The following is a 55,162-nucleotide window of genomic DNA, read 5'->3' on the forward strand; positions in this document are numbered from 1 at the left end:
CCGCCGGGCAACACACCCTCACGCTTCAAACTGGTTTCGACGCAGGCCTCCATCACCGCCCAGATATGAAGCAGCCCCTCCCGGATCTCCCCCTCGGACCGGGACGCCCGCTCGTTGATCAGCATGATGTCACTGATCCCCAACCCCTTGGACTGGCACCGGCCCAACAACTCCGCCGCCGTCCGGAACGGCAACGGCAACTCAGCCTTGGACTCCTCCAACTCCGCCTGAGCCGCGCCCTCCTCGCCCTCACGCACAATGAACCCGCCGCCCACCGAGAAGAACGTCACTTCCTTGAGGACATTCCCCTCGGCATCGGTCACGGCGAACCGCATCCCGTTCGTATGCCGCGGCAACACGGTCAACGGATGAAGCACCATGTCCCCCACGCCATACGACAAACGGACACCACCGCCCGCCCCGGAGCCGCCAACAGCACCAGCCAGGTTCAACACACCGGTCTCAGCGATCGCCGCCAACCGCTCCTCCACCTCATCAGGAAGGATCAACTCCGGCTCGAACCCCTCCAACCCCAGCAACACCGCCGTGAACGTCCCGTGCCCCTTACCCGTCGCCGCCAACGAACCATACAAATCAACCCGCAACCCCGCCACAGCAGACAACACACCCGACTCAACCAACTCCCGGGCAAACACCGCCCCAGCACGCATCGGACCCACCGTATGCGAACTCGACGGACCAATACCCACAGAGAACAAATCGAAAACACCAACAGCCATGGCCGGGATCCCTTTGACAGCTTGAAAACGGTCCGGCAGATGGTCCTGCCGGATGGCCTCCTCCGCTCGTGACGGCAGGCGACCGAAGCACGACGCCGGGTGGCCCCCTTAGGCGGCAACCCGGCGTCGCAAGTTCATTCAGTTATTACAGTCCACGCTACGCCAGTAGGCGCGTGGTGGCGCGCTGAGTCTGGCATCCTCTGCGGCCCCGGCGGCACGGGTTCACGTGGCACAATGCGGCCGGAAGGGCCTCGACCCGATACGGGGCATCGCTGCCAAACATGCCGTTCGCACGGCACCCTCCGCAGCAAGCCCACGAATCGGCGGGACGACACGATCATGGGTGGCCCCTATGCGTTCGGCGTCCGGAAGCGTGCGTCCAAGGGAGCGTCACGTCCGCTCAGCGGGCGTTTTCGCGACCGAGCACGCGGAGGATGCCGAACCCATCGGGGCATCGCTGCCAAACATGCCGTACGACCGGCACACTCCGCAGCGAGCCCACGAATCGCCGGGACGACACGACCATAGATGGCCGATGGCCCCTATGGGTTCGGCATCCGGAAGCGTGCGTCCAAGGGAGCGTCACGTCCGCTCAGCGGGCGTTTACGCGACCGAGCACGCGGAGGATGCCGAACCCATCGGGACAGACAGGACCTACGCCAGGTCCCCACCATTCTTGGAGGCGTACTCCACAGCCGAGAGCAGCGGGCCGTCGGACTCGGCGGCGACCTTGAACAGCCAGCCTTCGCCGTAGGGGTCGTTGTTGATGAGGGCGGGATCGGACACTACGGCATCGTTGATCTCCGTGACCTCGCCGGTGACCGGAGAGTACAGGTCCGAGACGGACTTGGTGGACTCGACTTCGCCACAGGTCTCGCCTGCAGTCACCGTCGAACCGACCTCGGGCAGGTCGACGTACACGATGTCACCGAGCGCATCCGTGGCAACCTCGGAGATGCCAACAGATACCGAGTTCCCCTCCCCACGCAAAACCCACTCGTGCTCGTCGGAGTACTGAAGTTCAGGCGCTACTTTGGGCATTCTGTTTCCTAACGTTGTATGGACAAATCTGTGGCCGGGGCGCGGTGACCAGGAACGGGCCCCTTCGGGTCCGGTATCCGGAAGCGGGCGTCCAAGGGAGCCTCGCGTCCGCCCAGCGGGCGCCTAGGCGACCGAGCCCGCGGAGGATGCCGGAGCCGACGGGCCAAAGGCGACCCGTCGGACAGCAAACGGCTTACTTCTGGCGCTTGTAGAACGGCAGTGCGACTACTTCGAACGGCTCAGCCTTGCCGCGGAGGTCCACATCCAGGGCAGTCCCCGGCTCAGCAAGGGCCACGTCGACGTAGGCAAGAACCACGGGGTACCCGAGCGTCGGGCTTGGCTGGCCAGAGGTTACTTCGCCCACGACCACGCCGTCTTTCAGGACCGGGTAGTGCGAACGGCCGGCACGGCGTCCCAGGCCTTTGAGGCCAACGAGCTTGCGACCAGTGGAGGCCCCGGCCCCGGATGCTTTCAAAGCAGCGAGGGCTTCCTTGCCAACAAAGTCGCCTTCCTTGGACAGTGCCACCACGGGTCCAAGCCCAGCGGCAAAGGGGTTGCCTTCCCGGGAGAGTTCGTTGCCGTAGAGGGGCATGCCTGCTTCGAGGCGCAGTGAGTCGCGGGAAGCGAGGCCTGCTGGAACCAACTCGCCCTCTTCGGCAACCGCGGAAATGGCCTGCCACAGGGCTGCGGCAGATTCGTTGGGCACAAAGATCTCGAAGCCGTCTTCGCCGGTGTATCCGGTACGGGCCAGGAGCAGGTCCTGGCCGCTGCCGGCTACCAGGAAGGTCACGTCAACCGCGGCGTAGTACTTCAGTTCCGTGACGAGCGCGTGCTGCTCCGCCGGGACCAGTCGCAGGAGGACGGCTTCGGCGAGGGGTCCCTGAACCGCGATGAGGGAGGTTTCAGAGGAGGCGTCCTCAACCACGACGTCGAACCCGGCCGCACGCACCAGGAGCGCGGCAGCAACAACGGGAGCGTTTCCGGCGTTGGGTACCACCAGGAACTTTTCGGGACCGCGGCGGTAGACAATGAGGTCGTCGATGATTCCGCCGTCTTCCTGGCAGATCAGCGAGTACTTGGCCTTACCGTCGGCAATCGCGGACAGCTTGCCCACCAGCGCGTAGTCCAGGAAGGCGCCCGCGTCCGGACCAGTAACCCAGACTTCGCCCATGTGGGAGAGGTCGAACAGGCCGGCGGACTTCCGCACGGCGTGGTGCTCAGCCAGTTCTGAGGTGTACTTGAGCGGCATCTGCCAGCCACCGAAGTCGGTGAAGGAGGCGCCGAGCTTCTTGTGCTCTTCGTAGAGGGCTGTGTATTTCCCAGTCATGACCAGTCCTTAGTTCTCGAAGTCTTCGATCGGCGGGCAGGAGCACACCAGGTTGCGGTCACCCGCAGCACCGTCAATCCGGCCGACGGGCGGGAAGTACTTGTTCTGCTTGAGGTGGTGGACCGGGAAGGCGGCCTGCTCACGCGGGTAGGCACGGTCCCAGTCGGAGCTCACGACGGCGGCTGCCGTGTGGGGTGCGCGGCGGAGCGGGGAATCCTGCACGGAGAAGTCCCCGGCAGCAACCTGCTCGATCTCGGCCCGGATGGTGATCATGGCTTCAATGAAGCGGTCGATCTCCACGAGGTCCTCGGACTCGGTGGGCTCCACCATGAGCGTGCCCGCAACAGGGAAAGCCAACGTGGGTGCGTGGAAGCCGAAGTCGATGAGGCGCTTGGCCACATCCTCAGCCGTGACGCCGGTCTTCGCCGTCAGCTCGCGGAGGTCCAGGATGCACTCGTGCGCTACAAGTCCGCCTTCACCGGTGTAGAGAACCGGGAAGTGCTCGTTGAGGCGGGAAGCGATGTAGTTCGCGGCCAACAAGGCGGACTTGGTGGCTTCGGTGAGTCCCTGGCCGCCCATGAGCTTCACGTAGGCCCAGGAAATGGGCAGCACGCCAGCGGAGCCAAAGCGGGATGCCGAGATCGGAACGTCGTTGCCTTCGGTCCAGGACGTGGCGTCGCCCGGCATGAACGGCGCCAGGTGTGCCTTGGCTGCGACCGGGCCAACACCGGGTCCGCCGCCGCCGTGCGGGATGCAGAAGGTCTTGTGCAGGTTCAGGTGGGACACGTCTCCGCCGAACTTGCCCGGCTGGGCCAGCCCAACGAGCGCGTTGAGGTTGGCGCCGTCGATGTACACCTGGCCGCCGGCTTCGTGGATCGCGTCGCACACCTCGCGCACATCGGCGTCGTAGACACCGTGGGTGGACGGGTAGGTGATCATGATGGCCGAGAGCACGTCGCGGTTGGCCTCGATCTTGGCCTTGAGGTCGTCGTGGTCGATGGTGCCGTCTGAGGCGGTAGCGACCACAACGACCTTCATGCCTGCGAGCACGGCCGAGGCAGCGTTGGTGCCGTGGGCCGAAGCCGGGATCAGGCAGACGTTGCGCTGCTGGTCGCCGCGGGAGTGGTGGTAGCCGCGGATCGCGAGCAGGCCGGCCAGCTCGCCCTGGGAACCGGCGTTGGGCTGGATGGAGACTTGGTCGTAACCGGTAATTTCGGTCAGCTGTGCCTCGAGGTCGGTGATCAGCTCGCGCCAGCCAGCGGTCTGGGAATCCGGGGCGAACGGGTGGATGGAGGCGAACTCCGGCCAGGAAATGGCTTCCATCTCAGCCGTGGCGTTGAGCTTCATGGTGCACGAACCCAGCGGGATCATGGTGCGGTCCAGCGCGAGGTCGCGGTCGGAGAGCTTGCGGATGTAGCGCAGGAGCTGGGTTTCGGAGCGGTGCGTGTTGAACACCGGGTGCTGCAGGTATTCGCTGGAGCGTTCAACGGAAGCTTCAAGCGCGAAGCCCTCAGCGGACTCAACCACGGAGGCACCGAAGACGGCTGCGACGTCGGCGACAACCGCCGTCGTGGTTGTTTCGTCCACAGAAATGCCGACCGTGTCAGCGTCGATGCCGCGCAGGTTAATGCCGCGCTCTTCAGCGGCAGCCATAAGCGAGGCAGCGCGACCCGGGACACGGACCGTGATGGTGTCGAAGAAGGAACCGTGCAGGACCTCGACGCCGGCAGCCTTCAGCGAGGCGGCAAGGGTGCGGGCGTGGTGGTGTGCGGTCTCGGCGATCGCCTTCAGGCCTTCGGGGCCGTGGTAGACCGCGTACATCGAGGCGACGATCGCCAGGAGTGCCTGTGCGGTGCAGATGTTGGACGTGGCCTTTTCGCGGCGGATGTGCTGCTCACGGGTCTGCAGCGCCAAGCGGTAGGCGGGAACACCGGCGTCGTCCTTTGAAACGCCCACCAGGCGGCCGGGCATGGAACGCTCGAGCCCCTTCTGAACGGCCATGTAGGCGGCGTGCGGGCCGCCGAAGAACAACGGGACGCCCAAGCGCTGGGCGGAGCCGACGGCGATATCGGCACCCTGCTCGCCCGGAGGGGTGATGAGGGTGAGGGAAAGAAGGTCTGCAGCGACGGTGACCAGGGCGCCCCGTTCTTTGGCCTCGGCGATCGCGGCGGAGTGGTCAAAGACCCGGCCCGAAACGCCAGGCTGCTGCAGGACGACGCCGTTGATGACGCCTTCCGGGAGGCCGTTGGCGAGGTCCGCAACCTCAACGTCAAAACCAAGCGCTTCAGCGCGGCCCTTGACGATCGCGATGGTCTGCGGAAGGCAGTCGGCGTCCAGGACGGTCTTGCCATCCTGGGCCGCCTTGTTCTTGTTGGCGCGGCGCATCATCAGCACGGCTTCGGCCACGGCGGTGGCTTCGTCCAGCAGCGAGGCGTTGGCGATCGGGAGGCCAACGAGGTCCTGGACCATGGTCTGGAAGTTCAGCAGCGCTTCGAGGCGGCCTTGGGAAATTTCCGGCTGGTAGGGCGTGTATGCGGTGTACCAAGCCGGGGATTCGAGGATGTTGCGGCGGATCACCGGCGGTGTGACGGTGTCGAAATAGCCCTGGCCGATCATCTGGACGGCCGTCTTGTTCTTGGAGGCGAGCTTGCGCAGTTCCGCGAGGACCTCCACCTCCGAAAGGGCGTTCTGCAGGGTCAGGGCAATGTCCTGGCGGATGTCGTTGGGAACCGCGGTGTCCACGAGGGAATCCACGGAGTCGTAACCGACAGACTTGAGCATGGTGTCAATGTCGGACTGGCGGCGGGCACCGATATGCCGGTCGACGAAGGTGGTGGAGGCTGAACTAACCGTCACGAAGGAACTCCATTACTTGGGCGGCGTTTGGGTACGCCGCAGTGGCTCGGGTTCCTCCCCGCTCTGTATTGGACCTGAGAGTTTCCGCGTGATGCTGTCCGCACAGCCACCCGCTTGCACCGTCGGTGAGCACAACAATCCGGCCGGACTGCCTGCTGCTTTCCAGAGTTGCCTATCCGCGGCGGTGCATGGGCCTGAGAGATTCCTGGGGAGGATTTGCTCCTACGGCGCCTGCATCTCGTACTGCAGGACTCTCCCGCCGCAGATCAAAGGCTTTATGCAGTTGTAGGCGGCGTGCCAAGGAAGGCACACCACAGTTGTTAATTGTCCTATGCCTGCAGCGCGGCGGCAAATGGAACGTCCGCTACTTCCGCAGGCGGTCCAGGACCGCGAGGAGGACCTCGACGTCGGCCTCCCGCCCGGCGCCGCCGGCTTCCTGCCCGCCCTCGAACATCGCGTTGAAATACAGGCCGTCTCCCATGTAGCTGACCGCCTTGGCAACCTCCGGGCCAACGTCGTCGGCAAGGACGTCAAGCCAGCGCTGTTGAATGGCCGCGAACCGGCGGCGAGTCTCCTCGTGGGCCACCTCGGCCAACCTGGTTGCCGCAACGAACGCCCGGTCCATGGGTGTTCCGGCCCAGAGCGAGGAGCGGATGAAGTAGGCCGCTGCGCCGTCGGGCGCCGCCTGCATCTGTTCGGTATCTTCCTTGGCCAAGTCATCCAGGCGCTCCAGGAGGGCACTGATGAGCGACTCCTTGTTGGGGAAGTGATAGAGCAAGCCGCCCTTTGAGACGCCTGCGCGCTTGGCCACGGCGTCGAGGGTGGCAGCACGCTCCCCCACTTCGATCAGGAGTGCTTCAAAGGCGTCCAGGACGGCGTCCCGGGCTATTGGTTTTCGCGGCATGGATCCATCATTCCCTAAAGCGTGGTCTTGTTCTATTTGAAACTGTACCGTCTGGACGGTACAGTAAAGGTCATGTTCTCGCCGTCCTCAACCCACGCTCCCCGTTCCTCCGTGCGCCCGGTTCCGGGCAAGACCGCACCGTGGCGCGACTGGACGGCCCTGGCACTGCTGATGTTCCCGGTGCTCCTGGTGGCCGTCGACAACACCGCGCTCACCTTCGCCCTGCCGGAAATCGCCCGCTCACTGGAAGTCGGCGGCATCCAGCTCCTCTGGATCGTGGACGCCTACCCGCTGGTACTGGCCGCACTGCTGGTGTCCATGGGCAACTTCGGCGACCGGATCGGACGACGGCGGCTGCTCCTGATCGGCAGCACAGGCTTCGCGGCGGTTTCGGCTGCCACGGCGTTCGCGCCTTCCGCGGAGTGGCTGATTGCCGGTCGCGCCGCACTTGGTGTCTTCGGCGCCATGCTGATGCCCTCCACCCTGTCCCTGATCCGGAACATCTTCACCGACCCCAACCGTCGCCGGCTTGCTATTGCCGTCTGGGCTGCGGGTTTCTCCGGCGGCGCCGCGCTCGGCCCGATCTTCGGTGGCTGGCTCGTGGAGCACTTCTGGTGGGGCGCCGTGTTCCTCGTGGCGGCCTTCCTCCTCCTGCCGCTGCTCGCCTTCGGCCGGGTGCTCATCCCTGAGTCCAAGGATGCCAACCCGGGCCGCGTGGACGTACCCAGCATCGTCCTGTCCGTGCTCACCATGGCGCCCTTTGTCTACGGGATCAAAGAACTCGCCGTGCATGGATTCGGAGCATCCGCGGCTGCCTTCATGGCGTTCGGCTTGGTGATGGGCGTGTTGTTTGTGCGCAGGCAGCAGCAACTCTCCAGCCCCATGCTGGACGTCCGCCTGTTCCACAACAAGGTGTTCAGCACGGCCATTGTGGCCAACGTGTTGTCCTTGTTCTCCATGACTGGGTTCATCTACTTCTTCGCCCAGCACCTGCAATTGATCGAAGGACAGTCACCCATGGAAGCCGGAATCGCCATGATTCCAGCGCTTCTGGCAACAGTGGTGGCCGGTCTCCTGGTGGTCCCGCTGGTGAAGCGGATCCGCCCGGGATTCGTGGTAGCCGGTGGGCTGACGCTCAGCGCCGTGGGCTATTTCGTGGCCATGGCGGGAGACCACGGAACCGGTCCCGTGTTCCTGCTCTCCGCATTGACCGTGCTGGCCGTTGGTGTGGGCGCCGCGGAAACCATCTCCAACGACCTCATCCTGGCCTCCGTGCCGGCCGACAAGTCAGGGGCGGCCTCGGCCATCTCGGAAACCGGGTACGAACTCGGATCCCTGCTGGGCACGGCCGTGCTCGGGTCCATCCTCACGGCTTCTTACCAGCACAACCTCGTCATTCCGGACGGCGTATCTTCGGAGGCTGCGGGCAAGTCCGGGGAGACGCTGGCCGGAGCAGTGGACGCCGCCTCGGCACTCCCGGCGCCCCTGTCGGAAGCGTTGACCGAGGCCGCGCGGGTTGCCTTCGAATCGGGTGTCCACATCACTGCGGCGATTGGGCTGGTACTGATGGCAGGAGCGGCAGTGCTTGCCGCCGTCGTACTTCGCCAGGTACCGAAGGCGCAGTAGGTGGGTCTGCCCCCAGGATTCACAAGACTCACAGGGATTCATACGGAGTCCCGGACGAAGCAGCCCGGGCCGCACCAGCGGCCCGGGCTGTTGGCGTTCAGACTGCCTGGTTTAGCGTCGGGCCGAGGCCCAGGGTCCGCGTGATGCCGCCGGTGGTGGCGGTAGCCAACGCCGAGAGATAGTCGTTCCGGCGACGAGCCGTGATGCGGGACTCCGGCTCGAAAGCCCGCTCCGGGTTGTCGGCATAATGCGCGGCCAGTCCGTCCCGCATGAGGCGGATGCCCTCGGCGCGCTGCTGGGACACAGCTGCGTGGGTGGACCCCAGTTCCTCCGCGAGTTCCTTAACTGAGCGGCCTGAAAGGTAAATCTCCTGGATGACAAAGCGCATCTTCTCCGGCAAGGCATCCACGGCCGCGCGAAGGTACTTGATGCGTTCGTCGGCCAAGACGGAGTTCTCCGGGGACGGCGTCACTGACGCAACCGTGTCCACCACTACCTCATCCAGCGACGTCAAGGTGCGGGCGGCGTCTGCCAGTGCCGCCTCAACGTAGCTCCGCTCCACGCCCAACGCCGATGCCATCTCGGCAACGCTGGGGCCGCGACCCAAAACACCGGTGAGCGTCTCCTGGATTGCCAGGGTCTCCTTGATCCGCTTGCGGGCGGAGCGGGTGGCCCAGTCCCCCGCGCGCATCTCGTCAGCGAACGCCCCGATGATTCGACGACGTGCGAATGCCCCGAAGGGAACACCAAGGTCCGGGTCAAATGAATCAGCCGAAGTAATGAGCGCCAGGGAGCCTACGGAAGCAAAATCATCGCGCGACAAATGAGATGCGCGCGCACAAAGGTCAGAGACCAGGTAACCAACGAGCGGAAGGTGCTGCAACACCAGCTCGTTGCGCTGTTCGCGATTCAAATTTGAGTCCCCCCATGAGACCGGATTATTGAGTTGCCATAACCTTTGACCGCAAATTCCGGTCGGCGCCTAGAGACCAATCACGGCGACGATGAGGGACTTCGTTTCAGGTACGTGTTCAGAGAACATATCACCTGAAAACGACTCTGCGTGTACGCTCGACACAACAAATTCAAAACCCTGCTGAAACGTTGTTTCCACGGGTTAAAAGAGATGGGGGCACCGTGGGGGCGGATGAGCTGTCAGCGACGCTTTGGCGGGAACGAAGACAACTGGATTTCCTGCTTTTCCTGCTCGAAACCCAGCTTCTGCACCTTCGCGCCGGGAGTTGGCATCGCCTCAACATCACTGCGGCCGAACTGGAAAAAGTGCTCGAAAAGCTTCGTTTTGAATCACTGGCCCGGAGTGTCGAAGCCTCGTCAGCGGCCGCCGAATGGAAGGCACCTGATAAATCAACTTTGCCGGCTCTGATGGAAATTGCGCCCTCGGGGGTTTGGGCAGAGCTCTTGGACGAGCATCTTCAGGCCATGATTACGCTGTTGTCGTCGATTGACGCAGCGGCCAAGGACAATATTTCGGCATTGCTGAGGGGCCCTACCGCCAACGCCGCCGACGCCGATGACCTTTCGGTCCTGGCCCACCAAGCCAACATCCAGCGTGCTTTGGACGCTGTGAAGGGCACCTCGCTTCGGTCTTTGCGGGATTTCCTCGGCCTGAATTGAAGCTTCGTGAGAGAGCGCCCGGAAAAACCGGCGACTCCATGAGAGAGCGTCCGGGAAAACCGGCGACTCCATGAGAGAGCGTCCGGGAAAACCGGCGACTCCGTGAGAGAGCGTCCGGGAAAACCGGCGATTCGGTGAGAGAGGGTCAGTCTTGGGTGGGGGTTGGGGGGCGGAGGTTGGCCAGGAGCGCTTCGGCGTCGGGCCCGGCCTGGGTTGCGGCGAGGTTGGCAGCAGCGATCGCCTCCACCACTTCGCTGCGTTGAATGGAGACGCCGCGGGGTGCCTCGATTCCGATCCGCACGCCGTCGCCACGGCCCTCCATGACGGTGATGACAATGTCCTCACCGATCATGATCTTCTCGCCCGGCTTGCGCGTCAGTACCAGCATGACTTCAATGTACCTTTCCAAGGACGGGCGTGCTCGCGGGCTTGCCGTCCACCCAGCCCACGGGGATGCCCAGGGCGTCCACGGTTTCGGGCGTGGCGGTTTCCGAAGCTCCGATGACGGCCAGCGCCGAAATCCCGGCCGCGTCGGCCGGAAGTGTTGATGGGGCAGCAAGCAGTGACTGGAGCCCCTGAACCCAGGCCCTGGTGTCCTCGGCCTTGCGCCTGGCATCGACCACCACCCAGAGCTGGTCGGCGGACAGGCTCGCGATGTGGGCAGCCTGCGTGGGTACGTCGCCCACGCGGCCCAGCCCGAAAGCGACCACCACGCTCTGGCCGGTCAGTACCGCCTGGGCGCGGGCCGCCGTCGCGCTTTGCCGTCCCTGCACGTGCAGGTGGCCGAACGCGCTCAATTCGCCGGCTGTCCGGACATCGGAGCCGCCGGCGGCAATGGACATCTCCAGCGCGGGCCCCAAAGCGTCGTCGCCCAGGCCCAGGAGGACAATGAGGTTGCCGTCGCCGGTGAGCGGCTGCGGCACCGGGGCGGATGGAGCGTCCGACGGCGGCAGGACGGCCCCGGCGCCCGCGGGCACCGCAGGAGAGGGCACGGCAGACGGAAGCGCGGCAGGCGCAGCCGGGATTACGGGAGCCGCCTCGAGCTCCTTGCCCAGTTGCTCCAGGAGGCCCGCGAAATCGGGCGCTGCGGTGGAGACCGGCGCCGGCTTGTGGAGTTCGAGTTCGGCGGCGTCGGCACGCTCAAGCAACGCGGCAATGGCCGGACCGTGGAGCGCATGGGCATCGGCCGGTCCAGCGGCAGGCAGTGGCGCAGCAACCGACCCAGACGCCGCAGCCGGCCCAGGCGCGACGGTCGACCCAGGCACGGCGACAGGCAGAGGCACCGAGGCCGGCCGAAGCACAGCGGCCGAATCCGCAGGCGCCTCCCCCACCTCCACCGTGGCCTCGAAACGTGCTGCCGCAAACAGCCCAACAATGCCCGGATTCGTAACTTTTTCGGCGGCGACGATCCGCGCACCGGGCCCGTACTGCTGGAGGGCCTTCTCGCGGATGGCTTCGAGCGAGGCGCCCCTAAGCTTGAAGCGCTTCTGCAAAGCGGACCACCCCCACGGTTTCGATCCTGATATTGGCCGACGTCACTTCCCGGTACGAGAGGACGGGGACACCGCCGTCGGGAGCTCCTACAAGGCGGCGGATCGCGGGACGCAAGGCGGGAGCGCAGACGAGGACCGCCTGCCGTCCGGTGGCGGCGGCGCCCTCCACTGCGGACCTGAGGGAGGACAGGACGGCGTCGAGTTTGGCCTGGCCCATCACGATCTGGGTGCCGCCCTCCGCCGGGCGCATGTCCTCCAACATGGACTGCTCCAGCAGAGGATCGATCATGATCACGTTAAGGACAGAGCCTTCCAGGTACTTGGTGGCCAGCACGGGACCCAAAGCGTGGCGCGCCGACTCGATCAGCGCCTCGGGATCGGTGGATGCCTTGGCCCGCAGCGCCAGGGCTTCATAGATTCGCGGGAGATCGTTGATGGGAACCTGCTCGTCCAGGAGGCCCTCGAGGACCCGCTGGATTTCGGCGAGCGAGAGCAGCGCGGGTGTCAGTTCCTCCACGGCCGACGGGCTTTGCTTGCGGACCCCCTCGGTGAGCACGCGGACATCCTCCCGGGTAAGGAGCCTCGCGGCATTGGCACTGATGATGGAGGACAGATGCGTGACGAGCACGGACACGCGATCGATGACTGTGGCACCGGTCATTTCGGCGCTGTGCCGCATCTCGGTGGGAACCCATTTGCCGTTCAACCCGAAGACCGGCTCCACGGTAGCCGTCCCGGGGAGGGCGTCCAGGAATTCGCCCAAGGCCAGGAGCTTGCCCGACGGCGCCACTCCCCTTCCGGCCTCGACGCCGGCGATGCGGATGGCATAGGTGGAGGGTGGCAGGTCCATGGCGTCGCGCGTCCGGACGGGTGGGACCACGAGTCCCAGTTCCATGGCGATCTTGTGGCGCAGGGACCGGACCCTCGCGAGGAGGTCGTCGGAGGCTCCGGAGACGATGTCCACGAGGTCGGGTGCCAGGAGGATCTCTACGGGGTGGACGCGCATGTCTTCCATGAGCCGCTCGTTGGGGTCTTCCTCGGCTGCCTCGGCAGCGTTGTCTGCTTCCTGCGCTGCCGCTGCTGCTTTCTGCTGGGCGGCCACGCGCCGCGATGCGATCACCAAGAGGGCACCGACCAGCAGGAACGGCAGGATGGGCATGCCCGGAATGACCGCCATGCTCGCCGCGGCAAGGCCCGCGATCAGCAGTGCATTGGGCGACTGCATCAGCTGCGAGGACGCCGTACGGCCCATGTCCTCCTCGGCGTTGGACCGGGTGACGATCATGCCCGTGGAGACCGCCATGAGCAGAGCGGGGATCTGGGTGACCAGGCCGTCACCCATGGTCAGGAGACCGTAGGTGTTCAGGGCATCCACAGCGTCCTGGCCGCGCTGCAGCACGCCGATCGCGATGCCGCCCACGAAGTTGATGATGATAATGATGATGCCCGCGATGGCGTCGCCCTTGACGAACTTGGACGCACCGTCCATGGCGCCGTAGAAATCGGCCTCGGCGGAAACCTCGGCGCGGCGCTTCCGGGCTTCGGCGTCCGTGATGAGTCCGGCATTGAGGTCGCCGTCGATGGCCATCTGCTTGCCGGGCATGGCATCGAGGGTGAAGCGGGCGCCCACTTCGGCCACGCGTTCGGCACCCTTGGTGACCACCACGAACTGGATGACCACCAGGATCAGGAACACCACGGCCCCGATGATCAACGATCCGCCAACCGTCACCTTGCCGAAGGCCTCGATGACCTGGCCGGCGAACCCCTGCCCCAGGACCAGCCTGGTGGAGGCCACGTTCAGGCCCAGGCGGAACAGGGTCGCCACGAGCAACAGGGACGGGAACACGGAGAAGTCCAACGGCTTCTTCACGAACATGCTGGTCAGCAGGATCAGGAGTGCCAGCAGGATGTTGCACACGATCAGGAAATCGAGCAAGGGCGCAGGCAGCGGAACCACCAACAGCAGCACGATGGCCACGATCCCTACCGGCACTGAAAGCCGGGCGAACTTGTTGTTCATGCCAGCAAACCTTCCTTCATGCGATGGATTCCGCGTGATGTCCCGCGGTTCTTGAGCGACATCACGAAGGCCAGGACCGCGGCCACGGAACGGTACAGCTCCACGGGGATCTCCTGTCCCAGGTCACAGGCCGAATGCAGGGCACGTGCCAAGGGGATGTCCTGCACCATGGGCACGCCCTTGCTCTCGGCTTCCTCCCTGATGCGGGCAGCAATGACCCCGGCCCCCTTCGCCACGACGCGAGGCGCCGATTTACCGGCGTCGTACTTCAACGCAACTGCCACGTGCGTCGGGTTCACCAGCACGACGTCGGCGTCCGCGATCGAGGCGATCATGCGGTTGCGGCTCATGCTCAGTTGGCGTGAACGCCGGTGCGACTTGACCAGGGGGTCGCCGTCGGTGTTTTTGTTCTCGTCCTGGACTTCCTTCTTGGACATCCGGGTCTTCTTCCGGTTGCGGCGCATCACCACGACAATGTCGGCCGCGGCCAGGATGAGACCGGCCACCACGGCGAACTGGATGAGCGCACCGATCCCGCCTGCGGCCGCCGCGAGCACACCCGCCACGGGCAGTCCGCCCGCGGTCAGGAGCACGGGCGTCAGCCCCTGGATCACGGTGTACAGGACAAGACCCACGACGGCGGTCTTCAGCAACGCTTTGACACCTCCCCATAGTGCCTGCGCACCGAACATGCGCTTGAAGCCGGCGAGCAGGTTGAAATGCTCGAACTCGGGGCGGAACTTCTTGAAACGGATTCCGCCCTGCAGCGCGGAGCCGGCCAGGACCACCACAGTAACCACCAGGAGCAGCGGGCCGAGGATTCCGCCGAGGGAACCCAGCCCGGCCTCCAGCGCGGCAATGGCCTTGGCGGGGTCGGGATCAGCCATGACGCCCTTGACCGTGAACAGTTGGTCCACCGCGGCGTTCGACGCATGGTCGATGGTGGCTGGAAGCATCGCAGCAGCGCCGCCTACCGCAAGCCAGGCCATGAGGTCCTGCGACCTGGAGAGTTGGCCCTTCTGCCGGACTTCCCGCATGCGTTTGTCCGTGGCTTGTTCGGTTTTCTCCTGCGAATCCGCCACTACCCCACCCCCAGCACGGTCCGTGCGGCCAACTCGGCCAAACTCGCGACCAGCCGAGGCAACGCCAGGAACAGGAAGCCCGCCAAGGCCAGCGTGATGAAGATTTTCAGCGGGAACCCGAGCGAGAAGGCGTTCAATGCCGGAGCCACGCGCGTGAGGAGACCAAGTCCGACGTCGGCCAGCACGAGGACCACCAGCAGCGGGCCCGCGATCTGGACCGCGGAGATGAACATCCCGGTAATTGCCCCCACCATGGCATCCACCGGCTTGCTGAGGTCGATGCCGCCGGCCAGCGGGAGCGCGTTGAAGCTGCCCGTGAGGCCGCCGATGACCAATTGGTAGCCGTCCGAGGCGAACAGCAGCGCGAGCGCAGCCATCTGCAGGAGCCTGGTGAACTGGGCGCCGTTGACCATCATCTGGGGGTCGAAGGCCTGCGCCATCTGGAAACCGCTGAAAAGGTCGATCAGGCTGCCCGCGGATTGGATGGCGGCGAACACGGCCATCACCAGGAACCCGAGGACCAGGCCGGTAACCAGTTCCAAGACCACTGCCGTGATGAAACCCGCGGTGTCCTTGGGGACGGCGTCGGCGGAGAGGCGCTGCGAGACAGCCAGGCCCAGGCCGATGCCGAGCATGGCCTTGATCCGGGCAGGAATCGCGTGATGGGCAAAGGGCGGAGCCACCACCAGGAAGGCCGTCATGCGGACCGAGGCCAGCAGCAGGACCTGGATCCACTCCTGGTTGATGGGGATGTCCACCTCACGCGCCACCGATCAGTCCGGGGATGCGCGCGAAGAGTTCGTTGGTGAACGTGACCATTTCCGAGATCATCCAGTGGCCGCACACCACCAAAGCGATGGCCACGGCAACGGCCTTCGGGACGAAGGAAAGCGTGGCTTCCTGCAACTGGGTGATGGATTGCAGGAGCGAAATGGCCAGGCCAACCACCAGGGCGGTGACCAGCGTGGGCGCGGCCAGTTTGGCGGCCACGATCATGGCCTGGAGGCAAATGTCCAGGACGGCGTTGGTATCCATCAGCCGCTCGCATAACTCTGGATCAGGGACGTGATCACCAAGCCCCAACCGTCAACCAGCACGAACAGCAGGATCTTGAAGGGCAGCGAGATCATCACCGGAGGAAGCATCATCATGCCCATGGACATCAGCGCCGCCGAGACCACAAGGTCGATCACCAGGAACGGAATGAAGATCACGAAGCCGATGATGAACGCGGCCCGGAGTTCGGAAATCATGAAGGCCGGAACCAGCGTCTGCAGCGGGACCGCTTCGGGGTTGGCCGGGTTCGCCATGTTGGCCGCCCGGGTCATGAGGGCAATGTCCTCCTCCCGGGTGTGGGCCAGCATGAAGTGCTGCAACGGCGTCCACCCCGCGGACATTGCTCCGTTGAAGTCCAGTCCTCCGTTCAAGTAGGGCTGGACCGCCACCGTATTGATGTCAGACACCACCGGCCACATGACGAACAAGGACAGGAAGAGGGCCAGGCCTGCGAGGACCTGATTGGGCGGAATGGCCGGGAGCGAGAGTGCGTTACGGGTCATGGCCAGCACCACGAAGATCTTGGTGAACGAGGTCATCATCAGCAGCAAGGCCGGAGCCACGGACAGCAAGGTGATCCCAATGAGGGTGACCACCGCCGAGGACGGTGCACCGTCCAGGCCGTTGATGTTGATGCTGACGTTACCGCTGCCTTCCGGCGTGGCCGGCGGGGTGGGTGGAGTGGGGGCCGTGGGATCAATGGGGGCAGCGTGGGCCGCAGCCATGCCCAGCCACACCAAGGCCACCGTGAGCAGGAGTGCCCACAGCGCCAGGAAGCACAGCCGGGCAGCGCGGGGTGGCGCGGCAAGCAAGGCTGTTGCAGGTGGCACCGGGAATCCGGAACCAGCAGAACGGATCAATTGCGGCGTCCCCTGAAGGCATCGGAGGCCTGGCGCCACGTGGAAGCGGAAAGGATGGAACCGTGCAGCGGGTGGGCCTGGGCCGGTGTCCGCCGGTGCAGGTCCGCCCGGCGCCGGACCACGGGAATCTGGCCCGTGACCAACTCAGTCCGGGGTACGGATTCCGCCGACGCCTGCCGGAACAATTGGGCGAAGCTTTGCTCCTCGATGACCTTCTGCGGCGCGGCTTCCACCACCTCGGCAGCAAGCACCGGAGCGTCGCTGGTGTGCAGGACCGTGACATTGTGCTCTGTGACGCCCAGCAGGAACCGCTTGTCTCCGGCGTCCACCACCACCACGGAAGCCTTCTGCCCCAGGGCTTGGCGGCTAACGACGCTCAGCGTGGAATCGGCACGGCGACGGCCCTTGCCTTTGCCCAGGCGGCGCTGCAGCAGCCAGATCACGGCAAGCACGGCGCCGAGGGCAACAACCACCCGAAGTCCCAGGATGAAGGAATCCATCTAGAACGTTCCCTCTGCCCCGTCCAGGATCCGGGTGATGCGTACGGCATAGTCCTGGTCCACCACCACAACTTCGCCGTGCGCGATCAGCCGTCCGTTGAGCAGGACATCCGCAGGGGCACCGGCCGAACGGTCAAGCTCAATCACCTTGCCCGGCTCCAGCGCCAGGGCGTCACGCACGGACATCCGCGTCCGGCCGATCTCCACGGTCAGGGCCATTTCCACGTTGCTGATGAGGCCCAGGCGGGCAGAGACATCGGCGTCCTGGGCGCCGCGGGAGGGACCGGCGTCGTTATCCCGGACGCGGACGGCGAACCAACCGAACGGGGCTCCCCCGTCGCTCAACTCAAAGACCACAGTGGCGGGGTCCTGCAGCAGCCCGGCGGCATCTGCCTCCCGCAACTCCCCCAGCACACCGGCGTCGAACGCCGACGCTGCCTGTTCCAAGGCGGGACGCAGGACGTCGCCTGCAGAGAACTGTGCACTCGCAACCGCACCTCCGGCAGCGGCCAGGAAGGAATTGTCCACCAGCAGCAACGCAAAGTCCGCCGTGGACGCACCGACGAACGTCGCCGTCACCGCAGGGGACGCATAAGGGGCTGCAGCTTCGGCGGGGACAATCCCCGCCACCGTCAGCAGCGACGAGGCCGGCAGGTGCTGGGCCAGTCGCTCGGCTGCCGCTTCCTGCAGGGTCAGGGTGATGCTCATCGCTGGTGCTCCTCGGTTGTGACAATGACGGCGGCGGCGCGTGAGCCGTGCCTGGCGGCCGCGGCGGTGGCCAGGCGGGTGCCGTTGATGGTGACGTCGAACGGCCGGTTTTCCAGGTGCGGAAGAGGCAGGACATCGCCGACGGCGAGTTCCAGGATCTGCGCGGGAGTCACCTGTGCGGGGGTCAACTGGATGGCGACGTCGACTGGAACCTGGGCGAGCTGGGTCCGAACCAACGACTCGTTGTCCACGCTGTGGACGGTGGGGTTCACGTCGCCCAACTTGGTGAGGAGGACGTCCGCGGGGATGGCCAGGGTGGCGGCGCACTGGGTCTCGCCGACGTTCACGCTGAAGCCGGCCACGATCATCAACTCGGACGGTGCGGCCGCTTGGGCGAACTGGGAGTTGTACTGGATGCCGTCCATGGTCACGGACTGCGTCAAGAGATTGCCCAGGGAGTACTTCAGGTCCTCAAGGACCTCCTCCACCATGCGGGAGACGAGGGCGTGCTCGATTTGCGTGAACTTCCGTTCGGGCACGGTCGTGTCCGCGGAGCCACCCAGCATGCGGCTCAACCAGGACAAGGCCGCCGTTGCCGGGAACTGGATCACCAGGCGGGAGTCGCTGTCCTGGATCCGGCACAGCACCATGGAGGTCACGGACGGCAGGGATGCGGAGTACTCGTCGTAGCTCTGCATGCTCAACTGTTCCAGCGTTGCCGTGGATTTCAGCCGGACCTTGGCCGTGAGCTGGGTGCCCCATTGCCGGGCGAACGTTTCGAAAGCCACTTCCAGGACACGGCTGTGCTGGCGGGGCAGGGTTGTGGGCCTGCGGAAGTCATAGACGTCCACAGTGCGCTGGCGTTCGGCCGCGCGATCTTCCTGTTCTCCCACGGATGGCACTATCGGCAGGTAACTTGCGCGTGTAAGGCCATTTTCCTGCCTACTTCGCCGCCTTGGCTGCAGCCGCCGAGTCATGTGTCTGCGCCTCCATGGCTTGCGGGATGAGCGCGCGGATATCCTCCGGCCGGTTCGACACCAGCACCACGTCCACGCGCCGGTTGAGTTCCATGAGCTCTTCGGTGGAGTCGTCGGTGACTTGCCGTGCGGAGCCGAAGGCAACGGCCCCGATTTTGGCTGCCGGCATCCCGGATTGGTCCACGAAGAACCTGAGGACGTTCACCGATCTCGCCGCGGAGAGTTCCCACGTGGAGGCGTAAGCGGTGTACCCCTTGGCTGCGTGGCCCTCAATCATCACTTCGAGACCGGAACCAACAACCGTTGGCGCAATGGCCGTGAGGATCTGCACGGCCTTGGGAGTCAGGTCCGGCATGTCCGGCTGGAAGAACGTCTGCGAGCCAACCAGTTTCACCGTCAGGCCCCGCTCCCCCACCACGAACTCCACGTTCTTGTCCAGGCCCTGGGATTGGAGCTGGGTCTGCATGGCTCCCTGCAGGGCTGTGAGTTTGTTGACTTCCTGCGTGGCCAGGTCCAGCGGGGAGAACCCCTCGCCGTTGGAGGTAGTCAGTTCACCGGGGACCACCACGCCGCTGGCCGTGTCCACCTTCTGGCTGATCTCCGTCCCGAAGCCCGTGGCCAGGGAATTCCGGAGCTTCTCGAACTTGATCTGGTCCACCGAAGACATGGCAAAGAGAACGATGAACATGCACATGAGAACCGTGACCATGTCCATGTAGGACGCCATCCAGCGCTCGTCCACGTGGTGCTCTTCGAGTTGCGCGCCACGTTTCCTGCGCGACCTCATGCGGCCCTTGACGCTGTGAGCTTGCCGGTCTTGCCGCCGTCGTCCGCTTTGTCCTTGGTGGACTTGGACTTGGGATCCGCCGGAACCATGGCGCGGAGGCGCTCGGCCAGGAGCAGCGGCTGGGTACCGCTCTGCACCGCAAGTAGGCCTTCCATGAGCAGGTTCATCCGCTCCACCTCAAGCTCGGAGAGGCGCTTGAGCTTGGCGCTGATCGGGAGCCAGATGAAGTTCGCGGAGAGCAGGCCCCACAGGGTAGCGACGAAGGCTGCGGCAATCATCGGTCCCAGGTGGTCCGGCGAGGACAGGTTCTCCAGCACGTGGGTCAGGGAGACAACCGTGCCGATGATGCCGATGGTGGGTGCATAGCCGCCCAGGGCTGCGAAGAACTTCGAAGCCACGTGGTCGGCGCGCATCCGGGTATCGATCTCGTCCTCCATGAGGAGGCGGAGTTCCTCGGCATCCGTGCCGTCGGCGATGTTCTGGAGGGAACGGGCAAGGAACGGGTCCTTGGCGTTGTTGGCCTCTTCTTCCAAGGAGAGCAACCCCTCGCTGCGGGCCTTCTCCGCCAGGCGGACCAGTTCATCGATGCTCGCGCTGGCCTTGGCCGGCTTGCCCATGAACACCTTGGGGACCTGCTTGAAGGACTGGATGACATCCGGGAGGGTGTTCCCGGCCAGCCCCACGGCAATGGTTGCCCCGAAAACCAGCACCATGGGCGCCGGCAGGAGCAGGGACATCAGGTTGGCGTGCTCCAGGGTGACCATGACCACCACGGAGGCAAAGGCGAGCAGCAGGCCGATGATTGTCACGGGCTACCTTCCGTTTCGGGGGTCGTTTTGTTCGTTTGCCTGGGGCACCAGGCTGAGCGGGTAACCGGTCACCCGCGGCAGGTCCTGAGCCCGCCGCAGCACGTTTGCCCGGTATTCCGCGATCAGTTCCACCACCTCAACCAGCGATTCGCGCACCACGTACGCGGCGCCGTCGAGCGTCACCAAATGCGTATCCGGACTTTCATGGATCCGCTCCAGGATGTCCGGATTGACGGCGAAGCGTGTGCCGTTGAGGCGGGTGACAACGATCATGTGCTGTTCTGCTTTGGCTTGGGGTGGCTGTACTTCCTACTGTCGGCCGGGAGGGGCGGAGCGTTAGCGGATCCTGCCCTGTTGGTCCATGCGGATTGGCCAACGGGCAGGATCCGTTGCGGACTAGCGCTTCAGGTTGCTCAGTTCCTGCAGGACCTCGTCCGAGGTGGTGATGATGCGGGCGTTCGCCTGGAAGCCGCGCTGGGCCACAATCAGGTTGGTGAACTCCTGGGACAGGTCCACGTTCGACATCTCCAAGGAACCCGAGGTGAGCGAGCCCAGGCCAGCGTCGCCGGGGACCCCAAGCTGGGCTGCGCCGGAGTTGGCCGTAGCAACGTAGGACGAGCCGCCGGCTTTCTCCAGGCCCTCGGCGTTGGTGAACTTGGCCAGCGCCACTTTGGCCAATACCTGCGTGCTGCCGTTGCTGAAGGCGCCTACCAGGGAACCGTCGGCAGCCAAGGTGAACGACTCGAGCTTGCCGGCCTCGGCGCCGTTCTGGCCCGTCACCGTCAGCGTGCTCATCTGCGCGAACCCGGTGACCACGCCGAGATCCACGTTGATCCCGCCCACGTTCAATGAGCCGCCGGACGTCAGGGCACCATTGGCGAAGGTCAGGGCGCCGGATCCCGTGGCACCGTTGGCGTCGGCACCGGCAACGCTCCAGCCCGTGTTCGTGCGGCTGAACGTGAGCGTGAGTGCGCGTTCGGCACCGTTGCCGTCGAACACCTTGACCTGGCGCTCCAGCGAGGTGCCCACCGCCGCATCCGAAGGCAGGTTGCCACCCAGTGAGGCAGCCGTCGTTGCCACGGCAGGGGCGGTGGTGTTCGGGGACAACGTGATGGGCCCCGTCAGTCCGCCCACATTCACCGCGCCGTTGGTGGCGGACCAGCCTTGGAGGATGCCGCCGTCGGGCGTGGTCAAACGGCCGGACGCATCCAACTGGAAGTTGCCCGCGCGGGTATAGAACTGCTGGGTTCCCTTCGCCGTCACGAAAAAGCCCTCGCCCGAAATCATGAGGTCCGTGCCGCGGCCGGTGCTCTGCGACGAACCCTGGCCGAAGTTGGTGCTCACGCCGGCCACCCTTACACCAAGGCCCACCTGGGCGGGGTTGGATCCGCCGGTTCCTTCCTGTGGTGCGGCGGCGCCCTGCGTCAGCTGGGACAGCGTGTCCTGGAACTGCGCCGACGATGACTTGAAGCCCGTGGTGTTGACGTTGGCGATGTTGTTGCCGGTGACGTCGAGCATGGTCTGGTGGGCGCGGAGGCCGGAAATTCCGGAGTACAGCGAACGGAGCATGGTGTTGCCTTTCTTCGGGGGTCTGTGTGTTGTGCTGTGTTCAGGCGGCGGGTGTTTAGGCGGCGGGTGTCCCGGCGGCGGGTGTCCCGGCGGTGATGCCGGTGATGTTGTCCAGCGGGACCTTTTTGTCGCCGACGCTGACCAGCGGAACTCCGTCAGCGAAGGACACGGAGGTTGCAATGCCCGAGCCCTTGGTTCCATCGGCGAGCGCGTAGTCCACCGTGGTCCCGATGATCTGGGCCGCAGCCGTGCGCATCTGGAGCGAGAAGCTCTCCTTGGAACCAGCCGTGAGTTCAGTCATTTTCTCCATCATGGACAACTGGACCGACTGGCTCATCATCTGGTTGGTGTCCATCGGCGCGCTGGGATCCTGGTACCTCAGCTGCGTTACGAGCAAATGCATGAAGACCTCGGAATCCATCGCCTGGACGGGCTTGCGCACAGTCTGGCTGGTGGTGGCCTGCACCGCGCTGGGTATGGCTTGGACGGTCATGCTGTTCTCTCCTTTGCGTCAGACGAGGACGTCGAGCCGGTTGGTTTCGGGGTCGTGCGTAGGTTGCTCCGGTTCACGTCCGGTTGCGACGCTTCGGGGCACTGGTGCCTGGAAAGCCGGTTCGTGGCGCCGATGGTCTCCCCTGTCCGTTGGCGCATCCTGCGGGCTGTCCTGCGGGTGGTCCTGCGACGACAAGCTCAGGCTGGCCCCGGCATCCTCCAGGCCCCGACGCAGTTCGGGCAGCACGTGGCGGACCGCCTCCCGTCCGGCGTCCCCAGCAGCGAACAATTCGATCCGCACGCCCGCGTGGTCGATGTGCGCCCGCACCGTCAGCGGACCCAGGTCCTCCGGCGACACCCGCAGGGTCATCACGTGCTCCCCGGGCTGGGCCGAGGCCAATGCGAACAGGGGACGGGCGAGCTGGTGGTTCAGTGGCGGGTGGTTCAGTGCTTGTTGGTGCAGCGCGGCCGGGTTTGGGGGCTGGGCCTGCGTGGGTTGCACGGGTGCGGTTAGGCCTGGCGCCGCTTGGGTCGGGGCAGGCTGTACAGGAGCTGGTGCGGCTTGGTTCAGTGTGGCTTGGTCCAGTGTGGTTTGGCCCGGTGCCGCTTGGGTCGGGGCGGGCATTACTGGAGCTGGTGCGCTTTGGTCCGGTGTGGCTTGGTCCGGCGCCGCTTGAGTTGGGGCTGGCTGTACAGGAGCAGGTGCGCTTTGGTCCGGGGTGGTTTGGCCCGGCGCCGCTTTCCCGCTGGGGTGTACGACGGCGGCGGTTGGCTGCGCGGATGCGTCGGCTCCTGGTGTGGCTGGCTGAGTGACGGCCGTGCCGGGGTTGGCTACGACCGCTGCGTCCATTTCGACGGCTCCCTGCGCAGTAGACGGAAGAAGTCGTCGAATGGGCAGCGAGTCGTCTAAACGGTCAGACTTCCCAGCACCGGATACCTCCATTTCGATGCCTTGCTGCGAATCATGCCGTGCGCCCGGCACACCCCGCAGCGAGCCCACGAATCGGCCAGACGCAGCCTCAACATCGGAGCCCGAACCGGCCACGGACCAGCCACCAAACACCGCCGACGTGAACCCCACTCCAACAACCCCGGCACCACCTTGGCCACCGCTGGGGTGCACGACGGCGGCGGTTGGCTGCGCGGCTGCGTCGGCTCCTGGTGTGGCTAGCTGATTCACGGCCGGGCCGGGGTTGGCTACGACCGCTGTATCCGTTTCGACGGCTTCCTGCGCAGTAGACGGCAGGAGTCGTCGAATGGACAGCGAGTCGTCTAAACGGACAGACTTCGCAGCACCGGATACCTCCAACTCGATGCCCTGCTGCCGATCATGCCGTGCGCCCGGCATGATCGGCAGCGAGCCCACGAATCGGCCAGACGTAGCCTCAACATCGGAGCCCGAACCGGCCACGGACCCGCCACCAAACACCGCCGACGTGGAACCCACTCCAACAATCCCGGCATGGGCTGAGCCCGCCGCGGAGGCCCCCGCCGACCCCGGCCCGCCAATCGCAGCACCACCTTGGCCACCGCTGGCGAGTGTCACGCCGGCACCAGGCACGCTAGTGCCGGGCGCGAGGTTCGAAGCCAAGCCCGTTTCGACGGCTACCTGCGCATTAGACGGCAGGAGTCGTCGAATGGACAGCGAGTCGTCTAAACGGTCAGACTTCCCAGCACCGGATACCTCCAACTCGATGCCCAGCTGCGAATCATGCCGTGCGCCCGGCATGATCGGCAGCGAGCCCACGAATCGGCCAGACGCAGCATCAGCATCGGAGCCCGAACCGGCCAAGGCACCGCCACCAGACACCGCCGACGTGGAACCCACTCCAACAATCCCGGCATGGGCTGAGCCTGCCGCGGAGGCACTCGCCGACCCCGGCCCGCCACCAAACACCGCCGACGTGGAACCCACTCCAACAATCCGGGCACCACCCTGGCCACCGCTGGGGTGTACGACGGCGGCGCCTGGCTGCGCGGATGCGTCGGCTCCTGGTGTGCCTGGCTGAGTGACGCCGGGGTTGGCTACGACCGCTGCGTCCATTTCGACGGCTACCTGCGCATCAGACGGAAGGACTCGTCGAATGGACAGCGTGTCATCTAAACGGCCGGTGGGCGACGCAACATCATCGGCCACTTCGATGCCCAGCTGCGAATCATGCCGTGCGCCCGACACACCCTGCAGCGAACCCACGAATCGGCCGGACGCAGCCGCGGAGGACGCATCCTCGGTCGCTCCCTTACCCGTCACGAATGAACCCCCGGAGCCCGCACCACCCAGAGCGCCGGCGGCTCCATCCGTGCCGGGGGTCTCCAGCATCCCGCCCAGCACAGCATCGAAGGACCCGCCCGCAACACCCGAAGCATCCGTGCTACCCAGTAAGCCCGGCAGAGGTCCCCGCGGAGAGCAGCCAAGCACCTGCATCACGAACCCCCAGCCGGGACGATCCGGCGGATGGAGGTCAGGTTGGAGTACTTCTCCCAGGCATCGCGGATCTGGATGGTCTGTCCGGGCACGGGCGCGTCGATCGCCTTGCCGTTCCCCAAATAAATGGAGATGTGCTCGCCGCCGTAGCTCACCAGAAGGTCACCGGGTTTGGCCTCGGCCAGCGAAGCGACGGGTGTGCCCTTCTGCATCTGGTCGCTCACCACCCGGGGCAATTCCACGCCCAGATCCTTGAAGACCCTCTGCACAAAGCCGGAGCAGTCCATTCCCGTAGCCGGGTTGGTCCCACCCCATACGTAGGGCACACCAATGTACTTCTTGGCTGCAGCAACCACGGCGTCACCTGTGACTCCCCCGGCAGTGCTGCCGGTAGCGGCAGCAGCCGTGACCGCCGTCGTGCTTCCAGCCGTGACCGCCGTCGGGCTTCCTGCTGGGGAGAGCAGGGCGGAAACGTCGGAGGTTCCCATCGCCGAGCTGAGCGCCGAGGCGAAAGATGCGGATGATGCCGAGGAGGCCACCGAAACGGCAGCAGCAGAACGCTCCGACAACTGCTGCAGGGACGCCTCAATGCTCTGGATCCTGCCCAGCGCCTCAACCATGCTCATGAGCCCGCCTTCCGGTGCCACGCGGCGGAAGCAATCTCGTCCAGGGCACCTTGTTCGGCCCGGAGTTCGGCAGCGAGAAAGGCGGCGTCGTGGCGGGTTTCGAGTTTCTCCAGCCCAACGGCCCGGCGCCTGGCCTCGGTGTATTCGTCCTTGGCAGCCGCGGCCTCGGCGTCTGTAACAGCAGCCAGGGCATCGAGTTCGGCAAGCATGCTCTGCGAAGCAGCACGCGCGGCGGCAATGCCCAACAAGGTGGCAGAATCCCCCAGCGAACCAACGGCACCCGAAGAATCCGCCAAGGCTGCACGGGCTTCGGCCCGCCGTTCACGCACAGAGGATGACCGAGAGTTCGCCGTAGCCAATCCGGATTCGGCAGCCTTCTGCTCGGCCTGCCGCAGCCTGAGCAGCCCTGCCAGGGAGAATTGTCGGTTCATACGGATCCTTCCACGCCAAACGCAGCGGCCAACCGGGCAAGTCCGGCCCACGAATCGGCCATTGAGGAGGGCAAACCCATCCCCTGCCGCAGGAACTGGTTGATGGCAGCCTCGTTGTCCAGTGCGGCATCCACCAAGGGGTTGCTGCCGTGCCGGTAGGCACCGACGTCGATCAGGTCCTGTGCCGCACGACGAGCCGCGAGAACCCTCCGCAACGCAACCGCGAGCGCGGCCTGTTCGGGCGCGGTAACCTTCGACGCCACGCGGGACACCGAGCCGAGCACATCCACCGAGGGGAAGTGCCCCGTGACCGCGAGCTTCCGGTCAAGGACCACGTGCCCGTCCAGGATGGAGCGCGCGGCGTCGGCGATCGGCTCGTTGTGGTCGTCCCCGTCCACCAGCACTGTGTAGATGCCGGTGATGGAGCCGGTTTCCGCGGTTCCGGCACGTTCCAGGAGCCTCGCCAGCACGGAAAAGGTCGACGGCGGGTACCCGCGCGTCGCGGGCGGCTCACCAGCGGAAAGCCCTATCTCTCGCTGGGCCATGGCGACGCGCGTCAGGGAGTCCATCATCAGGACCACGTCCTTCCCGGCTTCCCGGAACGACTCCGCGATCCGGGTTGCCGTGACCGCCGCCCGGAGCCGCATGAGGGCGGGTTCGTCCGAGGTAGCGACCACCACCACGGACCGGGCCAGGCCCTCTGCGCCGAGGTCGTCCTCGAGGAACTCGCGCACTTCACGCCCACGCTCCCCCACCAAGGCAATCACGGAGACCTCAGCGTCAGTACCCCTGGCCACCATGGACAGCAGCGAGGACTTGCCCACGCCCGAGCCGGCGAACAATCCAAGGCGTTGCCCGCGACCCAGGGTACAAAGGGTGTCCAGCACACGGACTCCGGTTTGGAGTGGGGTGTCGATGCGCGCCCGGCGCATGGCATTCGGCGCTTCCTGGTCCATCGGCACCTTGCCGGCGCAGAGCAGGGGTCCTTTCCCGTCAATCGGCCTGCCCAGCGCATCCAGCACGCGCCCGAACAACCCGGCACCGGTAGGAACCAACACCGAAGTCCCGGCAGCCCGTGCCGGAGCTCCTGCGGCAATGCCGGTGAGCCGGCCAAGGGGCATGCACCGCACTCCCCCGGCAACGGAGGCCACAACCTCGGCGTCGAGCGCGTCGGCTCCAGTGCCAACCGTCACCAGTTCCCCGACCGCGCATTCCAGCCCGGCGACTTCCAGCCCCAGCCCGAGCACGGACGTCACGGTTCCCACGCGTTGCGGCGCGGCTGCGGCAACGGCGGCTGCGAGGCCCCTCACGCCAGGCCGCCCATCAGTGCTTGGCGCGCCCGGTCCACCGCGGATCCCAGCCGCGCGTCGATCCAGCCGTGCGGATAGTCGCCGACGGCGTCGCCCGGGTTGAGTGCGGGGTCGGCCTTGAGTTCAACACCTGCCGGAGGCACGACGCCGGCAGCTTCCAACGCGGCCACGTCACCAGGGTGCAGGCGAACGGCAGTCACGGTTCCGTCGCCCTGTCCGAGCGCGCGGTCCAGGGCTGCCCGCGCCGTCCGTTCTCCGTGGGCGAGCTCGTAGCCGAGGATCGCCTCCGCGAGTTCCAACGCACCGGCAGCGAGCACGTGCTCGATCCCGGCGACGGCAACCTCCTGGCGGCGTTGCGCGGCCGAAGCTGCCGCCTCCAGGACGGCGACGGCCCGCGCAACAGCCGAGCGACCGGCGTCGAGCCTTTCTGCGTGCTCAGCCAACAACTGTTCACGCAAGCGGCGCTGTTCTGCGGCCGCGGCCTGCATCCCGGCCGCGTAGCCGGCAGCGTGGCCCTGGGTGAATCCCCGCTCTGAGGAAGGTTGCTCCGTGCGGAGTTCCGGGAACGTAACGCGGGTGTACGGCTCAGTAGACAAAGTCGTCCTCGTCCCCGCGCCGGACAACAATGGCACCCGCCGCTTCGAGTTCGCGGATGGACCGGACGATGTCCGCCCGTGCTTCCTCTACCTGCGAGGCCCTGACCGGACCTGATGAGGCCATTTCGGACTCGAGGATCTCCAGGTTGCGGCCGGACATGTTGGCGCGGACCGTGTCCAGTACCACTGGCGGGGCGCCCTTCATGGCAACGGCAAGGACGTCGGCGCTGACGCCGCGGAGGATCTGCTGGATATCCCGCGGCTCCAGCTTCACGATGTCCACGAACGTGAGCATCCGGGCACGTACCTCGGTCGCCAAGTCCGGGTCCACGGTGCCCAGGCCGTCAAGCACGGAGCGTTCGGTATTGACGTCCGAGCGGTTGATGATGTCCACCAACGGCTGGATGCCGCCCACAATTTCGTTGGTTTTCCGTTGCGACATCACCGCGCCGGCGCGCACCTTGAGGGTCTCGGCCACGATGCCCACCGCTTCGGGGGAGGCCGAGCCCATGGTCGCGATGCACCGGGCAACCTCGATGCGCTGGGTGTCGCCCAACCCGGACATGACGGCGGAGGCTTTTCCGGGACGCAGGTGGGCCAGGATCAGTGCGATGGTTTGCGGCAACTCCCCGTCGATCAGGGCAAGGATCTGCCCGGGGTCCATCATTTCCAGGAACTCGAAGGACTTCCCGGCCATGGTTGAGGCGAGGCGGTCCATGAAGCCGGCAGCTTTGTCCGCGCCGAAGGACGCTTCAAGAAGCCCGACGGCGAATTCCTGGCCGCCGCGGGCAGTGCGGCGGCCGCTGACGGCCAGTCCGTGGAACTCGTTGATGACGTGGTCCGCCACCACGGAGGAGACACGGCGGAGACGGACGATCTCCGCGGCGATGTCCTCAGCTTCGGATTCGGAAAACTGGGCCATGACCGCCGCCGCACTCGATGGGCTCATCTGCATGAGCACCACCGCCACCTTCTGCACCCCGTTCAGGGCTGAGGCTTCCGGGAGGCTCACACCGACTGCCTTTCATCCATGAGTCCCCGCAAGTACTCCGCGGTGCGGGCCGGGTTGTCTGCCACCATGGCCTCGATCTGGGCCCGCTTGAGTTCGCCGTCGAGTGCTTCGGAGCCAGGCAAAGGCAGGGCCGGGGTTGGCTCCAGCGGGGCTACGGGCTGGATGGAGGTTAGCTCGATGGCTGTGGTGGGCGGCCCGGCGATGGCCGGGGTGGGGATGGCTTCGGGCAGTGCCTCGTAGTCCAGGCGTTCGCCGAGGTCCACTGGTTCACGTTGCTGGCGGCGCTTGAGGATGATCAGCACGGTCACGATCAGGGCAATCGCGGCGAGGAGGATGCTTCCGGCCATGATGAGGGTGTTCATGAGCGCTGCGTCCTTGGCAGCCTCTGCGTCCGCCTGGGCGCTGCCGAGTGCCTGCGCTGCTTTGTCAGCCGCGGCCGTGCTGAACGGCAGGACCTCCACCGTCACCACATCGCCGCGGGCCGTGTTGATGCCCGCAGCAGCCGTCACCAAAGCGCGCACGGAGTCAACGTTCACTCCCCCGGCGGCGGATTGGTTGATGGCCACTGAGATGGTCTGGCGTTTGACGGCGCCCTGCGGGATGGTCCGGTCCTCGGTGACTTTGTTGACCGCGTTGTTCTTGGTGGTGTCGTTGGAATCGTACGAACCGTTGGCCGCCGTGCCACCGGGAACAGCGATGTTGTCCGGACCGAGCACCCCGGACGCGCCACCGCCGGTGCCCGTGTACTTCTCGGTTTTGGTGGACTCGCTCAGCGCGGGGGTATTGGTGGCGGGGGTAAAGGTCTCGCTGCGTTGCTGGGCCGATTCCGCGGTGACGTCCGCGGCCACGGCCACGGTGGCGTTCCCCGGACCCACAACGCTGTCCAGCACGGACCGGACGGCATCCGAGGTGCGCTGCTGGTAGTCCGTTGCCTGCTTGGACGAGGACCCCGTAGCTCCCGCGCCAACGGTGGAGAGCACGTTGCCTTGCGAATCGACCACGGAAACGTTGGTGGGTTTCAGGTTCTCGATCGCCGCGGAGGTCAAATGCACAATGGCCTGGACCTTGTCCGAGGACAGCGTTGTTCCCGGCTGGGTTTGCACGAACACCGATGCCGTGGCGTCCGGGGTGGTGGAGACGAACACCGACTTTTCCGGAATGGCGAGCTGGACGGCCGCGGACTTCACTCCGTCCATGGCCTGGATGGTGGTGCTGAGTTCCCCTTCCAACGCGCGCTTGTACGTCACGGATTGCTGGAATTCCGAAGACGTGACGCCCAGTTTGTCCAGCAAGGAATAGCCCGTGGCTGCGGCGGTGGGCAGTCCGGCCGCTGCGGCCTTCAGGCGTTCGTCATAGACCTTGTCCTCGGGGACCAGGATGGTGGATCCGCCGTTGCTCAGTTCGTAGGGAATGTTGTCCTTGCGGAGCTGCTCCACGATGCTGTTGGCGTCCGTGTCCTTCAACCCGGAAAACAGCGGCGAGTAGGCGGGCTTTCCCAGCCAGGCGGTCAACGCCACGCCACCCAGGACCAACACCGCCACACCCAGGATGGCGAGCGTCCGCTGGGCAGGGCTGAACGCCTGCATGCCGCTGCCGAGCTTGCGGAAGAACTGGGAAATTGCCGGTGGCATCAGGCCTGCATCCTCATGATCTCGTTGAACGCGTCAACGCCCTTGTTGCGCACGGCGGCAACCAACTCGAACGTCACTTGGGCGCGCGTGGCAGCAAGCGTTGCCTTGTGGATGTCATCCAGGTTGCCTGTCACTGCAGACACAGCCAGTTCCTTGGAGGCCGACTGCAAGGACTGCAAATCGTCGACGGCGCCAGTCAGGGCCGTGCCAAAGTCACCGCCGGTGCTGGCTGGCTTGGCACTGCCCGCATAACCGGTTCCGCTGACGCCTTGGACGCTCTCAACAGGACCCAGGGCCATCAGGACTTTCCTATCTCAAGTGCTGCCAAGTACGTTTCACGGGCGCGGTCCACCACTTGCGCGTTGGCTTGGTAACCGCGCTGGGCGACGATCAGGGTGCCCATCTGTTCGGCCAGATCGATGTCCGGGTACTTCACGTTCCCGTTGGCGTCGGCCAGGGGGTGGTCCGGCTGGTAGACGATCCGGCCGGTCGCATCACCCAGAGGGGTGCTCTTGACGTACACGCCTTGGCCGTCGTTGCCCTCGGCGGCCTCGATGTAGCGGGCACGGAACACTTGCCCGTCCGTCCGCGAGGCGTTGTTCATGTTGGCGAGGTTGTCCGAGACGGCATCGAGCCACTTGCGGTGGACGGTGAGTGCCGAGCCTGCGATTCCGATTGCGTCGAAGGTCATCAGTTTGTCCTCAATGCCGTGCGGAGGGACGTGAATTCCCCGGCGACGGCCCGGGCGGCAAACTGGTACCGCAGGACGGTATCGATGTTGGAAAGCGTCTCCGTGTCCAGGTTGACGTTGTTTCCGTCCGTGCGGGTTGGCTCGTCGGAAGGTGAGATCGTGGCGTTGACGGTGCCGTCACCGGAGCGGACGGATGCCGCCAACTGGTCTTCAAAGGAGACGCGTTTGGCCGTGTAATTGGGCGTGTTGACGTTCGCGATGTTGTTGGCGATAGTCCGTTGGCGCAAAGAAAGCGCGTCCATGGCGCTGGCCAGGGCGACGGAGGTCACGGATTCAAGCACAAAGTCCTCACCTGGTGGTGTTCAAAGGCCAATCCGTGGCCAAGCATCGAGCGATCCCTGCTCAGCAACAGCTATCGGCACTGTTCGAAAGGGCGTTAGGCGAATCGCCAATGAATTTTGTAAACCACGTGCGGGCTTCCCTTGCAGGCCCGCTGTGTATCCCCACAGCAGGCCTCACAACGTGTCCGTTGGGGCCGCCTTGGTGTCCACGGCCGCCGTAAGCTCATCGATTCGGTCCATGGCGTCGCTCAGGCGGCCGACTGTTTCCCACAAGTGGGGGTGCTGCGCTCGGACGTTCTCCAACGGCGTCCCGTCCTTCGCGAGGGCAGCGAGATCGAAACTGACGTTGGTCCGTGCACCGGCAATCGCAGCGCGCAGGGCCCCGAAGGCCACAACGACGTCCGCAATCAGCGCCGGGTTCCCGTTTGTCGCCAACCACGCGAGGTCCTCAATGGCGTCCATTGCGTGATCTCCCAGCACGGCCGAAGCTTTGGCTGCCTCAACGGATGCCCGTCGAACAGCCTCTTCACGTTGCGGTCCGGGGTCCAGGCGAAAAGCGGCACCGAAAGCCTTGGAAGCAACCGCGTCTTTGTCAGCCAAGCGAAGAGCGGTCTCCCGCAAAGTGCGTGCCCGGTCCTGGAGGTCCTCCCCGGCATCCTCCGTATATCCCGCCACCATGGACGTCAGGGAAGCCGCGATGGCGAGCATCACTCCCGTCCCGGCCCCGCCACCGGGTGAACCACTGGACTGGGCCAGGGCCTCGGTCCATTCCTCCACAGTGGATTCCTGAGTGGTGATCTCTTGAGAAGCAGCCATGCACCCAAGTCTGCACCGGACGGGTGAGACCCAGGCGCCCATCAGCCCCACTCGATACACTGGCCCCATTCCCGGCGTCGAACGGTAAGGGGTAAGTCCGTGGGCATTGACCTTGAAGAGCTGTACAAAGACCTGCACTCAAATCCAGAGCTTTCTTTCCAGGAAGTCCGGACCGCAGGCATCGTCGCGGGCCACCTCGAAGAGTTGGGCCTCGCAGTGCACCGCAACATCGGCAAGACCGGCGTGGTGGGCGTCCTCAACAACGGCGACGGTCCGGTGGTGATGCTCCGGGCTGACATGGACGCGCTCCCCGTCAAGGAAGCCACCGGACTGGACTACGCCAGCACAGCCCTGGGCGAAGACCATGAAGGCCGCGAGGTGCCCGTGATGCACGCGTGCGGTCACGACGTCCATGTCACCTGCCTCCTGGGCGCGGTGGAGAAACTCGTCAACCAGAAGCAGGAGTGGCAAGGCACGCTCATCGCCGTGTTCCAGCCCGCCGAGGAATGGGGCGGCGGAGCCAACGCCATGGTCAAGGATGGCCTCTACGATCGCATCCCCAAGCCGGATGTGGTGCTCGGCCAGCATGTGGCCCCGTTCCCTGCCGGCTGGTTCGGACTCCGGTCCGGCGTTGCCATGGCCTCGGCGGATTCGCTCAACGTCACCCTGCACGGCCGGGGTGGTCACGGGTCGCGTCCCGAAACCACGGTTGACCCCGTCCTCATGGCCGCGGCAGCAACTGTCCGTCTCCAAGGCGTGGTTTCCCGCGAAATCGCCCCGAGTGATTCGGCGGTGGTGACAGTCGGCCAACTCCACGCCGGAACCAAGAACAACATCATCCCCGAAACGGCGACCCTCGGTCTCAGTATCCGGTCCTTCGCCGAGCCGACGCGCCAGAAGGTGCTGGCCGCCGTCGAACGCATTGTACGGAGCGAGGCCACCGCCTCGGGTGCCACCCAGGAACCTGACTTCCACTACGAAGAGCGCTTCCCCCTGACCGTCAACGACGATTCAGCGGCGAAAAGGGTGGATGCGGCTTTCAGGACCACTTTCGGCGCCCATCAAGTGATCGATCCAGGCCCGGTTTCCGGAAGCGAGGACGTCGGGATGCTGGCGACGGCGGCCGGCGCACCGCTGGTGTTCTGGTTCCTGGGCGGGATCGAACCGCATTTCGCCAAGGAGTTTGCAGAGAAGGGACGGCTCCCGGAGGATGTGCCGTCCAACCACTCCCCGTACTTCGCCCCGGTGATCCAGCCGACGCTGGGCATTGGCACGGACGCCTTGGTCACGGCAGCCCGGGAATTCCTGGCCTAACCCCCTCGTAGCACCCAACTGGGTCGCAATTAAGCGCGTTTTGACGGCTCAAAACGCGCACAAATGCGACCCAGTTGGGCCGGCCACCCGCGGGAGGTTAGCCGCGCACGTCCAACAAAAGCGGCCGCGAGGAACCCGGCCCGGGCGGGACCGCGGCGAGCGCACCGAGCTGCGAGCCGGCGTCGTTCTTCAGGCGGGCCAGGAGGTCCATGGCGTCGGCCTGTGCATCCAGGACTTGCCGTGCCCGTGCCTCCAAGGCGACGGGCAACGGCCCGGCATCACGCGGCGGCTCCCACGACGGCGGGAACCCACCGGAAACAGCCAGGGCGATGTCCGCCTCCAAACGGTCCAGGACAGCGGACCAAGCGTCAAGCGACACCGAGAGCCCGCCCCGAGGCAGCTCCGGACGCAGTCTCCACGGGCAACTGCGCCGCCGCCTCGTGCCACCCCTGCCGCAGGGGTTCCAGGAGCTCGATGCACTCCTTGGTCCGCTCCACGTCGCGGTAGATGTTGGCGCCAATGAGCGCCTGCATGGCGTACTCGTAGATGCTGGCAAGCGAAGCGGCGCCGTCCCACAGATCCACACGGAGTGTGGACTGCAGCTCGGCAACAATCGCTTGGGCATGCAGCAGGTTCTCACGGGCAGAGTCCCAATTGGCGCTTTCCTGGGCCAGGCGGGCGCGTTTCACATCCAGCAGGAGGCGGTCGTACAGCATGGTCAGCAGCCGGGCAGGCGGTGCGGACAGGACGGCGTCGTCGTTGTAGCGCGAGAGCTGCTGGGCGCGAAAGGCACTGTAGGTCATGGCTATTCTCCTGTGGACTGCTTCGGGAGGCTGGAAATCTGCCCGGACAACCAAGTGGACTGCGATTGGAGGCCGCCGAGCAGCACCTCCATGTTGGTGTAGACGGACTGGAGCGTGGCCCGGCGCGTTGCCAGGCGCTGGTCCCAGTCGGCGATCCTGGTGCCCAGGTCCCGGACTTCGGATTCGCGGCCCTTGATGAGGCCGGAAATGGAGCCGTTGTAGGGATCTGAAGCGGCTTTGGCCGCGTCGGCTACCCGCCCTGCCAAAGCCTGCACCGCCGCCTGGGTCGCCGCTGGATCGGCCGACAGAGCCACGGCAAACTTGTCCGAATCGAACGTGAAATTCCCGTCCTTGGTGATGTTGATGCCGTACTCGGCCGGCGACTTCCCGCCGATCGGCCGGGAAAGTGCCGCCACCACCTGGTCATTGACGGCGCGAACACTGGTGTTGCCGGTCAGGATCCCGGCTTTGGGGACGGTGGCTCCGCTGGAGTCCGTGGTCTTGGAGACTGCGCTGTACATGGACACGAAGCTGAGGACGTCGTTGACGGACTTCACCAGGTCTTCGGCCTTCTTGGTGATGCCCGGAACGTCGCTGGCAACGGTCAGGGTCACCGGCCCGGTACTCACCGCGGTGGCCGTCACCGACACGCCCGGCAACACATCCGTGAACGTGTTGGTTCCCGAGGTCAGGACCTGCTCCGCCGCAGTGCCCGCGTACAGGGTCGCTTTGGCGTCCTGGGCGGAGCGTACGACGGCGGCGGTCGGGTCCGCCATAAGGTCCACCGCGGTGCCGCCCGCCACTTGGGCGGCCGTACCTTGGTAGGCGGTAAAGGCTCCGGCTGCCCCGGACGTGGACGCCGTGAGTTGCAGGCGGTATGTGCCGTTGCCGGCCGGAACCTTCACCGCGTGAGCGCCGCCGGACGCTGCGTTGATCGCCGAAACCACGTCATCCAAGGACGTGCTGTTGGGAGCAATCTCGGTCTTCTTACCCGTGGAATCAACGATCGTCAGGTGTGCCGGCGCACCACCGTCGGTGGGCCAGGAGGCCATGGCCGCGGTGACGTTTACCTGCGTCTGGGCCAGCTGCGTCACGGTCAGGTCGATCGATCCCGCGGTGGCCGCCGTCGTGGTCTTTGCCGTGACGGAAGGGGAGCTGCTGGTGGCAGTGAACAGGTTCAGCGCGCCGGTGGCGGAACCTGCAACGGAAAGGTCCTTCAGCGCGGTGAGCTTGGAGTTGAGGGACTGCAGGGTGGAAATGACAGTCTGGTTGGACGCCAGCTTGGTCTTGAGCTGGGTCTGCGGCAAGGCTTCGACGGACATCAGGGAGTTGATGATCGCCGTGGTGTTCAGGCCACTGGCGAGCCCGTCGATAGCGGTTGTCACAGGTTCTCCTTCCAGGTTTGTTCACGGGCCGCGCCGAGCGGCGGCCGGCCGGGATGGGGGCCCGGCCGGTCACCACGTCAGCCCAGAGGCGTTAGCGCAGGAGCGAAAGAACGCCCTGGCCGGACTGGTTTGCCTGTGCCAGCATGGCCGTGCCTGCCTGGGACAGGATGTTGGCCTTGGTGTACTTGACCATTTCCGCAGCCATGTCCGTGTCCGCGATGCGGGACTGTGCAGCCTGCAGGTTTTCGCCGGCAACGTTCAGCGACTTGATGGCGTGGTCCAGGCGGTTCTGGCTTGCACCGAGGTCCGAACGCTGGGTGGAGACTGCCTTGATGGCCGAGTCGATCGCCGTGATGGTGGTCTGGGCGTTGGCGTTGGTGGTGACGTCGAAGCCCGTGGCACCGGCTGCGCCGGACAGCGTGCCCGCTGCCGTTGCTACGTCGCCGAGGTTGACGGCAATGACGTCGTTGGCCGAACCGGCAGTACCCACCTGGATGTTCAGCGCCGCGCCACCCTTGAGGAGGTCGATGCCGTTGAAGTTGGTGGACTGCGTGATGCGGTCCAGTTCCTTGCCCAGCGAGTCGGCTTCGGTCTTGATGGCCGTACGGGCGTCGGCGTTGTTGGAGTCCGAGGCACCCTGGACTGCGAGGTCGCGCATGCGCTGCAGTACGGAGTGGACTTCGGTGAGGGCACCTTCCGTGGTCTGGATGATGCTGATGCCGTCCTGGGCGTTACGGGCGGCAACCGAGGAGCCGCTCACCTGGGACTTGAGGCCCTCCGAGATGGCAAGACCGGCCGCATCGTCAGCGGCACGGTTGATGCGCAGGCCGCTGGAAAGCTTTTCCATCGACTTGGCGAGGGTGTCCTGCGTGGCATTCAAGCTGCGGTACGCGTTGTTTGCCATCAGGTTGTTGTTGATCTGCATGCCCATGATTTTTCCTCCGTGATCTGGACTTACTGTGTGGCAGCCCATCCGTGGGCCGTCACACCGCACTATCGGCGGTGCCCACGCGAGCGGTTAGCAAAAACTTCGAACGGCTTTTGGCCCCGGGCGTGCCTAACGCTTGGGGTCGCCCGGCCGATAGCTAGTGGGGACATCCCCAAACCAGAACTGGAGTTGACCTCAGTGGCCATCCATGAACTGTCAGCCCTGCTGTGGCGCGAACGCGAGCTCCTGGATCTCCTGACGTTCAAGCTCGAAGAAGAGCAACTGCTGCTGACGGCCGGCAAGTCCCGTTGGTTGCCGCATGGCACCCGGGAAGTGGAACAGGTCCTGGACCGTGTCTCCAAGGCCGGACTTGCCAGGGCTGTAGAGATTGCGGCCGTGGCAGAACAGTGGGGTATCTCCGCAGATTCCTCGCTCTCCGAGCTGGCCGCCGCCGCACCGGAGCCCGCCTGGGCCGATGTGCTGACGTCCCATCTGGCGGCCATGCGGCAGCAAACAGCAACCATCAAGGAACTCCGCGACGCCAACGAGCAGTTCCTCCGGGCAGCGGTCCGGTCCACCCAGGAGACGCTGGCCGACCTGAAGCCAGCAGCCGGTACCTACGACGCCCACGGACGCACCGGCGATTCGTCCTCCGCCCATTTGGTGGACCGGAAGTTCTGAAGGGGAACACATGAGCACTTTCGGCGGACTCAACACGGCCTACCGCGGACTCACCGCAGCGCAACAAGCCATCAACCTGGCCGGCCAGAACATCGCCAACGCCTCCACTGACGGTTATACCCGTCAACGGATTGAACAGTCTGCCATTGGCGCACCCCTCCCCGTGGGGCTCAACGCCGGCATCGGGCAGGCCGGACAAGGAGTCTCCGTTGATGGAATCGCGAGGCTTGGCAGCAGCTTCCTCGACGCGGGTGTCCGCAACACCGCCGCAGCATCCGGGTACGCGACCATCCGGTCCACGGAATTGCAGCGGCTCGAGGAATCGTTGCAGGAACCCGGCCCCCATGGACTCTCGACGGCGTTGCAAACCTTTTGGGCGGCGTGGCAGGGAGTGGCGAACCACCCGGGCGAGTCCGCTCCGTCGTCGGTCCTGCTCGAGTCAGCGGCCACCGTGACTGAAACCGTTGCTGCGGGCTACAAGGCCCTGGACGCCCAGTGGAGCCGGGTCCGGGGTGAAGCCGCGGCCAACGTCAACGAGCTCAACGCCGCCGCCGGGCGCGTGGCGGACCTCAACGGGCGGATCCGGTCCACGGTGGCTGCCGGCGGGTCCGCGAACGAGCTCATCGATGCCCGGAACCAACTGACCGAGTCCATCGCTGCCATGGCTGGCGGTACGGTCCGCGAAAACGCCGACGGCACAGCGGACGTCTTTATCGGCGGCAACGCCTTGGTCTCCGGGACGTCAGCGCGGCAACTGGCCCTCTCCGGCCCCACGACCCTCGGCAGCACAACACCGGTGCAGCTGGAATGGGCGGACCGCCCGGGCATGGCGGTAAACCTCGACGGCGGTGAACTCGCCGGGGCGGTGTCCCTCCTGGCACCGGCCAACGGGAGCGGCAATGGCGGCGCCCTCGCCCAGGCCGCGGCATCCTACGATGCCTTCGCAACGCAGCTCATGAACGACGTCAACGCCATCCACCGCACCGGGCAGTCCACCACCGGTGCCGGCAACCTGGACTTCTTCGCCACCACACCTGGTGTCCCTGCGGCCCTGTCACTCAGGGTGGTCCCGGGCACTGCGGCCGGAATCGCCACGGGGGCTGCGGGCGCGGGTGCCTTGGATGGCAGCATCGCCGATTCCCTTTCCCTCATTGGTTCCTCCTCCACGTCGCCGGATGTTTTCTGGAGCGGAGTCGTTTCCGGGATCGGCATGGCCTCCCGCTCGGCTCAACAGCATTCGCAACTGGCCGACGCAGCGGGAGTTGCCGCCGTCGGGCAGCGCAACTCCGGCGCGGGAGTCAGCCTGGACGAGGAAAACATCAACCTCCTCGCCGGGCAGCACGCCTACCAGGCCGCGGCCCGTGTGATGACCGCGATCGACGAGGCCTTGGACGTCCTCATCAACCGCACCGGACTGGTGGGAAGGTAAGCCATGATCAACCGCGTGACCACCCACATGATGGCGGCCTCGTCGCAGCGCAGCCTGCAATCGGCACAAACCCGGCTGGCCGAGCTGCAGGACCGCGCACTCACGCTCAAGAACATCAACCGTCCCTCGGACGATCCCGCCGGCGCCGCACAGGCCATTGCCCTGCGGGGCCAGCTCAACGCGGCCAACCAGTACGGCAGCAATATCAGCGACGGAAACGGCTGGCTCGCAGCGGCTGACACGGCGTTGGGCCAGTCCACCAACATCCTGAACCGGGTGCGGGACCTCGTGGTCCAGGTGGCCAACGGCACGCTGAACGATTCCGCCAAGGAGGCCATCGCCGTCGAAATCGAAGGTCTCGGCAAGGACCTCCTGACGCAGGCCAACACGCAGTACCTGGGCCGCAACGTTTTCGCAGGCAGCTCGGATACGGACGGCGCGTTCACCAACGCCACTCCCCCCGTGTTCAACGGTGGGGCCGGAGCCTCGGTGGAGCGTCGGGTGGATGCGTCGCGGACCGTGCGCGTGGATTCCGACGGCGGTGCGATCTTCGGCAGCGGCGCCGGCTCGGTTTTCGCCATGGTGGGTGATGTTGTGGCTGACATCCGCGCCGGGGTCAACCCCAACGGTCGGCTTGCGGCCATTGGCGCAGGGATCCAGTCAGTCATCGATGGCCGCGCCGATGTGGGCATGCGGCAAACACGCCTGGGCCAGGCCCAGGACTCATTGGAAGGGATGAAGGCTACGCTGGAAACGCAGAGGTCCCGGGTGGAAGACCTGGATTTGGGAAAGGCTGTCATGGACTTGAAGGTGCAGGAGACCAACTACCAGGTGGCCCTCGCGGTGACCGCCAAGGTATTGCAGCCTACGTTGATGGATTTCCTGCGATGAGCACGGCCTTGGTTTTCGCGGCTCCCCTGCCCGGACTCGAGGCCGCGGAAGGTTTCACCCTTCGTGGTGTTCCGGGCGCCGATGGCTTGTTCGCCTTGGAGGCCACGAATCCGCAGGTACGGATGTTCGTCGCCGACGCTTCGGTGTACGTGCCGGACTACGCCCCGGCCATTCCGGGCTTTGCGCTGGAGGCCGTTGGACTGGCCCCCACGGAGGGGACCACTTTGGTGGTAGTGAATCCCTCGGCAGATAAGACCACGGTGAACCTCATGGCGCCGATCGTCCTCAACCCGTCCACGGGCACGTGCATCCAGGTGATTCTCGACGGCGGCACGTACCCGCTGCGGGCAGAGCTCGGTTCCTAAACGCAAAACCCCGCCCAACGGACCATTCACCGCGGCGTTCCAGGGTGAGTCGTCCGTTGGGACGGGCTTGGATCAGCTAGAGCGCCACTACCCGCTGTTCTGCATCGCTGAGGCGGGCCGCGTCCAGTACTTCGAGCGTCCGCACTCCCTCCTCGGCTGGAACCGGCTCCGGCCCCTCGCCCCGGACGGCCCGGGCGAACTCCGTGTAGAACGTGGCGTAGTTGCCTTGGGCCGAGGGGATGCGTTTGGAGCTTCCGTTGACCGCCAGGATTCCTGCATTCCCAGGAACATCAATCCCCCAGTTCTCCGGATCCGCTGCCGGACGGCGCCCGGCAAACAACGCTTCGGCCTGCACGTCGGCGCCGGAGGCGATGTAGCTTCCTTGGCTCCCGTAAGCCCGCAGTTCCCGCGTGGTGGAATGGTTCAGCTTGGTGGCCGAGACCGTGGACAGGGCACCCGAGGCATGGGTCAGCGTGATGAAGAAGCCGCAGTCGGTCCGTTCCCCGAACCGTTCCGTCCAGTCGAGCTTCGCGTGCACGTGCGTCGCCGGTCCCAGGAGCCACAGCATCTGGTCCACGAGGTGGCTGCCCAAATCCCGCAACAGTCCCCCGGTTGGACCGACCTCCAAAGTGTCCGCACTGTCCTGGTCCATGATCGAGTGGACCCGCCACGGCTCGCCCAACTCCCCCGAGGACAGGACGTTGGCGAGCGTGAGAATATCGGCGTCGCGGCGTCGGTTGTGGAACACGTTCAACACCGCACCCGCCTCCTTCGCAGCGTCCACCAACTCTTGTCCGGCAGCCGCCGTCGGGCCAAACGGCTTGTCTGCCACCACGTGCACGCCCGCGGCAAGGGCCTCGAGCACCAGGTCCCTGCGGGTGTGCGGCGGAGTGGTGATGGTGACGGCGTCCACCCCGGCAGCGAGCATCTCCTTCAGGCTTTCGTACACGGGAAGCCCCGGATAGTCGGCCTGCACCTCGGCCCGCTTGGGCTCGGAGCGTGCCACGATTCCGGCGAGCTCCACCTCCTCGGCGGCTTCGATGAACGGTGCGTGGAAGTACTTTCCGCCGACGCCGTACCCCACCACTCCGATACGCATCATGCGGGGACGTTGAGCGATGCTTCGAGGGCGGCGTCGGCGTCGCGGAGGACCTTGGCGGCGACTTCGAGTCCTTCGATCCGGCCGAGCGAGGTGTCTTCGTGTTCGATGTTGACCAGCATGTTGGGGTCCACCTCGTGGAGGGCGCGGAGGAATTCGGTCCAGTAGGCGGTGTCGTGTCCGCGGCCCAGGGCAACGAAGTCCCAGGCGGAGTTCTTCGGCCATTCGTTGGCCCACTCGTCCCCGCCCAGGTTGGTGCGGTTCTCTTCCGGGGAGAGCCTGCGGAAGCTGTTGTCCAGGACGCCGTAGAGCGCGGCGTTGTCCGTGTTGACGCGGACGTCCTTCGCGGCGGCCTGGAACACCAGCGGGCCGAGTTCGCGGACCACGGCCACGGGGTCCATTTGCTGCCAGAACAGGTGCGAGGCGTCCAGTTCAACGCCCACGTGGGTGGCTCCGGTGAGTTCGATCAGCTTGTGTACGTCGGCGGTGTTGAACACGATGTTCTGCGGGTGCAGTTCCAGCGCCACCTTGACGCCGTGGTCGGCTGCGAGCCGGTCGGTTTCCTTCCAGAACTCCGCGGCGACGCCCCACTGGTAATCCAACACGTCCAGCGCGGCCGAGTTCCAGGCGTTGACCACCCAGTTGACCGTGGTGGCGCCGGGTTCGCCGCCGGGCAGCCCGGACATGGTGACCACGCGGTTCTGTCCCAAGCGGCTTGCCAGGCGGATGGAGCGGCGGATGTCCTCGGCGTGTTTCTCGCCGATTTCCCGGCGCGGGTGCAGGGGGTTTCCGTTGCAGTTCAGGCCGGCGATGGACACCCCGGTGCCCTCAAAGAGTCCCAGGTAGTCATCGCGGGCGGCATCGCTTTCCAGGATTTGGTCCATGGTGGGTACGTGGGTTGCGGGCAGGAACCCGCCGGTGTTGATCTCGATGCCGGTCAGGCCAAGATCGGCGATGACCTTCAGTGCCTCGGGAAGCGGGCGGTCGTGCAGGATCGCGTTGTAGACGCCGAGTTTCATAGCGAGATCTTCTTTCCGTTGTTCAGGGCCGATTCGGTGACGGCACCGAGGAGTTCCATGTTGCGGACGCCTTCATCGAACGTGGCGCAGCGGGGCAGGGACTCTGCTTCGGACAAGCCGGCAATCTCTTCGAGGAAGGCGCGGGCCTGGTATCCGAACGCGTCGTTCTGGCCGAAACCGACCTCGGGCGCATCCATCGCCAGACCGCCGGCGATGTACGGGTGGCCCGGTCCGAGGATGACCTGGCGGTACCCGTTCTGGATACCGGAGTCGTCGTTGAGGAAGAGCTGGATTTCGTTGGGGCGGCGCTGGTCGAACTTGGCTCCGCCGTTTTCGCAGAACACCTCGAACTGCAGGCTGTTGGCGTGCCCGGCAGCAACCCGGGACACTTCGAAGCTCCCCGCACCATTGGCGAACTCGGCGTTGAAGGCCGCGTAGTCGTCGTTTTCGACCGCCTCGAACGTGTCGCTGACGGCAACATGGTCATGGCCCATGACCGCGGCCAGCGGCAGAGGACGCTTGTCGATCGAGGTAGCAAGCCGGCCGCCGCTGATGGACGTGATATCGCCGCACAGGAACTCGGAGACGTAGGTCAGGTGGCTTCCGACGTCGGCCAGCGCGCCGGAGCCGGGTCCGCCCTTGTAGCGCCAACTCATGGGAGCGGAGGGGCTGAAGCCGTAGTCGGTCCAGTACCGGCCGCTGAAGTGCAGCACGTTGCCCAGTACGCCGTTCTGGATCAGTTCACGGATGTAGGCGATGCCGGGGGTGCGGCGGAACGTGAACCCGATGCGGGCCAGGTTGCCCCGGGATTCGGCGGCGCGGGCGGCGTCGGCCATGGCGCGGGCGTCCTCCAGGGTGTCGCTCAGCGGCTTCTCACACAGCACGTGCTTGCCGGCCGCCAACAATCCCTCCACCACTTCGCGGTGCAGCGAGTTGGCGATCACAACGCTGACCACGTCAATGTCGTCAGCCTCGGCAATGGCCTGCCAGGACGTGTCGTTGCGTTCGTACCCGAACCGGCGGGCGGCCAGGGACCCGAATTCGGCGTTCACGTCGCCGATCGAGACAAGCCGCACCTTGGGCAGCACCGGGCTGTAGAGGGCAGAGGCCGTGCGATACGCGGCAGCGTGGGCCTTACCCGCCATGCCTGCACCAATAACGGCGACGCCGAGGCTTTCAGCCATGATTTCTCCTTCGAAATTCCGCCGTCAGATAGGGCACTGAACGGCATTTTGTAGCGCTACAATTTTTGCACTGGCATTGATCGTAGCCATGTCCATATGTCCTGTCAATCATTGGCCGACTATCCTCGAAGACAGACCCGAAAGGCATGCTGAACTCCGTGAAAACACCCGACGTGCGGCCCACTCCCCAGCCCCGACGCCCCACCCTCTACGACGTCGCCACCCAGGCCGGCGTCTCGCCGTCGTTGGTTTCGCTCTTCCTGAAGGACCCCGAGAGGGTCAGCGCCAAGCGCCGGGACGCCGTGCACCACGCCATCACCGAACTCGGCTACCGGCCCAGCCGCGCTGCGACCACCCTGGCCAGCAACCGCACCAAGAGCATCGGGCTGGTCATCGACGACTACCGGAACCTCTGGTTCGTGGACCTGCTCCGCGGCATGGAATCTGTCCTCTCCGAGCCCGGCTACCAAGTCACCCTGGCCGATTCGCGACCCGGCGAGAACCGGATCAAGGAAGCCACGGACGGCCTCCTCGCCATGCACGTGGACGCCCTGGTCATCGCCGCCGAGCCCAGCGAGTCCATGCTGGCCCGCACCTGGGCGCCCACCGTCGTCGCCGGTTGGCGCCAGGGTGTCCCCGCAGGAGCCGACCTGATCACCAACGATGACGACCTCGGCGGCGCCATGGCAACGAACCACCTTCTGCACCTGGGCCACACACGCATTGGCCACCTGTCAGGGCACGACGGCGCCTCCGCCCACCGGCGGGCGGGTTTCCGCCGCGCCATGGAGACTGCGGGTGCGGACGCAGTGGTTGCCGAATCCGGCGGAACATCGGAAGAGGACGGTTATGCGTCCGCCTGCTGGCTCCTGGACCACCATCCGGACACCACCGCGATCTTCGCCGCCAACGACACCATGGCGCTGGGAGCCTTCGCCGCGCTCAAGGCACGCGGGCTGTCCGTGCCATCGGATGTCTCGGTGATCGGCTACGACAACTCGCCCCTGGCGAAGTCGCGTTACCTGGACCTGACATCCATCGACAACCGAAGCGATGTGGTGGGCATGGACGCGGCACGCCGGCTGCTGGCACGCCTCGAGGACGACAGCCTCCAACCCGAGCGCACCCTCATCGAACCCGCGCTGGTTCTCCGGAGCACAACCACCGCCCCGGCTTAAAGCAACGCAGGATCACTTACGGCCCCTAATCCCCCTCTGGATGGGCCGCAAGTGACCCCGCGTTGCCTGAATCAGACTTTCTCGCGAATGCGTTCGGTCTCCGGTTCGGAGACTTCGAATTCCCGACGCCGGCGGGCCAGGAACGTCCACAGCGCGCCTTCTGTCTGTGGTCGCTTCTCGACGGGCTGAACCGGGGTTTCCTCAGTCTTGCGGGTTTCGGGTTTGCGCGCGGAGTCCTTCTTCGTGCGCCGCTCGAAGTCCTGATAGTACGCGTAGCACATACCAACCTCCTTCAATGGCTGCCCTTTAATCGTCCTCGCCTTCAGGCCACAAGTCGACCGTTAATTGCTTGGCCGCAGCCCTCCCGCCACGCGCAATTTCCCGTTAGCGACAAGCCACTGGATGGATTCGAGCACGGCCGCGTCCGGCTCGTAGCGCGGCTGGTATCCGAGGAGCCGTTCGGCCTTTCTGATGGAGAAGCAATGGCTGCGGTGCAAGTGCGCCCAGCTGGCCTCGGCATGTTCTTCCGGAGTGGAGCCGCGGAACTCGTCCCAGCTGACGGCGTTGAGCCGGGCTGCCTGCCCGAACCACCCGGCCGCGATCTCGGCGTACCCGCGGACGCTGAGGGCGGTGGGAGCCACGATGTTAAAGTCCTCCCCCGCCGCCTCCTGCCGGCGCTCCACTGCCTTGTCGAAGGCCTGCGCCAAGTCATCGGCGTGCACGTGGTGCATGAGCTCCGTCCCGCTGTCGGGGATTGTCAGTAGTTCGCCCGCGGACAGCGTGTGCCAGACGTCCGGGTCCAGGTTCCCCAGCGGGCCAATGGGCTGCCAGCCCGGACCCACGATGTGGCCGGGATGCAGCGACGTGGTGGCCAGCCCACCGTTCGCGGTTTCCTCCTTGAGCATCCGGGCGATCCGGTCCTTCTGGATCCCGTATTCACCGTACGGCGGGAGGTCGGCTTCCTCGGGAATGGGAACCTTCCGGCTTGGCCCATAACGCCAAATGGAACCGCAGTGCAGCAGGTGCCCGGCCTCGCCGCGCAAGCGTTCAACCAACGCCGCGGCTGATTCGAGCGTGAAGCACACCAGGTCAATCACGACGTCGGCACGCAGTTCCGCGATCCGCTGACCGAAGGTGCCATCCCGGTCCTCCTGCTCCCGATCCGCCGCCACGCTGTGGACCTGGCTCCATTCCGGACTTTCCACATAGGGTGCCCGGTTCCCGCGGCTGACGTTGATGACCTCGTGGCCACCCCGCACCAACCGCGGCACCAGAAAGCTGCCGATGTGTCCACTACCGCCGATAACAACGATTCTCATGGTGTCCCATCTCAAGGCTCGGAAGGATCTGGGCACCACGCTAGTCCGTCAGTGAACCGTTGCGGGAGACCCCTGCCGGGCTGCCTCCACCGCCATCCGGGTTTCGGCCACCATGAGGTCGGCGTTGATCACCGCTCCGGCCATGTTGCCCGCGGCAGCTGCAGCCACCACCTGCCCCGTCAGGTCCGTGACATTACCGGCCACCCACACGCCGGGGACCGATGTCGCACCGCCAAGGGCCGTGGTTTCCACGTGGTGTCCCACTCCCATGGGATGCTCGGCCGGTTGGATACCGAGCGACTCAAGGACACCTGACCGCGCCTCCATCCGCGGCCCCACTACTGCGGCCTCCACGGGGATGGTCTGACCCGATTCCAGGGTGACGCCGGACAAAGCATCATGCTCGGCCTTGAGGGACGCCACCTTGCCGTCAACCACCGTGATGGAACGGGCTGCCAGCTGTTCCCACTCTTCCTCAGTTGGCTCCACCACGCCATTGAGGAACAGGGTGATGTCCGGGCTCCATTGCCGGAAGAGCAGAGCCTGATGCATGGACATCGGCCCGCTTCCCAGGATCCCGATCGCCTTGTTCCGCACCTCCCAGCCGTGGCAGTACGGGCAATGCAGCACGTCCTTGCCCCAGCGTTCGCGGATGCCCTCGATGTCCGGGAGCACGTCCTTCAGGCCGGTCGCAACGAGCAAACGCCGCGCCGCAACCAACCGCCCGTCAGCCAGCTCCACCGCAAAGGCGGGCTCCGCGCCCGGGCCGGGTTCCGCCGTCGAGCGCGCCGCTACCGCAGCCCCTTCCACGATGCTGCCGCCGTACTTCCGGACTTCCTCCCGCCCTACAGCGAGCAGGTCCAGCGGGCTCATGCCGTCCCGGGAGAGGAATCCGTGGACGCCTGCCGCCGGCGCATTCCTGGGCTCTCCTGCGTCGATGACCAGCACCGAGCGCAATGCCCTGCCCAACGTGACGGCCGCACTCAACCCGGCCGCTCCGCCACCGATCACAACAACGTCGTACTGCTGTTCCATGCTCTTCCCTTCCTAAGCCATCCGTTAGTTCCATGGTTTCGCGAGGTCCGACCAACCGGCAAGAAAGTTTGCTGCTATGGCAAACTGGAGCCATGGATTCCGATTTCAGCAAACTCCTCGACTCCGTCGGCCCCAGGCTTCGGGACCTGCGCACCCGGAAAAACGTGACGCTCGCGGAGGCCTCCGAGGCCACGGGCATTTCGGTCAGCACGCTCTCCCGGCTCGAATCCGGCCAGCGCAAGCCCACCTTGGAACTCCTGTTGCCCATTGCCCGGCTGCACCAGGTCCCCCTCGAGGAACTCATCGACGCGCCGGAAACGGGCGATCCCCGCATCCACCTCAAGCCCCATGTCCACCACTGGGGAACCGCTTTGCCTCTAACCAAGAGAGCCGGCGGTATTCAGGCCTTCAAGATGATCCTGCCGGGAGGGACAGGCAAGGAAGAACCCAACCCACAGTCCCACGAGGGCTACGACTGGATGTACATCCTCAACGGCAAGCTCAGGCTGATCCTGGGAGAGAACGACTTCATCCTCAAGGCCGGCGAAGCTGCGGAATTCGACACCCGCACACCGCATTGGTTCGCGAGCGCAACCTCGCAGCCCGTGGAACTCCTGACACTCTTCGGCCAGCAAGGCGAGCGCATGCATGTGAGGGCCCGCCCCAAACGCTGAACCCTGCCGCTGAACACTGCCACTCGGGCGGTCATAAAAGAACGAGGTTCATTTCTACCCTTGCGCTCCGGCGTGACTCCCGCCATACTAAATGAACGCTATTCATTTAGTGACAGTCGTCTCACCGGAGTACATGCCATCATGATTGAAATTACCCGCCTCGAAGCCCCGACTTCCCTGGCACGCACCGAACCGTCCACCCGCACCCCGCTGCGGGTCGGCGTCGTCCAGCACCGCTGGCATGCCGACGAAGCCGTCCTGCGCGCCGAGCTCAACGAGGGCATCGAGCGTGCGGCCAAGCTGGGAGCCACCGTCGTCTTCCTCCCTGAACTGACGCTCTCCCGCTACCCGGCGGACACCCGCCCGGAGAACAACCCTGCTGCAGGCATCCGCCCCTCGGACATCACCGAGGACCTCCTCACGGGCCCCACCTTCACCTTCGCCGCAGAAGCAGCCAGGAAGTTCGGCGTCTCCGTCCACGCGTCCTTGTACCAAAGGGCCGAGAACCCGGACGGCAGCGACGACGGGCTGGGCCTGAACACCGCCATCCTGGTCTCGCCCGCCGGCGAGCTCGTTGCCCGCACCCACAAGCTGCACATCCCCGTGACGGCCGGCTACTACGAGGACAAGTTCTTCCGCCAGGGCCCGGACTCCGATGATGCCTACGCCGTGCACGCACCCGCCGAGCTGGGTGGAGCCCGCCTGGGCATGCCCACGTGCTGGGACGAATGGTTCCCGGAACTGGCCCGCGTGTACTCCCTGGGCGGCGCCGAAATCCTGGTCTACCCCACGGCCATCGGTTCCGAACCGGACCACCCGGACTTCGATACCCAGCCGCTGTGGCAGCAGGTGATCGTGGGCAACGGCATCGCCAACGGACTGTTCATGATCGCCCCGAACCGCCATGGCAGCGAAGGAACCCTGAACTTCTACGGATCCTCCTTTATCTCCGATCCGTACGGCCGCATCCTCGTCCAGGCACCGCGCGATGAGTCCGCCGTCCTGGTGGCTGACCTGGACCTCGACCAGCGCAAGGACTGGCTGACGCTCTTCCCGTTCCTCGCCACCCGCCGCCCGGAAACGTACGCCCGCCTCACCGAACCGGTGAACGCTGCTGCGCCGCTCGGCTCCCAGCCCCAGGCGGTCTCCGCGTGAGCGCCTGGCGCATGCCGTCGGAGACGGCCCCGCAGGACCGCGTCTGGATGGCCTTCCCCACGGGCGGCTACACCCTGGGCGAGACCGAGGAAGAGGCCCACGCCGCTCGCTCCACGTGGGCGGCCGTCGCCAACGCCATCCTTGAGTTCGAGCCGGTCACCATGGTGGTAGCGCCCGACGACGTCGAAACGGCCGCGCGCTACCTGGACCCTCGCGTCGAGGTACTGACGGCGGAACTGAACGACGCCTGGATGCGGGACATCGGACCGTCCTTCGTACTCGATGCCAACAAGAAGCTCGGCGCCGTGGACTGGATCTTCAACGGCTGGGGTGGCCAGGACTGGGCCGCGTGGGACAAGGACTCCCTCATCGCCGAATTCGTCTCCGGCCGGTCCGGGGTCCAGCACCTCCCGTCCGGCATTGTCAACGAGGGCGGCGGCATCCAGGTTGACGGTGAAGGAACCGTGCTGGTGACCGAAACCGTGCAGCTGGACCAGGGCCGCAACCCGGGCCTGACCAAGGCCGACATCGAGCAAGAGTTGGCCCGTACCATCGGCGCGACGCACGTCGTGTGGCTCCCCCGCGGCCTGACCCGTGATTCCGAGAAGTTCGGCACCCGAGGCCACGTGGACATTGTGGCAGCCATCCCCAGCCCGGGAACGCTGCTGGTCCATTCGCAGCAGAACCCGGAGCACCCGGATTACAAAGTCTCCCGGGAAATCATCGACTTCCTGCGCACCACCCATGACGCAGCAGGCCGGGAGTGGAACATCATCGAGGTTCCCGCACCGGAGACACTTACCGACGACGAGGGGTTTGTGGACTACAGCTACATCAACCACCTGGTAGTCAATGGCGGGGTCATCGCCTGCAGCTTCAACGACCCCATGGACGAGAAAGCCCTCCGCATTCTCGCCGATGCCTACCCCGGCCGCCGCGTGGTCAGTGTTGACGCGCGCGAGCTCTTCGCACGGGGTGGCGGCATCCACTGCATCACGCAGCAGCAGCCTACGGCCATCTAGAAAGGGCCTTCCATGAGCCAGACAATCCGCAGCAGCACTGACGCTGCAACGTCGCATGACATCAGCGGCAAGGGACTGAAGACGGGGCAGTTGGGGCTCCTCGCCGTCGTCGTTCTTGGCATTTCAACCATCGCCCCGGCGTATACGCTCACCAGCGCGCTTGGACCCACGGTCAACGAAGCCGGGCTTCAGCTGCCCGTGATCTTCCTGATCGGGTTCATTCCGATGATCCTGGTGTCCCTTGCCTACCGGGAACTCAACGCAGACTCCCCGGACAGCGGAACCACGTTCACCTGGGTCACCAAGGCGTTCGGCCCCTGGGTGGGCTGGATGGGCGGTTGGGGCCTGCTGGCAGCCAACATCATCGTCCTGTCCAACCTGGCCGGCGTGGCCGTGGACTTCTTCTACCTGTTCCTGGCCCAGGCAACCGGCAACCCGGAACTCGCCGACCTCGCCGGTGACAAGGTCATCAACGTCCTCACCTGCTTCGTCTTCGTGGCACTGGCAGTGTGGGTCAGCTACCGGGGCCTGCACACCACCAAGATCGTGCAGTACGGCCTGGTGGGGTTCCAGCTGCTGGTTTTGGGCCTCTTCGTGGCCATGGCCTTCGCCAACTGGTCCACTTCGGAGACCGCCGTGCCGTTCAGCTGGGACTGGTTCGACGTCACCAAGATTGAAACCTTCGGGCAGGTAGCGGCCGGCATCTCGCTCTCGATCTTCGTGTACTGGGGCTGGGATGTGTGCCTCACCGTGAACGAGGAGACCGCCAACGGCAAGAAGACAGCGGGCGCAGCAGGAACCCTGACCGCAGTGATCGTGCTGGGCATCTACCTGCTGGTTACCATCGCCACCATGATGTTCGCCGGCGTTGGGGACACCGGAATCGGGCTGAACAACGAGGAGAACCACGCCAACGTGTTCACGGCCCTCGCGTCACCGGTGATGGGACCGTTCGCGATCCTCATGTCCCTCGCGGTCCTCTCGAGTTCAGCGGCCTCACTCCAGTCCACGTTCACGTCGCCGTCCCGCAGCCTGCTGGCCATGGCGCACTACGGCGCCCTGCCCGAGCGTTTCAGCCACATGAGCAAGAAATTCTCGACGCCGGGCTTCGCCACCATCGCTGCCGGCGTCCTGTCCGCGGGCTTCTACGCGGTGATGCACGTGATCAGCGAAAACGTCCTGAACGACACCATCCTGGCCCTGGGCCTGATGATCTGCTTCTACTACGGGCTCACCGCCATTGCCTGCGTTTGGTATTTCCGGAACAGCGTCTTCACGAGCGCCCGCAATTTCTTCCTGCGGCTCCTGTGCCCGCTGCTGGGTGGCGTTGGACTGTTCGTCGTGTTCCTGCAGACGGCCGTGGACAGCTGGGCTCCGGAGTTCGGCAGCGGCTCGGAGATCTTCGGTGTGGGCCTGGTGTTTGTCCTCGGCGTAGGGATCCTGGCGATGGGTGCGGTGGTCATGCTGATCATGTCCCGCGTGCGGCCGGGGTTCTTCCGCGGAGAGACCATCCGCAAGGACACCCCTGCATTGGTGGTCCCCGAGTAGGCCTGACCTGCCCTGACCCGACCTGCCCCAACCACGCGCAGTTCGCTGGAAAGCTGCCGGTTCGCACGGAATTTTCCGTACGAACCGGCAGCATTCCCCGTGTGCGGCCGTGTCTTGGGAGGCCTACCAGTGGTGCGCCACGTCCACTACCAGGCGGGAGCCGCCGTCGGGCCCGTCCAAGGTGAACACCCGGAACGGAAGCCGGGCACGGACACCCAGCCCCACGCTCGTGTAGCCCTCGAAGCTGCCCGCATAGGCTACCTGTCGGAATGTCTGGTAGCCCGAGACGTTGGAGAGCTCGGCCTTCGCCGCAGGAACATACGTAGCTTGGCCGCCCTGGTTGTAGGACGGAGCCGTGACAGTCACTTGGAGATCGGCGTCGCCCAGCAACGGGATCTCAAAGCCCGAGCCATCCTGGACCACCACCGGAACGTACTGCACGGAGTATCCGGCCACTTTGCCGGAAAGGTCGATTACCAAACGGTCGTAGCAGGCCTGTTGGCCTGTGCGGACGTTCGTGACATTCGCGGAGCTCATGTCCGGATCGGCCTTTGCCAGCGATCCCCACATGATCCCGCAATACGGTGTTGCCGAGGCAGGGCCCGGCGCCACCAGCCCGAGACCGGCAACCGCGACCACGGCTCCCATTCCGGCGCTGATTTTCCTCATTTTTTGCCCCCTTCAAGGCGGGTTGGATACCTCCAGAGTAGGAGCGTCACCCCGCATTTGGACCGTTCGTTTCCGCTTCGGCGCCCAACCGTTAGGAGGGTATTTCGGTGGTCACGGAAAGGTCATTCGGAAGACATTTTTGGCTCCCTTGGAACACCATTCCTTGTAGTTCCGGCACCCCGTTCGTAACCCAAGATCACGTGACCGTGGCGTGATATTGGGCACGTAAAAACCCCACCCGGCCATTCCTGGTCAGATGGGGTCCGTTGCGCCGCGAAGTGGCTCAGCCTTCGCAGTCCTTGCAGTATTTAAGGCCGTTCTTTTCCAACGCCACCTGGGACCGGTGACGGACCAGGAAACAGGAAGCACAGGTGAATTCATCCGACTGCTCGGGAACCACCACAACGGTCAATTCTTCATTTGAAAGATCGGCGCCCGGGAGGTCGATGCCTTCGGCGGTGTCGTTTTCATCGACATCGATGACAGCAGTCTGGGCACCGGTCCCACGGGACTGTTGAAGGGCTTCAAGCGATTCAGCGGGAGACTCTTCTTCGGTCTTGCGCGGGGCGTCGTAATCAGTAGCCATAAGGTTCGCTTTCGTTGCTGCATAAGTGCCATTCCGGCACCTCAGTGCAGCAGTTTAGGGCAAAGAACCCGCATTCCACGAATACTGTGTCCAACACGACACGGCGGTGCCATTTCGCTTGGATTTACGCTGGTTTCGCTGCGGTAATGGCTAGCCCGCCAAGGCCTGTTCCACAATGTACTCGGCAATGGCCATGGAGGACGTAGCCCCAGGTGACGGGGCGTTCCGCACCAAAACCGTGTCCCGGCGTCGGGCAATCACAAAGTCGTCCACCAGCGAACCGTCGCCATTCATGGCCTGAGCGCGCACGCCGCGGGTGCCGGGAACCACCGTGGCACCTTCCAACGAGGGCACAAACCGCATGGCCTCCCTGATGAATTTCTTTTTGCTGACTACCGTTTGGAACTCACGGATGGCCGAAGGGACATTCTGGCGGGCGAAATTCCAAAACCCTGGGAACATCGCGTAATTCAGCACGTCCCGGGCATTGACGTCCTTCCAGGAATACGATTCCCGGCCGAAGGAAATGAAGGCGTTGGGACCGAGCATCATTTCGCCGTCAATGCGTTTGGTGAGGTGCACGCCCAGGAAGGGATGTTTGGGATCCGGAACCGGGTAGATGAGTCCTTTGACCTGGTTGCGGGCTTCGGCTCCCAGCAGGAAGTACTGTCCGAAGAAAGGAACAATCCGCGGCGTCTTCGGCTCCCCCGTCGTCGCAGCGAGCCTGTCCGACTGGAGCCCTGCGCAGGCAACCACCAGGTCGTAGTGCTCTCCCCCCTTCTTGGTGTGGACAACAACTCCGCTGGCCTGCTGTTCCAGGGAGGTGACCTCCTGGCCGAGGCGGATCTGGCCGCCCGCGACGCGGACGTCGTCGGCGAGCGCGTTGGTGATGGCCGCGTAGTCAACGATCGCCGTTTCCGGCGAGTGGAGGGCGGAAAGCCCGACGGCGTTCGGCTCCACCTCGCCGATCTGGTGGGCGTCGAGCATTCGCACCCCCGGAACCCCGTTGGCCGTGGCACGGGCGAAGATGTTGTCCAAGCGCCTGGCTTCTTCGGGGGTCTGGGCGATCACGAGCTTGCCGCACGCATCATAGGGGAGGTCCTTTGCGGCACAGAACTCCTGGAGCAACCCCACTCCCCTGCGGCACAGGGTTGCTTTCAGTCCACCAGGCTCGTAGTAGAGGCCAGCGTGCACTACCCCTGAGTTGTGGCCCGTCTGGTGCCCCGCGAGCTTGTCCTCTTTCTCGTAGAGGGTGACGTGGGCGCCGTCGAGCTTGTTCGCGAGTTCGCGTGCAACGGCAACCCCAATGATGCCGCCCCCAACCACTGCGCAACGTCTGATGCTCCTGGCCTGTGCAGGGATGGTCATGTCACTCCTCGTCGTTGGGGCTGGTCTTCAGCATGCCACGGCTTGGTCCATGGGATACGAAAAGGGGCGGCACATGGTGTGCCGCCCCTTTTCGGGTAATGCGGGGTCCTTATGCGGTGGGCACGTCGAAACGCTGGCCGGCCGGGTTGGACGGGAGCAGCGTCAGGACGAGGACAGCCAGGGCTCCGAGGAACGGAACCAGGACGAGCAGGACAAGCCAGCCGCTGAAGTTGCCGTCGTGCAGGCGGCGGACGGTCAGGGCGATGGACGGAACGATCGTCGCGAGGCCCCAGACGGCAATCAGGATGAAGCCAACAACGGCACCCGGTCCGGGAACGGAGGTTCCGTTGGAAACCGTGGCACCGGCGGCACCCAGGATGGTGGTCAGAAGGTTCAAAACGAAGCCGACGACAGCGGCAACCAGTGCCCACCACCAGTACTCACTGCGGCTCGCACGGCCCGTGAACGCCGTGTACTTCTTGAAGAAACGCTGGACAGCAGCGCCAATGGGTGCGCCGTAGTAGGGAGCCCACAGCGGCGGTTCGCCGCCCTGTGCGCCGTAGGGCTGGGTCTGCTGAGGTTGTTGCTGATAGCTCATTGGTATATCCCCCCGGTTAGGTGTGAGTCGAACTCAGACGTGTACTCATTCTGATGAGTCGTTGCTCATCGTAATGCTCTTGGGCTGGCAAAGGCAGTTGAACGGACAAAATTAACCGGGATTTATCCCTTTGACGGAATGTTTCCGGCTTCGTCGGTGTCAGCCAGCCAAGCCCCCTGCCATCAACCCACCTTCACGTGGAGGCCCAAGACGTTGGCTATCGCAACGAGCGCTCCCAGCCCTGGGTTGCCGGTTCCAGTCTCCACAGCCCGGACAGTTCGCTCGGCAACTCCCGCAAGTTCGGCCAAGTCCCGCTGGTTGAGCGAGGCTTCCCTGCGGGCCTCGCGGACCGTCCGTCCGATTGCCAATGCATCATTCATGGATTACTCACCGCCTCCGGCAACATCTTGCCGTTATACGTGTTTCTGGAGCCAATTGTGGCGCCTAGGCAGCAAATTGGCAATATCCTGCCGATTGCGCCCGGGGTGGCCTACTCGCCGCTCTTCGGATAAGCGCCCATCAACGCCGCCGAAATGATCCAGATCGCC

Annotated in this window: 60 protein-coding genes and 1 riboswitch (1 of these 61 cut by a window edge); of the genes, 12 read left to right on the forward strand and 48 right to left on the reverse strand. The window is 65.2% G+C overall.

Annotated elements, in window-relative coordinates; all coding sequences use genetic code 11:
• The 5 genes from ACIQT2_RS17750 to ACIQT2_RS17770 form a co-directional block, all read right to left on the reverse strand.
• A partial coding sequence (locus ACIQT2_RS17750) for a serine dehydratase beta chain (RefSeq protein ID WP_402948996.1) occupies nucleotides 1-740 on the reverse strand: 740 nt, incomplete at its 3' end.
• Nucleotides 741-1,394: 654 nt separating this feature from the next.
• Nucleotides 1,395-1,781, reverse strand: a complete 387-nt coding sequence (gcvH, locus tag ACIQT2_RS17755; protein WP_400333997.1) for a glycine cleavage system protein GcvH — start codon at nucleotides 1,779-1,781, stop codon at nucleotides 1,395-1,397.
• 193 nt (nucleotides 1,782-1,974) lie between these two features.
• On the reverse strand, nucleotides 1,975-3,108 hold the full coding sequence (gene gcvT / locus ACIQT2_RS17760) for a glycine cleavage system aminomethyltransferase GcvT (protein WP_402948999.1): 1,134 nt from the start codon (nucleotides 3,106-3,108) through the stop codon (nucleotides 1,975-1,977).
• 9 nt (nucleotides 3,109-3,117) lie between these two features.
• Nucleotides 3,118-5,964: an aminomethyl-transferring glycine dehydrogenase gene (gcvP, locus tag ACIQT2_RS17765; protein ID WP_402949001.1), complete on the reverse strand. Its 2,847-nt coding sequence runs from the start codon at nucleotides 5,962-5,964 to the stop codon at nucleotides 3,118-3,120.
• A gap of 172 nt (nucleotides 5,965-6,136) precedes the next feature.
• Nucleotides 6,137-6,233, reverse strand: a riboswitch (glycine riboswitch).
• A 95-nt stretch (nucleotides 6,234-6,328) separates the two neighbouring features.
• Entirely contained in the window at nucleotides 6,329-6,868 is a 540-nt protein-coding gene (locus ACIQT2_RS17770) for a TetR/AcrR family transcriptional regulator (protein WP_402949004.1), read from the reverse strand.
• 72 nt (nucleotides 6,869-6,940) lie between these two features.
• Here ACIQT2_RS17770 and ACIQT2_RS17775 point away from each other — a divergent pair, with 72 nt between their 5' ends.
• Nucleotides 6,941-8,494, forward strand: coding sequence for an MFS transporter (locus ACIQT2_RS17775; RefSeq protein ID WP_402949006.1), 1,554 nt, complete (start codon nucleotides 6,941-6,943; stop codon nucleotides 8,492-8,494).
• A gap of 97 nt (nucleotides 8,495-8,591) precedes the next feature.
• Here ACIQT2_RS17775 and ACIQT2_RS17780 read toward each other — a convergent pair whose 3' ends face one another.
• Nucleotides 8,592-9,407, reverse strand: coding sequence for a sigma-70 family RNA polymerase sigma factor (locus ACIQT2_RS17780; RefSeq protein ID WP_402949008.1), 816 nt, complete (start codon nucleotides 9,405-9,407; stop codon nucleotides 8,592-8,594).
• 224 nt (nucleotides 9,408-9,631) lie between these two features.
• On the opposite strand from ACIQT2_RS17780, the gene ACIQT2_RS17785 reads away from it, so the two are divergent.
• A complete protein-coding gene (locus tag ACIQT2_RS17785) occupies nucleotides 9,632-10,129 on the forward strand; it encodes a flagellar protein FlgN (protein ID WP_400333981.1) in 498 nt (165 codons plus the stop codon).
• A 145-nt stretch (nucleotides 10,130-10,274) separates the two neighbouring features.
• Here the strand turns inward: ACIQT2_RS17785 and ACIQT2_RS17790 are convergent, their stop codons facing one another.
• From ACIQT2_RS17790 to ACIQT2_RS17915, 26 genes are all read right to left on the reverse strand, one after another.
• A complete protein-coding gene (locus tag ACIQT2_RS17790) occupies nucleotides 10,275-10,517 on the reverse strand; it encodes a carbon storage regulator (protein ID WP_400333978.1) in 243 nt (80 codons plus the stop codon).
• Between the two features lie 4 nt (nucleotides 10,518-10,521).
• Nucleotides 10,522-11,622 carry a hypothetical protein gene (locus ACIQT2_RS17795; protein ID WP_402949012.1) on the reverse strand — a complete coding sequence of 367 codons (1,101 nt, stop codon included), beginning with the start codon at nucleotides 11,620-11,622 and terminating at the stop codon, nucleotides 10,522-10,524.
• Nucleotides 11,600-13,645 (reverse strand): flagellar biosynthesis protein FlhA, encoded by a 2,046-nt coding sequence (locus ACIQT2_RS17800; RefSeq protein WP_402949015.1) that lies wholly within the window; start codon nucleotides 13,643-13,645, stop codon nucleotides 11,600-11,602. Before ACIQT2_RS17800 ends, ACIQT2_RS17795 begins: the two co-directional genes overlap by 23 nt.
• The gene (locus ACIQT2_RS17805; protein ID WP_402949018.1) at nucleotides 13,642-14,727 is read right to left on the reverse strand and encodes a flagellar biosynthesis protein FlhB; all 1,086 of its coding nucleotides are present in this window, start codon (nucleotides 14,725-14,727) and stop codon (nucleotides 13,642-13,644) included. The genes ACIQT2_RS17800 and ACIQT2_RS17805 overlap by 4 nt, the downstream gene beginning before the upstream one ends.
• Nucleotides 14,727-15,485, reverse strand: coding sequence for a flagellar biosynthetic protein FliR (locus ACIQT2_RS17810; RefSeq protein ID WP_402949020.1), 759 nt, complete (start codon nucleotides 15,483-15,485; stop codon nucleotides 14,727-14,729). Before ACIQT2_RS17810 ends, ACIQT2_RS17805 begins: the two co-directional genes overlap by 1 nt.
• Before the next feature lies 1 nt (nucleotide 15,486).
• Nucleotides 15,487-15,762, reverse strand: coding sequence for a flagellar biosynthesis protein FliQ (gene fliQ, locus ACIQT2_RS17815; RefSeq protein ID WP_397323185.1), 276 nt, complete (start codon nucleotides 15,760-15,762; stop codon nucleotides 15,487-15,489).
• Complete coding sequence (gene fliP, locus ACIQT2_RS17820; RefSeq protein ID WP_402949284.1) at nucleotides 15,762-16,508, reverse strand: flagellar type III secretion system pore protein FliP; 747 nt, start codon at nucleotides 16,506-16,508, stop codon at nucleotides 15,762-15,764. The genes fliQ and fliP overlap by 1 nt, the downstream gene beginning before the upstream one ends.
• Before the next feature lie 131 nt (nucleotides 16,509-16,639).
• Entirely contained in the window at nucleotides 16,640-17,143 is a 504-nt protein-coding gene (fliO, locus tag ACIQT2_RS17825; RefSeq protein WP_400333967.1) for a flagellar biosynthetic protein FliO, read from the reverse strand.
• A complete protein-coding gene (fliN, locus tag ACIQT2_RS17830; protein ID WP_402949025.1) occupies nucleotides 17,144-17,851 on the reverse strand; it encodes a flagellar motor switch protein FliN in 708 nt (235 codons plus the stop codon).
• On the reverse strand, nucleotides 17,848-18,744 hold the full coding sequence (locus ACIQT2_RS17835; protein WP_402949028.1) for a flagellar motor switch protein FliM: 897 nt from the start codon (nucleotides 18,742-18,744) through the stop codon (nucleotides 17,848-17,850). The genes fliN and ACIQT2_RS17835 overlap by 4 nt, the downstream gene beginning before the upstream one ends.
• Nucleotides 18,745-18,793: 49 nt before the next feature.
• Nucleotides 18,794-19,615, reverse strand: a complete 822-nt coding sequence (locus ACIQT2_RS17840; RefSeq protein ID WP_400333959.1) for a flagellar motor protein MotB — start codon at nucleotides 19,613-19,615, stop codon at nucleotides 18,794-18,796.
• A complete protein-coding gene (locus ACIQT2_RS17845; RefSeq protein WP_402949287.1) occupies nucleotides 19,612-20,379 on the reverse strand; it encodes a motility protein A in 768 nt (255 codons plus the stop codon). The genes ACIQT2_RS17840 and ACIQT2_RS17845 overlap by 4 nt, the downstream gene beginning before the upstream one ends.
• Before the next feature lie 48 nt (nucleotides 20,380-20,427).
• The gene (locus ACIQT2_RS17850) at nucleotides 20,428-20,697 is read right to left on the reverse strand and encodes a flagellar FlbD family protein (RefSeq protein WP_402949031.1); all 270 of its coding nucleotides are present in this window, start codon (nucleotides 20,695-20,697) and stop codon (nucleotides 20,428-20,430) included.
• A gap of 123 nt (nucleotides 20,698-20,820) precedes the next feature.
• Nucleotides 20,821-21,993, reverse strand: a complete 1,173-nt coding sequence (locus tag ACIQT2_RS17855) for a flagellar hook protein FlgE (RefSeq protein WP_402949034.1) — start codon at nucleotides 21,991-21,993, stop codon at nucleotides 20,821-20,823.
• A gap of 55 nt (nucleotides 21,994-22,048) precedes the next feature.
• The gene (locus ACIQT2_RS17860) at nucleotides 22,049-22,486 is read right to left on the reverse strand and encodes a flagellar hook capping FlgD N-terminal domain-containing protein (protein ID WP_402949036.1); all 438 of its coding nucleotides are present in this window, start codon (nucleotides 22,484-22,486) and stop codon (nucleotides 22,049-22,051) included.
• Nucleotides 22,487-22,504: 18 nt separating this feature from the next.
• Nucleotides 22,505-24,805 (reverse strand): flagellar hook-length control protein FliK, encoded by a 2,301-nt coding sequence (locus ACIQT2_RS17865; protein ID WP_402949039.1) that lies wholly within the window; start codon nucleotides 24,803-24,805, stop codon nucleotides 22,505-22,507.
• 104 nt (nucleotides 24,806-24,909) lie between these two features.
• On the reverse strand, nucleotides 24,910-25,536 hold the full coding sequence (locus ACIQT2_RS17870) for a C40 family peptidase (protein ID WP_402949042.1): 627 nt from the start codon (nucleotides 25,534-25,536) through the stop codon (nucleotides 24,910-24,912).
• The gene (locus ACIQT2_RS17875) at nucleotides 25,533-25,967 is read right to left on the reverse strand and encodes a flagellar FliJ family protein (RefSeq protein ID WP_402949045.1); all 435 of its coding nucleotides are present in this window, start codon (nucleotides 25,965-25,967) and stop codon (nucleotides 25,533-25,535) included. Before ACIQT2_RS17875 ends, ACIQT2_RS17870 begins: the two co-directional genes overlap by 4 nt.
• The gene (locus tag ACIQT2_RS17880) at nucleotides 25,964-27,277 is read right to left on the reverse strand and encodes a FliI/YscN family ATPase (protein ID WP_402949048.1); all 1,314 of its coding nucleotides are present in this window, start codon (nucleotides 27,275-27,277) and stop codon (nucleotides 25,964-25,966) included. Before ACIQT2_RS17880 ends, ACIQT2_RS17875 begins: the two co-directional genes overlap by 4 nt.
• Nucleotides 27,274-27,873 (reverse strand): hypothetical protein, encoded by a 600-nt coding sequence (locus tag ACIQT2_RS17885; RefSeq protein ID WP_402949051.1) that lies wholly within the window; start codon nucleotides 27,871-27,873, stop codon nucleotides 27,274-27,276. The genes ACIQT2_RS17880 and ACIQT2_RS17885 overlap by 4 nt, the downstream gene beginning before the upstream one ends.
• Nucleotides 27,863-28,885 (reverse strand): flagellar motor switch protein FliG, encoded by a 1,023-nt coding sequence (fliG, locus tag ACIQT2_RS17890; RefSeq protein ID WP_402949054.1) that lies wholly within the window; start codon nucleotides 28,883-28,885, stop codon nucleotides 27,863-27,865. Before fliG ends, ACIQT2_RS17885 begins: the two co-directional genes overlap by 11 nt.
• A complete protein-coding gene (gene fliF, locus ACIQT2_RS17895; protein ID WP_402949056.1) occupies nucleotides 28,882-30,516 on the reverse strand; it encodes a flagellar basal-body MS-ring/collar protein FliF in 1,635 nt (544 codons plus the stop codon). The genes fliG and fliF overlap by 4 nt, the downstream gene beginning before the upstream one ends.
• Nucleotides 30,516-30,815, reverse strand: coding sequence for a flagellar hook-basal body complex protein FliE (gene fliE, locus ACIQT2_RS17900; protein WP_400333929.1), 300 nt, complete (start codon nucleotides 30,813-30,815; stop codon nucleotides 30,516-30,518). Before fliE ends, fliF begins: the two co-directional genes overlap by 1 nt.
• A complete protein-coding gene (locus ACIQT2_RS17905) occupies nucleotides 30,815-31,207 on the reverse strand; it encodes a flagellar basal body rod protein FlgC (RefSeq protein ID WP_397323207.1) in 393 nt (130 codons plus the stop codon). The genes fliE and ACIQT2_RS17905 overlap by 1 nt, the downstream gene beginning before the upstream one ends.
• On the reverse strand, nucleotides 31,207-31,548 hold the full coding sequence (locus ACIQT2_RS17910; RefSeq protein ID WP_400333928.1) for a flagellar basal body rod protein FlgB: 342 nt from the start codon (nucleotides 31,546-31,548) through the stop codon (nucleotides 31,207-31,209). The genes ACIQT2_RS17905 and ACIQT2_RS17910 overlap by 1 nt, the downstream gene beginning before the upstream one ends.
• A gap of 174 nt (nucleotides 31,549-31,722) precedes the next feature.
• Entirely contained in the window at nucleotides 31,723-32,364 is a 642-nt protein-coding gene (locus ACIQT2_RS17915) for a cyclodeaminase/cyclohydrolase family protein (RefSeq protein ID WP_402949060.1), read from the reverse strand.
• A 99-nt stretch (nucleotides 32,365-32,463) separates the two neighbouring features.
• Here ACIQT2_RS17915 and ACIQT2_RS17920 point away from each other — a divergent pair, with 99 nt between their 5' ends.
• Nucleotides 32,464-33,678, forward strand: coding sequence for an amidohydrolase (locus tag ACIQT2_RS17920; protein ID WP_402949063.1), 1,215 nt, complete (start codon nucleotides 32,464-32,466; stop codon nucleotides 33,676-33,678).
• A gap of 97 nt (nucleotides 33,679-33,775) precedes the next feature.
• On the opposite strand, the gene ACIQT2_RS17925 is transcribed toward ACIQT2_RS17920, so the two are convergent.
• The 4 genes from ACIQT2_RS17925 to ACIQT2_RS17940 form a co-directional block, all read right to left on the reverse strand.
• Complete coding sequence (locus ACIQT2_RS17925; protein ID WP_402949065.1) at nucleotides 33,776-34,057, reverse strand: hypothetical protein; 282 nt, start codon at nucleotides 34,055-34,057, stop codon at nucleotides 33,776-33,778.
• Complete coding sequence (fliS, locus tag ACIQT2_RS17930; RefSeq protein WP_402949068.1) at nucleotides 34,047-34,481, reverse strand: flagellar export chaperone FliS; 435 nt, start codon at nucleotides 34,479-34,481, stop codon at nucleotides 34,047-34,049. Before fliS ends, ACIQT2_RS17925 begins: the two co-directional genes overlap by 11 nt.
• Before the next feature lie 2 nt (nucleotides 34,482-34,483).
• A complete protein-coding gene (fliD, locus tag ACIQT2_RS17935; protein WP_402949071.1) occupies nucleotides 34,484-35,866 on the reverse strand; it encodes a flagellar filament capping protein FliD in 1,383 nt (460 codons plus the stop codon).
• Between the two features lie 91 nt (nucleotides 35,867-35,957).
• Nucleotides 35,958-36,797 (reverse strand): flagellin, encoded by an 840-nt coding sequence (locus ACIQT2_RS17940; protein WP_400333909.1) that lies wholly within the window; start codon nucleotides 36,795-36,797, stop codon nucleotides 35,958-35,960.
• Nucleotides 36,798-36,992: 195 nt separating this feature from the next.
• Here ACIQT2_RS17940 and ACIQT2_RS17945 point away from each other — a divergent pair, with 195 nt between their 5' ends.
• From ACIQT2_RS17945 to ACIQT2_RS17960, 4 genes are read left to right on the forward strand one after another with little or no spacing between them, the layout of a single operon-like run.
• A complete protein-coding gene (locus tag ACIQT2_RS17945) occupies nucleotides 36,993-37,475 on the forward strand; it encodes a flagellar protein FlgN (RefSeq protein WP_402949074.1) in 483 nt (160 codons plus the stop codon).
• A 10-nt stretch (nucleotides 37,476-37,485) separates the two neighbouring features.
• Nucleotides 37,486-38,904, forward strand: coding sequence for a flagellar hook-associated protein FlgK (gene flgK, locus ACIQT2_RS17950; protein ID WP_402949077.1), 1,419 nt, complete (start codon nucleotides 37,486-37,488; stop codon nucleotides 38,902-38,904).
• A gap of 3 nt (nucleotides 38,905-38,907) precedes the next feature.
• Nucleotides 38,908-39,795, forward strand: a complete 888-nt coding sequence (gene flgL / locus ACIQT2_RS17955) for a flagellar hook-associated protein FlgL (RefSeq protein WP_402949080.1) — start codon at nucleotides 38,908-38,910, stop codon at nucleotides 39,793-39,795.
• Entirely contained in the window at nucleotides 39,792-40,160 is a 369-nt protein-coding gene (locus ACIQT2_RS17960; RefSeq protein ID WP_402949083.1) for a flagellar assembly protein FliW, read from the forward strand. Before flgL ends, ACIQT2_RS17960 begins: the two co-directional genes overlap by 4 nt.
• A 76-nt stretch (nucleotides 40,161-40,236) precedes the next feature.
• On the opposite strand, the gene ACIQT2_RS17965 is transcribed toward ACIQT2_RS17960, so the two are convergent.
• From ACIQT2_RS17965 to ACIQT2_RS17975, 3 genes are read right to left on the reverse strand one after another with little or no spacing between them, the layout of a single operon-like run.
• On the reverse strand, nucleotides 40,237-41,259 hold the full coding sequence (locus ACIQT2_RS17965) for a Gfo/Idh/MocA family protein (protein ID WP_402949290.1): 1,023 nt from the start codon (nucleotides 41,257-41,259) through the stop codon (nucleotides 40,237-40,239).
• The gene (locus tag ACIQT2_RS17970) at nucleotides 41,259-42,278 is read right to left on the reverse strand and encodes a sugar phosphate isomerase/epimerase family protein (protein ID WP_402949085.1); all 1,020 of its coding nucleotides are present in this window, start codon (nucleotides 42,276-42,278) and stop codon (nucleotides 41,259-41,261) included. The genes ACIQT2_RS17965 and ACIQT2_RS17970 overlap by 1 nt, the downstream gene beginning before the upstream one ends.
• Nucleotides 42,275-43,462, reverse strand: coding sequence for a Gfo/Idh/MocA family protein (locus ACIQT2_RS17975; RefSeq protein ID WP_402949088.1), 1,188 nt, complete (start codon nucleotides 43,460-43,462; stop codon nucleotides 42,275-42,277). The genes ACIQT2_RS17970 and ACIQT2_RS17975 overlap by 4 nt, the downstream gene beginning before the upstream one ends.
• Before the next feature lie 158 nt (nucleotides 43,463-43,620).
• Here ACIQT2_RS17975 and ACIQT2_RS17980 point away from each other — a divergent pair, with 158 nt between their 5' ends.
• Entirely contained in the window at nucleotides 43,621-44,640 is a 1,020-nt protein-coding gene (locus tag ACIQT2_RS17980; protein WP_402949091.1) for a LacI family DNA-binding transcriptional regulator, read from the forward strand.
• Nucleotides 44,641-44,711: 71 nt separating this feature from the next.
• On the opposite strand, the gene ACIQT2_RS17985 is transcribed toward ACIQT2_RS17980, so the two are convergent.
• The 3 genes from ACIQT2_RS17985 to ACIQT2_RS17995 are packed head-to-tail and all read right to left on the reverse strand — an operon-like array spanning nucleotide 44,712 to nucleotide 46,994.
• Entirely contained in the window at nucleotides 44,712-44,921 is a 210-nt protein-coding gene (locus ACIQT2_RS17985) for a hypothetical protein (RefSeq protein ID WP_402949094.1), read from the reverse strand.
• 60 nt (nucleotides 44,922-44,981) lie between these two features.
• Nucleotides 44,982-45,959 (reverse strand): NAD-dependent epimerase/dehydratase family protein, encoded by a 978-nt coding sequence (locus ACIQT2_RS17990; RefSeq protein WP_402949096.1) that lies wholly within the window; start codon nucleotides 45,957-45,959, stop codon nucleotides 44,982-44,984.
• Between the two features lie 48 nt (nucleotides 45,960-46,007).
• Nucleotides 46,008-46,994 (reverse strand): NAD(P)/FAD-dependent oxidoreductase, encoded by a 987-nt coding sequence (locus ACIQT2_RS17995; RefSeq protein ID WP_402949099.1) that lies wholly within the window; start codon nucleotides 46,992-46,994, stop codon nucleotides 46,008-46,010.
• 92 nt (nucleotides 46,995-47,086) lie between these two features.
• On the opposite strand from ACIQT2_RS17995, the gene ACIQT2_RS18000 reads away from it, so the two are divergent.
• The 4 genes from ACIQT2_RS18000 (at nucleotide 47,087) to ACIQT2_RS18015 (ending at nucleotide 51,393) form a co-directional block, all read left to right on the forward strand.
• Nucleotides 47,087-47,668, forward strand: a complete 582-nt coding sequence (locus ACIQT2_RS18000; RefSeq protein WP_402949102.1) for a helix-turn-helix domain-containing protein — start codon at nucleotides 47,087-47,089, stop codon at nucleotides 47,666-47,668.
• Nucleotides 47,669-47,809: 141 nt separating this feature from the next.
• Complete coding sequence (locus ACIQT2_RS18005) at nucleotides 47,810-48,823, forward strand: nitrilase-related carbon-nitrogen hydrolase (protein WP_402949104.1); 1,014 nt, start codon at nucleotides 47,810-47,812, stop codon at nucleotides 48,821-48,823.
• Nucleotides 48,820-49,845 carry an agmatine/peptidylarginine deiminase gene (locus ACIQT2_RS18010; protein WP_402949106.1) on the forward strand — a complete coding sequence of 342 codons (1,026 nt, stop codon included), beginning with the start codon at nucleotides 48,820-48,822 and terminating at the stop codon, nucleotides 49,843-49,845. The genes ACIQT2_RS18005 and ACIQT2_RS18010 overlap by 4 nt, the downstream gene beginning before the upstream one ends.
• Nucleotides 49,846-49,857: 12 nt before the next feature.
• A complete protein-coding gene (locus tag ACIQT2_RS18015) occupies nucleotides 49,858-51,393 on the forward strand; it encodes an APC family permease (RefSeq protein ID WP_397323228.1) in 1,536 nt (511 codons plus the stop codon).
• Nucleotides 51,394-51,516: 123 nt separating this feature from the next.
• On the opposite strand, the gene ACIQT2_RS18020 is transcribed toward ACIQT2_RS18015, so the two are convergent.
• The 6 genes from ACIQT2_RS18020 to ACIQT2_RS18045 form a co-directional block, all read right to left on the reverse strand.
• Complete coding sequence (locus ACIQT2_RS18020; protein WP_402949109.1) at nucleotides 51,517-52,062, reverse strand: hypothetical protein; 546 nt, start codon at nucleotides 52,060-52,062, stop codon at nucleotides 51,517-51,519.
• A gap of 283 nt (nucleotides 52,063-52,345) precedes the next feature.
• Nucleotides 52,346-52,648, reverse strand: coding sequence for a DUF4193 domain-containing protein (locus ACIQT2_RS18025; RefSeq protein WP_387438096.1), 303 nt, complete (start codon nucleotides 52,646-52,648; stop codon nucleotides 52,346-52,348).
• A gap of 150 nt (nucleotides 52,649-52,798) precedes the next feature.
• Nucleotides 52,799-54,016 carry an L-2-hydroxyglutarate oxidase gene (lhgO, locus tag ACIQT2_RS18030; RefSeq protein ID WP_402949112.1) on the reverse strand — a complete coding sequence of 406 codons (1,218 nt, stop codon included), beginning with the start codon at nucleotides 54,014-54,016 and terminating at the stop codon, nucleotides 52,799-52,801.
• A gap of 109 nt (nucleotides 54,017-54,125) precedes the next feature.
• A complete protein-coding gene (locus ACIQT2_RS18035) occupies nucleotides 54,126-54,614 on the reverse strand; it encodes a DUF805 domain-containing protein (RefSeq protein WP_402949115.1) in 489 nt (162 codons plus the stop codon).
• A 182-nt stretch (nucleotides 54,615-54,796) separates the two neighbouring features.
• Nucleotides 54,797-54,994, reverse strand: a complete 198-nt coding sequence (locus ACIQT2_RS18040; protein WP_402949118.1) for a helix-turn-helix transcriptional regulator — start codon at nucleotides 54,992-54,994, stop codon at nucleotides 54,797-54,799.
• 110 nt (nucleotides 54,995-55,104) lie between these two features.
• Nucleotides 55,105-55,162 carry the 3' end of an MFS transporter gene (locus ACIQT2_RS18045; protein ID WP_402949121.1) on the reverse strand. Its footprint extends 1,088 nt past the window's final position, so only the last 58 of its 1,146 coding nucleotides appear in the window; its start codon lies beyond the right edge, outside the window; the stop codon is at nucleotides 55,105-55,107.

Origin of the sequence: Paenarthrobacter sp. NPDC090522 (assembly GCF_044769225.1) — a bacterium.
In the GTDB taxonomy this organism is placed as follows: domain Bacteria; phylum Actinomycetota; class Actinomycetes; order Actinomycetales; family Micrococcaceae; genus Arthrobacter.

Bases quoted from the DNA above. Each gene is read 5' to 3' on its own strand.
- gcvH (WP_400333997.1), bottom strand. From the start codon at position 1,781: ATGCCCAAAGTAGCGCCTGAACTTCAGTACTCCGACGAGCACGAGTGG.
- gcvT (WP_402948999.1), bottom strand. From the start codon at position 3,108: ATGACTGGGAAATACACAGCCCTCTACGAAGAGCACAAGAAGCTCGGC.
- ACIQT2_RS17770 (WP_402949004.1), bottom strand. From the start codon at position 6,868: ATGCCGCGAAAACCAATAGCCCGGGACGCCGTCCTGGACGCCTTTGAA.
- ACIQT2_RS17775 (WP_402949006.1), top strand. From the start codon at position 6,941: ATGTTCTCGCCGTCCTCAACCCACGCTCCCCGTTCCTCCGTGCGCCCG.
- ACIQT2_RS17790 (WP_400333978.1), bottom strand. From the start codon at position 10,517: ATGCTGGTACTGACGCGCAAGCCGGGCGAGAAGATCATGATCGGTGAG.
- ACIQT2_RS17800 (WP_402949015.1), bottom strand. From the start codon at position 13,645: ATGAACAACAAGTTCGCCCGGCTTTCAGTGCCGGTAGGGATCGTGGCC.
- fliQ (WP_397323185.1), bottom strand. From the start codon at position 15,762: ATGGATACCAACGCCGTCCTGGACATTTGCCTCCAGGCCATGATCGTG.
- fliP (WP_402949284.1), bottom strand. From the start codon at position 16,508: ATGGCTGCGGCCCACGCTGCCCCCATTGATCCCACGGCCCCCACTCCA.
- fliO (WP_400333967.1), bottom strand. From the start codon at position 17,143: ATGGATTCCTTCATCCTGGGACTTCGGGTGGTTGTTGCCCTCGGCGCC.
- fliN (WP_402949025.1), bottom strand. From the start codon at position 17,851: ATGAGCATCACCCTGACCCTGCAGGAAGCGGCAGCCGAGCGACTGGCC.
- ACIQT2_RS17840 (WP_400333959.1), bottom strand. From the start codon at position 19,615: ATGAGGTCGCGCAGGAAACGTGGCGCGCAACTCGAAGAGCACCACGTG.
- ACIQT2_RS17845 (WP_402949287.1), bottom strand. From the start codon at position 20,379: ATGGTCACCCTGGAGCACGCCAACCTGATGTCCCTGCTCCTGCCGGCG.
- ACIQT2_RS17850 (WP_402949031.1), bottom strand. From the start codon at position 20,697: ATGATCGTTGTCACCCGCCTCAACGGCACACGCTTCGCCGTCAATCCG.
- ACIQT2_RS17855 (WP_402949034.1), bottom strand. From the start codon at position 21,993: ATGCTCCGTTCGCTGTACTCCGGAATTTCCGGCCTCCGCGCCCACCAG.
- ACIQT2_RS17860 (WP_402949036.1), bottom strand. From the start codon at position 22,486: ATGACCGTCCAAGCCATACCCAGCGCGGTGCAGGCCACCACCAGCCAG.
- ACIQT2_RS17865 (WP_402949039.1), bottom strand. From the start codon at position 24,805: ATGCTGGAGACCCCCGGCACGGATGGAGCCGCCGGCGCTCTGGGTGGT.
- ACIQT2_RS17870 (WP_402949042.1), bottom strand. From the start codon at position 25,536: ATGAGCATGGTTGAGGCGCTGGGCAGGATCCAGAGCATTGAGGCGTCC.
- ACIQT2_RS17875 (WP_402949045.1), bottom strand. From the start codon at position 25,967: ATGAACCGACAATTCTCCCTGGCAGGGCTGCTCAGGCTGCGGCAGGCC.
- fliF (WP_402949056.1), bottom strand. From the start codon at position 30,516: ATGCCACCGGCAATTTCCCAGTTCTTCCGCAAGCTCGGCAGCGGCATG.
- fliE (WP_400333929.1), bottom strand. From the start codon at position 30,815: ATGGCCCTGGGTCCTGTTGAGAGCGTCCAAGGCGTCAGCGGAACCGGT.
- ACIQT2_RS17905 (WP_397323207.1), bottom strand. From the start codon at position 31,207: ATGACCTTCGACGCAATCGGAATCGCAGGCTCGGCACTCACCGTCCAC.
- ACIQT2_RS17915 (WP_402949060.1), bottom strand. From the start codon at position 32,364: ATGGCTGCTTCTCAAGAGATCACCACTCAGGAATCCACTGTGGAGGAA.
- fliS (WP_402949068.1), bottom strand. From the start codon at position 34,481: ATGACCTACAGTGCCTTTCGCGCCCAGCAGCTCTCGCGCTACAACGAC.
- ACIQT2_RS17940 (WP_400333909.1), bottom strand. From the start codon at position 36,797: ATGGGCATGCAGATCAACAACAACCTGATGGCAAACAACGCGTACCGC.
- flgK (WP_402949077.1), top strand. From the start codon at position 37,486: ATGAGCACTTTCGGCGGACTCAACACGGCCTACCGCGGACTCACCGCA.
- flgL (WP_402949080.1), top strand. From the start codon at position 38,908: ATGATCAACCGCGTGACCACCCACATGATGGCGGCCTCGTCGCAGCGC.
- ACIQT2_RS17960 (WP_402949083.1), top strand. From the start codon at position 39,792: ATGAGCACGGCCTTGGTTTTCGCGGCTCCCCTGCCCGGACTCGAGGCC.
- ACIQT2_RS17965 (WP_402949290.1), bottom strand. From the start codon at position 41,259: ATGCGTATCGGAGTGGTGGGGTACGGCGTCGGCGGAAAGTACTTCCAC.
- ACIQT2_RS17970 (WP_402949085.1), bottom strand. From the start codon at position 42,278: ATGAAACTCGGCGTCTACAACGCGATCCTGCACGACCGCCCGCTTCCC.
- ACIQT2_RS17975 (WP_402949088.1), bottom strand. From the start codon at position 43,462: ATGGCTGAAAGCCTCGGCGTCGCCGTTATTGGTGCAGGCATGGCGGGT.
- ACIQT2_RS17985 (WP_402949094.1), bottom strand. From the start codon at position 44,921: ATGTGCTACGCGTACTATCAGGACTTCGAGCGGCGCACGAAGAAGGAC.
- ACIQT2_RS17990 (WP_402949096.1), bottom strand. From the start codon at position 45,959: ATGAGAATCGTTGTTATCGGCGGTAGTGGACACATCGGCAGCTTTCTG.
- ACIQT2_RS17995 (WP_402949099.1), bottom strand. From the start codon at position 46,994: ATGGAACAGCAGTACGACGTTGTTGTGATCGGTGGCGGAGCGGCCGGG.
- ACIQT2_RS18000 (WP_402949102.1), top strand. From the start codon at position 47,087: ATGGATTCCGATTTCAGCAAACTCCTCGACTCCGTCGGCCCCAGGCTT.
- ACIQT2_RS18005 (WP_402949104.1), top strand. From the start codon at position 47,810: ATGATTGAAATTACCCGCCTCGAAGCCCCGACTTCCCTGGCACGCACC.
- ACIQT2_RS18015 (WP_397323228.1), top strand. From the start codon at position 49,858: ATGAGCCAGACAATCCGCAGCAGCACTGACGCTGCAACGTCGCATGAC.
- ACIQT2_RS18020 (WP_402949109.1), bottom strand. From the start codon at position 52,062: ATGAGGAAAATCAGCGCCGGAATGGGAGCCGTGGTCGCGGTTGCCGGT.
- ACIQT2_RS18025 (WP_387438096.1), bottom strand. From the start codon at position 52,648: ATGGCTACTGATTACGACGCCCCGCGCAAGACCGAAGAAGAGTCTCCC.
- lhgO (WP_402949112.1), bottom strand. From the start codon at position 54,016: ATGACCATCCCTGCACAGGCCAGGAGCATCAGACGTTGCGCAGTGGTT.
- ACIQT2_RS18035 (WP_402949115.1), bottom strand. From the start codon at position 54,614: ATGAGCTATCAGCAACAACCTCAGCAGACCCAGCCCTACGGCGCACAG.
- ACIQT2_RS18040 (WP_402949118.1), bottom strand. From the start codon at position 54,994: ATGAATGATGCATTGGCAATCGGACGGACGGTCCGCGAGGCCCGCAGG.